Here is a 49,377-nt window from a genome sequence, read left to right as displayed (position 1 = left end):
CAGAATCGGCAGGCCGGAGCGTTCGCAGGCATTACAGGTGCCGTAGGTGTTGGGGATCTCTTCCTGCATGGCGATGTGGATGGCTTTGCTGATGCTCATCAGGAGTTCCTTTTCCAGTGATTTGACGCAACGGCCAAAACACTAGCGAGGAACGCCTTCGCGGGGGAGCAATGGGCTTCCTAAAACGTTGTAGGACTTTTCGCTTTAGTGCCCCTATAGGAGCGGCCTTGCGTCGCGACGGGCTGCGCAGCAGCCCCAGGATCTTGAATGCGATAAAGGCCTATTGCCCCAACATCTGCCGCACCAGCCACTGCCCCGCCGGCCCGAGCGCGCGCCGGCTCGACCACGCCACATCCATGTCAACCCGTCGCGGGTACCCGGCCACCTGCAGCTCCACCAGCCCACTGCCAAACCGAGCCACCAGGGCCCTGGGCAGTTCGGCCCAGCCGAACCCGCGCACGGCGAACTCCAGCAGGGTGAGGTAGTCCGGTGCCGACCAGGCTTGGCCACGACCGTGGTGCAAGCTGGGGGCATAGGTCTTGATATACAGCTGCCGGACGTTCTCCAGGTGCTGCGTCTTCACCTGGGGCAAAGCCGCCAGCGGATGCCCGCTGGCCACGTACACCCCAAACTCGGCCTGCTCGGGCAAGCGCGCAACGGCAACGTCCGCAGGGTAACTGGGCTGGGTGGCAAGAATGCCAACGTGTGCCAGGCCCTGCTGGATCAGTTCGATCACATCGGCATCTTCCGAGGGGCCGCAGCGCAGCTCGGTATGTGGGTAGTGCTGGGCGAAGCGGGCCATCACCGCGCCCTGGAAGGTCACGCTGTAGCTGTCCGACATCACCACCGAGACCAGAGCCTCGACGTTTTCCGCCAACCGCACCGCCAGGGCATCGAGCTGGGCGCTGGCATCGAGAATCGCCTCGACATGGCTCAGCACCTGCCGCCCAGCCTCGTTCAGCGTGGGGTGACGACCGCCACGCTCGAACAACGGGCAACCCACATCGGCCTCGAAATTGGCGATGGCGATGCTGATGGTGGACTGGCTTTTGCGCAACTTGCGCGCCGCAGCGGAAAACGAACCCAGCGATGCAGCTTCGACAAAGGCGACCAGGGCTTCGGGTGAGTAGCGCATGGTATTGATAAAACCGATGGTAGCTATGTCGCGAGTATCAGTTCTATCAAAGAAAATAGGAAGCACGACTCACGCAATTGATGGAATTTGCAATGAAAAACGTCTCTTTCACCGAACGCCTGGTTCACGCCGTCGGTTATGAAGTGTTCGCCGTGCTGCTGTGTGCGCCGCTGTTGTCCTGGGTCATGGGCAAGTCGCTGGCGACGGCGGGGGCGCTGGCGGTGACCCTGTCGGTGATCGCCATGCTGTGGAACATGGTCTACAACGCGCTGGTCGATCGCTACGTGCGGGTCGAGCGCATCCAGTGGAAGGCCAGCGCACGCTTTGTGCACGGCCTGGGCTTCGAAGCCGGGCTGGTGGTGTGGTGTCTGCCGGTGGCGGCGTGGATGCTGGAGATTTCGTTGCTGCAGGCGTTCATGGTGGAGTTGGGCTTCTTTGTGATCATCCTGCCCTACACCGTGCTGTACAACTGGGCCTTCGACAAAGCCCGGCACCTGCTGATGCAGCGTCGCTTTGCGTGAAAACTAACTGCCCTGCGCGGCCCCTCGATTTGTGCTTTGTGCGGATATCCTGGGGCCGCTTCGCAGCCCTTTCGCGACACAAGGCCGCTCCTACAGGGACGGCGCAGGTTTCAGGAGCGGCTTTAGCCGCGAACACCGGCGCAGCCGGTGCCATCAGCCAATAAAAAACGGGGCATGCCATCGCTGGCATGCCCCGTTTTTCAAACCGTTAAAGCGCCTCAGGCAACCTTGACGATCCAGCCAGCCGGTGCTTCCACGTCACCGCTCTGGATACCGGTCAGCTCGTTGTAGAGCTTCTGGGTAACCGGGCCGACCTTTTCCAGGTCGTGGAACACGTGCAGCTTGCCGTTGTACTCGATGCCGCCGATCGGGGTGATCACCGCAGCGGTACCGCAGGCGCCGGCTTCGATGAAGCGGTCCAGCTTGTTGATTTCCACATCGCCTTCGATCACTTTCAGGCCCAGGCGCGATTGCGCCAGTTCCATCAGCGACAGGCGGGTGATGCCTGGCAGCACCGAAGCCGATTTCGGGGTGACGAACTCGTTGTTGGCGGTGATGCCGAAGAAGTTGGCCGAACCGACTTCCTCGATCTTGGTGTGGGTCAGCGGGTCGAGGTAGATGGCGTCGGCGAAGTTGGCTTTCTTCGCTTCTGCACCCGGCTGCAGGCTGGCGGCGTAGTTGCCACCGACCTTGGCCGCGCCAGTGCCTTGCGGGGCTGCGCGGTCGAAGCTGGAGATCTGGAAGTTGTGCGGCTTCATGCCGCCCTTGAAGTACGAGCCAACCGGGATGGCGAAGATCGAGAAGATGAACTCGGGGGCGGTGCGCACGCCAATGTTGTCACCGGTGCCGATCACGAACGGACGCAGGTAGAGGGCGCCTTTACCATGCGGTGGCACGAACTTCTCGTTGGCCTTGACCACTTGCTTGCACGCCTCGATGAACACATCGGTCGGCACCTGCGGCATCAGCAGGCGGGCGCAGCTGCGCTGCATGCGGGCGGCGTTCTGGTCCGGGCGGAACAGGTTGATCGAACCGTCCTTGCAACGGTAGGCCTTGAGGCCTTCGAAGCACTGCTGGCCGTAGTGCAGGGCCGTGGAGCCTTCACTGATGTGCAGTACGTTGTCTTCGGTCAGGGTGCCCTTGTCCCACTCGCCATTGCGCCATACGGACAGGTAGCGTTTGTCGGTCTTGATGTAGTCGAAACCCAGCTTGTCCCAATTAATGCTTTCGTTGCTCATGACACCCTCATTGTCTTGCAAGTGCCCGATTGCTCGGGCTGCTGTTATATGCGCACCACGCCACCATAATACATCCGTGGCAGATCGGGAACGGCCAGTCACGAATTGATAGCCTGCAATGCATTCATTGCGGCTTCTACAAGTGCAGGTACTCGTCCAGCGCCAGCTGGTCGAGCAGTACCTGGTCGTGGGACGCCACCACCAGCGCCCCGCGAAACTGCCCGAGCATGTGTTCCAGTGCGGCCAGTGACGGCAGGTCCAGGTGGTTGCCGGGTTCGTCCAGCAGCAACAGGTCGAGCGGCCGTTCGCGGTACAGCACGGCGGCCAGTGCTGCCTTCATCCGCTCACCGCCGCTGAGCAGGCCGCTGGGCAGTTCGATGCGGGCGGCATCCAGGCCCAGTTGCGCCAGGCGGCTGCGCAAGTCGCCCTGGGCCAGTGTCGGGTTTGCCTGACGCAGGTGGTCGAGCACGCTGGTGTGGCCTGGTAGTGCGCTGCAGTGCTGGTCGAGCAGGGCGGTTTCACCACTGAGGCGCAGGCTGTCGGGCGGTGCTGGCAACTCACCGTTCATCAGCCTGAGCAGGGTGGACTTGCCACTGCCATTGGCGCCGACCAGACCCACCCGTTGGCCCAGGCACAAGCGCAGGTTCAGTGGTTTGCGTGTGCCGCGGGGCAGGTGCAGTGCCTGCAGGGCCAGCACTTCGCGGCCCGGATGACGCTGCGGCGTGGGTGCATGCAGGGTAATGGCGCTGTCCTGCTCGACTTCGCGAGCGGCGTCACGCACTTTGCCCTGCAGCGCCTGCCGGGCGTCGCGATGGTCGCGGCGCTGCTTGCCCGCAGTGGCCTGGCTGCGCTCCTGCTGGCGGTCGACCAGGATCTTGGCCTGGTTGGCGTGCCTGGCGTTGCGCCCGGCGCGGGCCTGATGACGTTCCAGGTCTTCGCGCTGGCGCTGCAGTTCGCGCGCCTGGCGTTGCTGCTCCTGTTTCAGCCGGGCAAGTTGCTGTTGGGCCTGCGCCGTCTGGCTGGCTTTCTGGGCCGAATAGAAGCTGTAGTTGCCGCCATAGGCCTGCAAGCCCAGGCTGGACAATTCGACGATGCGCGTCATGTGCGCGAGCAGGCTGCGATCATGGCTGATCACCAGCAAGCCCCGGTCCCAGGCTTCGATCATGCTCAGCAGTTGGGCGCGGGCGTTGCTGTCCAGGTGGTTGCTCGGTTCGTCGAGGATCAGGTAGTCCGCTTCGCTGAGCCAGGCGCCGACCAGCGCCACGCGCATGGCCTGGCCACCGCTCAGGCTGCGGGCGGGCTGGTGCCAGTCGAGCTGGCCCAGGCCGTGGCGTTGCAGGTGCCCCTGCAATTGCTCGCGGATATCCCAGCGTTCGCCGACGGTGTCGAAGTCACTGGGTGCGACGCTGCCTTGCTCGATGCGCTCCAGCGCAGCGAGCACCGCGCCCACCTGGGCCAGGTCGGCGACCGTGGCGCTGCGCTCGATCACCTGCTGGTCCAGAAGATGGATGCGCCCAAGGCGCCGACACTGGCCGCTGCTTGGTTCGCGCTGGCCGGCAAGTACTTGCCCGAGCAGGCTCTTGCCCACACCGTTGCGCCCGACCAGGCCGGTGCGGCGTTGGTCGAAGGTTTCGCTGAGGTCGGTAAATAACAGCCTGCCGTCAGGCAAGGCCAAGGAGACGCTGTCCAGCGTCAGGATCGACGTGTTCGTCATGCACAACTCCACAAATGCCGCGACATCTCCGGAGCGAACCGGAGGCTGAAGACTGGCCGTCGAAGGGACGGCGGCATCAATGGCGCATTGGACGAACACCTCGTGACAGGGGAATGCGTAGCCTAACGGATAGAGGCATCGTTGTCGCGGGAAAACAGATTCCGCGAGTGCGCCGCGGCCCCTGTAGGAGCGGCCTTGTGTCGCGATAGGGCTGCGAAGCAGCCCCAGCAATTTGTGCGTCTTTGCTGAAACCCTGGGGCTGCTTCGCAGCCCTATCGCGACACAAGGCCACTCCTACAAGAGCCAGGACCGCGCATGCCCCTGGATCAGCGCCCCCTCAAGCGCTTGCTCCAGTCGCCCCCGTGGCTCTGCTGGCAGGCCTCTTCACTGTCAAACCGCACATGCCAGGCCGGATGATCCAGCTGAATGCCGGCCTGTTCCAAAGCCAGGCCGGTCAGCGCCAGCATGCGTACCTTCGCGTCGCCCGCCACGGCGGCGGCCTTGTCGGCCTCTCGTTCGAACACCCAGGTAATACGCAGGCTGGCCGGAAAATCCTCGGGAGCCAGACGATGGGTAAGCCAGCTGAAACCGACGATCTCCGCCTTGGCGGTTTCGCAGGCTTCGGTCAGGCAAACCACCAGTTCACGCTCCAGGCGTGCCAAATCGCGCTTGTTCAAGGGTTCCACCGGGGGCCTCGCTGCTCAAAGCCACCACTGTAACGCAGTTGCGCCACTTGTTGTCGGCCAGCCCGACAGCAATGGTTGACCACCTGCCAGCCACTGCGTAGCCTTGCCACTTCGAGGTTCTTCGGCCAGGCCGAAGCTAAGACGGGAACGCGGTACAAGCCGCGGCTGCCCCCGCAACTGTAAGCACCGACAACGGATCGACACAGCCACTGCGCCCGCGCGCGGGAAGGCGTCATCCCGCCAGCCCGCTGCACCAGCGGGTACATGGAACGGTGCGAGCCAGGAGACCTGCCTCGTCACGTTTTCGACTTTCAACCGGGCGGGGTGATCCGGTGGCGAACAAGCCCGGCCGGTCTGGCCCGTGGCTGTCGTCCTGCATGCCCGCGCCAATCTGCCAAGGGCAATGCGACATGAAAACACTGGCCAAGCTCCCCGTCACCATCGTCACCGGCTTCCTCGGCTCGGGCAAGACTACCTTGCTGCGCCACATGCTCGACAACGCCCAGGGCCGCCGCATTGCGGTGATCGTCAACGAGTTCGGCGAACTGGGCATCGACGGCGAAATCCTCAAACAGTGCAGCATCGGTTGCACCGAAGAAGAAGCCACCGGCCGCGTCTACGAGCTGGCCAACGGCTGCCTGTGCTGCACCGTGCAGGAAGAGTTCTTCCCGGTGATGCGCGAGCTGGTGGCACGCCGTGGCGACCTGGACCATATCCTCATCGAAACCAGCGGCCTGGCCCTGCCCAAACCGCTGGTGCAAGCCTTCCAGTGGCCGGAAATCCGCAATGCCTGCACCGTCGACGCGGTGATCACGGTGGTCGATAGCCCTGCGGTGGCCGCCGGCACCTTCGCCGCCTACCCGGACCAGGTCGATGCCCAGCGCAAGCTCGACCCCAACCTGGACCACGAATCGCCACTGCACGAACTGTTCGCCGACCAGCTGGCCAGCGCCGACCTGGTGGTGCTGAACAAGGCCGACCTGATCGACGCCGAAGGCCTGGCCAAGGTACGCGCCGAGGTGGCCGAAGAACTGCCGCCGGCGGTCAAGGTGATCGAGGCCAGCAGCGGCAAGCTGCCGCTGGAGGTGCTGCTGGGCGTGGGCGCCGAATCCGAGGCGCACATCGATGGCCGCCGTACCCACCATGATTCGCATCATGACGGCGATGACCATGACGATCATGACCACGACGCCTTCGACTCCATCTCCATCGACCTGCCCGAAGCCGACGAAAGCCTGCTGCTCGACGCCCTGACCCAGCTGGTGGTGGAATTCGGCATCCTGCGCGCCAAAGGCTTCGCTGCCATCCCGGGCAAGCCGATGCGCCTGCTGGTACAAGGCGTGGGCACCCGTTTCGACAAGCACTTCGACCGCGCCTGGCGCGCCGACGAGCCGCGCATCACCCGCCTGGTGCTGATCGGCCAGGACCTCGACGCCGCCCAGCTGGAAGCGCGCCTGCGCCAGGCACTGGGCGCCTGACCCATGCACCTGCTGCGGACCCAGCCCGGCGGCTTCGTGCCGGATGACAGCATTGCCGACCTCGGCCAGACGCCCGCCGAACTGGTGATTCTCTGCAGCGGCGATTCGCACCTGGCATTGCTCGCCGATACCGCCGAGCAATTGCCCGAGGATTACCCCAGCCTGCGCCTGGCCAACCCGATGCAGGTACAGAACCATGCCTCGGTCGACCTGTACGTCGACCAGGTGCTGCGCCATGCCAAAGTCATCCTGGTGTCGCTGCACGGCGGCGTCGGCTACTGGCGCTATGGCGTCGAGCAACTGGTCGAGCTGGCTGGCCGTGGCGTGCAACTGATCCTGGTGCCGGGCGACGACCGCCCGGACCCGGAGCTGACCAGCCTGGGCAGTGTCAGCGGCGAGCAGGCCGAACGCCTCTGGCACTACCTGCGCCAGGGCGGCAAGGCCAATGCCATCAACCTGTTCAACTGCCTGGCCAGCCAGTGGCTGGGCCGCGACTATGCCTGGGACGAGCCGCAGCCTTTGCCGCGCACCGCCGTGTATCACCCGGCCAAGGGCAGCGCCACGCTGGAGGACTGGTACCCGCAGTGGCATCCCGAACAGCCGGTGGCGCCACTGCTGTTCTACCGCTCGCACCTGCAGGCGGCCAACACCGCGTTCATCGATGTGTTCTGTCAGCGCCTGCAGGCCGCCGGGCTCAACCCGTTGCCGATCGCCGTGGCCAGCCTCAAGGAAAGCGCCTGCCTGGAGCAGGTCGAAGCCTGGCTGGACGAGGTGGGTGCCGAAGTGCTGGTCAACACCACCGGCTTTGCCCTGTCCAGCCCCGAACGGCCCAACCTGCGCCCGTTCCGTCGCGACATCCCAGTGCTGCAGGCCATCTGCGCGCAAGACAACCAGCCCGGCTGGGAAGCCAGCGAGCAGGGCCTGGGGGCGCGTGACCTGGCCATGCACATTGCCTTGCCCGAACTGGACGGGCGCATCATCACCCGCCCGGTCAGTTTCAAGGACATGGCCTGGCGCAGCGAGCGCAGCCAGTCCGACGTGGTCTGCTACCGCGCCCACCCCGAGCGCATGGACTTTGTCGCCGAACTGGCCCGCCGCTGGGTCGAACTGGCGCGCCTGCCGAATGCGCAAAAGCGCGTGGCCCTGGTGCTGGCCAACTACCCGACCCGGGATGGCCGCATTGGCAACGGCGTTGGCCTGGACACGCCAGCGGCGGCGCTGAGCATCCTCAAGGCCCTGCAGGCCGAAGGCTATCCGCTGGCCGACTTGCCGGGCAGCGGCACGCAACTGATCCACCAGTTGCTCGGCGGCGTGACCAACGACCTCGACCATCTGGACTTGCGCCCCTGCGCGCAGAGCCTGAGCCTGGCCGACTACCAGGCCGCCTTCGAGCGCCTGCCCGAGGCCAACCGCCAGGCCGTGCTGGAACGCTGGGGGCCACCGCAGCAGGACCCGATGTACCGCAGTGGCCGGCTGATGGTGGCCGGCCTGCGCTTTGGCTTGACCTTCGTCGGCATTCAGCCGGCGCGGGGCTACCAGGTGGACCCCAGCGCGGTGTACCACGACCCGGACCTTGTGCCGCCGCACGGCTACCTGGCGTTTCACTTCTGGCTGCGCCATGCCTTTGCCGCCGACGCGGTGATCCACGTCGGCAAGCACGGCAACCTCGAATGGCTGCCCGGCAAGGGCGTCGGGTTGTCGGCGCAGTGCTGGCCGGACGCCTTGCTCGGCCCGCTGCCGAACATCTACCCGTTCATCGTCAACGACCCGGGCGAGGGTGCCCAGGCCAAGCGCCGCACCCAGGCGGTGATCATCGACCACCTGATGCCGCCGCTGACCCGTGCCGAAACCTATGGCCCGTTGCGCCACCTGGAGCAATTGGCCGACGAGTTCTACGAAGCACAGCTGCTCGACCCGCGGCGCGCCCGCGAGTTGCAACGCGACATTCTCGAACTGGTCAAGGCCAACCACATCGACCGCGAACTGCAACTGGAAGGCCAACTGGACGATGCCGCCGTGTGGCTACCGCGCCTGGACACCTACCTGTGCGACCTGAAGGAATCGCAGATTCGCGATGGCCTGCATGTGTTCGGCCAGTCCCCGGAAGGGCGGCTGCGCCTGGATACCCTGCTGGCGCTGTTGCGGGTCGAGCGTGGCGACGGTCGCGGCGGCAATGCCAGCCTGCTGCGGGCTTTGGCCAAGGCGCTGGTGCCGGGTTTCGACCCGCTCGATTGCGAGCTCGGGCAGCCGTGGCAGGGCGCACGCCCCGAGCAGTTGCAGGCCATGAGCAGCGAACCCTGGCGCACCTGTGGCGATACCCGCGAACGCCTCGAACTGTTGGCGCTGCAGGTAATCGACCAGGCGCTGGGCGGCACCGCACAGTTACCAGCCCATAGCGAATGGCAGCCGGTGCACGATGTGGTGCAGGCGCTGCGCGAAGCGGTGGCACCCAGCCTGGATGCCTGCGGCAGCGCCGAAATGAATGGCCTGCTGGCGGCGCTGGCCGGGCGTTTCGTGCCCGCTGGCCCCAGCGGTGCGCCCAGCCGTGGGCGCCTGGACGTGCTGCCCACCGGTCGCAACTTCTATACCGTGGATGTGCGCAACCTGCCCACCACCACCGCCTGGCGCCTGGGCTTCGCCTCGGCCAACCTGATCCTCGAGCGCCACCTGCAGGACCACGGCGATCACCTGCGCCAACTCGGCCTTTCGGTGTGGGGCACGGCTACCATGCGTACCGGTGGCGACGACATCGCCCAGGCCATGGCGCTGATGGGCGTGCGACCGGTGTGGGCCACCGGCAGCCAGCGGGTCGACGATTTCGAGATCCTGCCGCTCAGCCTGCTCGACCGCCCGCGGGTGGACGTGACCTTGCGCGTTTCCGGCTTTTTCCGAGATGCCTTCGGCAACCTCATCCGCCTGTTCGATGCCGCAGTGCAGGCGGTGGCCGCGCTGGACGAACCCGACGATCTCAACCCACTGGCCGCCCGCGTGCGTAGCGAGCGCGCCGCGCTGCAGGCGCAGGGCGTGGACGCCGAGCAGGCCGCGCGCCAGGCTGGCTGGCGGGTGTTCGGTGCCAAGCCCGGGGCCTACGGCGCCGGGGTGCAGAACGCCATCGACGGGCGCCTGTGGCACAGCCGCGACGACCTGGCCGAGGTCTACCTCAACCACGGCGGCTATGCCTACGGCGCCAGCGACGACGGTACCCCGGCGCGCGCCCAGTTCGCCCAGCGCCTGGCCAAGGTGCAGGCGGTGCTGCAGAACCAGGACAACCACGAACACGACCTGCTCGATTCCAACGACTACTACCAGTTCCAGGGTGGCATGCTGGCGGCGTCGGAAACCTTGTCCGGTGCGGCAGTGGCCAGTTACCACGGCGACCACAGCCAGGCCGACCGGCCGCGCATCCGCACCCTCAAGGAAGAGCTGAACCGGGTCATCCGCGCCCGGGCGCTGAACCCGAAGTGGATCGACGGGGTCAAGCGCCATGGCTACAAAGGCGCCTTCGAGATGGCGGCGACGGTCGACAACCTGTTTGCCTTCGACGCCACCACGCAGCTGATCGACGACCATCATTACCAGGCGCTGGCCGATGCCTACGTGCTCGACCCGGCGACCCGCGACTTCATGCGCGAGCACAACCCCGAGGCCCTGCGCGACCTTACCGAGCGTTTGCTGGAGGCCCAGCAGCGCGGCCTGTGGCAGGCGCCTGGCGACTACCGCGAAGCCCTCGAGGAACAACTGCTCGACGGCGAGGAACAGGCTTGAAATGAGTGAACCCGTGCAATTTCCACTGGCAGCCGTGGTCGGTGCCGACGACCTGAAACTGGCGCTGTGCCTGACCGCGATCGACCCGAAGATCGGCGGCGTGCTGATCGAGGGGCCGCGTGGCATGGCCAAGAGCACCCTGGCCCGTGGCTTGGCCGACCTGCTCGGCGAGGGCCCGTTCGTCACCCTGCCACTGGGCGCCAGCGAAGAACGGTTGGTCGGCACCCTCGACCTGGATGCCGCGCTGGGGCAGGGCAAGGCGCAGTTTTCCCCGGGGGTGCTGGCCCAGGCCGATGGCGGCGTGCTGTATGTCGATGAGGTCAACCTGCTGCCCGATACCCTGGTCGACCTGCTGCTCGATGTGGCGGCCAGTGGCACCAACCGCATCGAGCGCGACGGCATCTCGCACCGGCACAGTGCCCGCTTCGTACTGATCGGCACCATGAACCCGGAGGAGGGCGAACTGCGCCCGCAGTTGCTCGACCGCTTTGGTCTCAACGTGGCCCTGGAAGGCTTGCCCGAGCCTGAAGCGCGCCAGCAGATCATTCGCCGCCGCCTGGCCTTCGACAGCGACCCGCAGGCGTTCTGCACGCAATGGGCCGAGGCCCAGGCGCAATTGCGCGAGCGCTGCCAGGCGGCGCGCCAGGCCCTGGCCGGCATTGCCCTGGACGACCAGGCGCTGGCCTGGATCACCGAACGCTGCTACGCCGCCGGGGTCGACGGCCTGCGCGCCGACCTGGTCTGGCTGCGCGCCGCCCGCGCCCACTGTGCCTGGCGCGGTGGCGAGGCCATCGAAGAGGCCGATGTCGATGCAGTGGCCGAGTTCGCCTTGCGCCATCGCCGCCGCGTTGCGCCCCAGGCCAACCCCCCTGCGGCACCGCAGCAGCCTGAGCAACAACCCGATCGGCAAGGCGCAGGCAACCCTGGCGAACAGGGCGGGCAGGGCGACTGGGGCGCGATGGCGGCGCAGCCAGTGGCCAGCGGCGCCCGCCGCGAGGTGCCGAACTGGGCAAAAAAGCCCTGAGCATCCCCCAGCTACCTGCCAAAGGGGCGGATGCCAAAGCAGGCGCAGGCAAGCAGTACGGTGCCAGCCGAGGCCGGGCGCGCAGTGCCGCGGCCGGTCGGGTGGCCTGGCTGCCGACCCTGCTCAAGGGCCGGCCACGCCAGCGCCAGGACCTGTGCTGGCAGCAACGCCAGGCCAAGCCCGCAGAACTGTGGCTGGTAATCGTCGATGCGTCGGCCTCGACCCGCCGCCACCAGGCGTTGGCACAAACCAAAGGGCTGCTGGCGGCGCTGTTCGATCAGGCCTACCGCCAGCGTGCCCGGCTGGCCCTGCTTACCGCCAGCGGGCGCACGCCGCAGTGGCAGCGCCACGGCCTGAAGGCCTCGGCCGCTTTGCAACCCTGGCTGCAAGCCTTGGGTGCCGGTGGCGGCACGCCGTTGATCGCAGCACTGGAACAGGCTCGGCACTGGTTGCAGGCGCGGCAACGGGCCCACCCTGAAGAAGCATTGCGCTGCCTGGTGTTTACCGACGGTCGCCTGCAGCACTGGAATGCCGTGCAGCCAATGCCGTGTGCCACTTTGCTGGTGGATATGGAACTGGCGCCGGTGCGCCTGGGTCGTGCGCAGCGTCTGGCGCAACAACTTCAGGCTGATTACCAGCACCTGCAACAGTTCAGGTTGGTGGATTGAAAAAGTATCGATGCGACACTATGCCGCAATAAGAAAAGTTGCCAGAACAGCAACCCGGAAGTTGTACAAGTGCGTGGCGGTGCACGCACTTGGTTTGCCGGCCGATATTACTTCGGCATCGACCACGGTTGCAGGTCGTAACCTTTTTCGCACAGTTCGGCGCGCACTTCCTCGATCAGGCTGGCCCACTGGGCCGGGTCGGAGTAGATACGCGAGGACACTTGCTTGCTGCCGATGCGGGTGCTGGTCCGGTCGATCACTGCCAGGCTCAGTTCACCAGTACCGTTGGGTGCATCCCAGGCTACGCACTGGAAAGGTTCGAAGGCGTGGTCGGCAATCAGCAGTGCTTCGTTGACACGGAGCGGGGCATTCATGGTTCGGTCTCTCTATGGTCCCAAACATCCAGGTAAGTCCGCGTTGCTTCAAAGTCGCCTCGGTTATCGCGAAGTGCAGCGCGGGGTTATGTGTACTGATGCTCGTTGTCCGGGGGCGAGTCACACATTGGGTGTAAAAAATTTGCCAGGTTCGAATCCGTTCTTGCCCATGCCGCCATGTGATGTCGATAAAGTGCGAAAATTCCCGTCACTGATTGTAAAAAAATGATTCGGCAGACAGACGGTACTGGGAACCGTCAACTTCGTTGCTACTGTTAATCGGGCGCCACAACTTACTGTTTTATTTCACAAAACCGAAAACTGGCGCCAAGGATCGGTCATGCAGCAGCCTGCCGCTCTACGCCGTTTGCTCATCGTCGACCCCTGCGATGACTGCCACCGTTTGTTGCCTGGATTGCGCAGCGCAGGCTGGGATGTGGAAAGCTGCATGCTTGGTGCCGCGCTGGATCATCCTTGCGATGTGGGCCTGTTGCGCTTGCAGGCGTCGCACCTCAGGCGCCCGGACGGGGTCAAGGACTTGATCAAGCGCAGCAACACCGAATGGATTGCCGTGCTCAGCGCCGAACAGTTGCGCATGCCGGCCGTCGGCGATTTCGTTTGTGAATGGTTCTTCGACTTCCACACCTTGCCGTTCGACGTTTCCCGAGTGCAGGTCACCCTGGGCCGGGCCTTCGGCATGGCACGCCTGCGTGGCAAAGGGCTGGCGAGGGTGGATGAAACCAGCCACGAGCTGCTCGGTGACAGCCGCCCGATCCGCGAGTTGCGCAAGCTGCTGGGCAAGCTGGCGCCTACTGAATCGCCGGTGCTGATCCGCGGTGAAAGCGGTACCGGCAAGGAGCTGGTGGCCCGCACCCTGCACCGTCAGTCGCAACGCAGCGAGCAGCCGTTCATTGCCATCAACTGCGGGGCGATCCCCGAGCACCTGATCCAGTCGGAACTGTTCGGCCATGAGAAGGGCGCCTTCACCGGTGCTCATCAGCGCAAGGCCGGGCGCATCGAAGCGGCCCATGGTGGCACGTTGTTCCTCGACGAAATTGGCGACCTGCCGCTGGAGTTGCAGGCCAACTTGCTGCGTTTTCTGCAGGAAAAGCACATTGAACGCGTGGGGGGCAGCCAGCCGATCCCGGTGGATGTGCGGGTGCTGGCGGCTACCCACGTGGACCTGGAAAGGGCCATCGAGCAAGGGCGCTTTCGCGAAGACCTGTATTACCGCCTGAACGTGTTGCAGGTAGTGACTGCGCCTTTGCGCGACCGGCATGGCGACCTGTCGATGCTGGCCAGCCATTTTGCCCATTTCTACAGCCTGGAAACCGGGCGTCGACCGCGTTCGTTCAGCGACCATGCGCTGGCGGCCATGGGCCGGCATGACTGGCCGGGCAATGTTCGCGAGTTGGCCAACCGTGTGCGGCGCGGGTTGGTGCTGGCCGAAGGTCGGCAAATCGAGGCGCAGGACCTGGGATTGCAGACCCTTGACCAGATGCAGCAACCGCTGGGTACGCTGGAGGAGTACAAGCACCGGGCCGAGCGCCAGGCGCTGTGCGATGTACTCAGCCGGCACAGTAACAACCTGAGTGTGGCGGCCAAGGTGCTAGGTATATCGCGGCCGACTTTCTATCGGTTGCTGCACAAGCATCAGATTCGCTGAGTAGCAGCGTAAAAGGTCATGCGGTCCCTGTGGGAGCGGGCATGCCCGCGAAGCAGGCGCCGCGGTGGATGGCACCGGCTACGCCGGTGTTCGCGGGTAAACCCGCTCCTACACCGACCGTGCAGGCTTCGAGGTTTTGAGCAAGGCCATTGCCTCTACAGGCATGGCGCCAGCCCCGGGACTTTGCGCGATCCCTGTGGGAGCGGGTTCACCCGCGAAGCAGGCGCCGCGGTGGATGGCACCGGCTATGCCGGTGTTCGCGGGTAAACCCGCTCCCACACTGACCGTGCAGGCTTCAAGGTCCTCTACAGGCAGGGCGCCAAGCCCGGGCCCTGCGCGATCCCTGTAGGAGCGGCCTTGTGTCGCGATCGGGCGCGAAGCGGCCGCCAAACCTGCATCCCGTATCTCCAGGACACACGGCAGCGCCTGAATTGCGGCCGCTGCGCGCCCGATCGCGACACAAGGCCGCTCCTACACCGGACAGGTTTCACAATTATTAACAAAGCATCAAATGAGACAAAATTGACTCAATTTACCTTCGCCAATATCATTCGGGCCGTTTTTCCATCTAAAGCTCGGGTGAATCATGAGCAACTTGCGTGCAATAGGAATGGCCAGCTGCCTGGCGGCAGCAGTCGCGCTGGCCGGTTGCGGCGAAGCGGAAGCGCCGCCGTCTGCGGCCCAAAGCGCCTTTCCGGTGCAGACCGTGACGGTCGCCAGCGAACCCCTGACCCTGGCGGCAACCCTGCCGGGCCGGGTCGAACCCATGCGTGTCGCCGAGGTGCGCGCCCGGGTGGCCGGCATCGTCCTGCACAAGCGTTTTGAAGAGGGCGCCGACGTCAAGGCCGGCGATGTGCTGTTCCAGATCGACCCTGCGCCATTCAAGGCCGCGCTGGCACGCGCCGAAGCCGACCTGGCCAAAGCCCGGTCGGTAATGCTCGAAGCCCAGGCGCGGGTGCGCCGCTACGAACCATTGGTGAAAATCGAGGCGGTCAGCCAGCAGGATTTCGACACCGCCAGCGCCGAGCTGCGCAGCGGCCAGGCCGCGGTGCGTTCGGCCCAGGCCGATGTCGAGACCGCGCGCCTGAACCTGGGCTATGCCACGGTCAAGGCGCCGATCTCTGGCCGCATCGGCCGCGCACTGGTCACCGAAGGTGCACTGGTAGGGCAGGGTGACGCCACGCTGATGGCGCGTATCCAGCAGCTCGACCCGATCTACGTCGATTTCACCCAGTCCGCCGCCGATGCCTTGCGCCTGCGCCAGGCACTTAAGGACGGCGCGCTGGCGGCCGATGACCAGCAGGCCCTGACGGCCCAGGTGGAAGGCACCGACTATGAGCGCCCGGGCGCGCTGATGTTCACCGACGTCGCGGTCGACCGCGGTACCGGCCAGGTCACCCTGCGTGGCCGCTTCGACAACGCCGACGGCATCCTGCTGCCGGGCATGTACGTGCGCGTGCGCACCCCGCAAGGCACCGACAACCAAGCCATCCTCGTCCCGCAGCGCGCCATCCAGCGCGGCAGCGACGGTGAAGCGCGGGTGATGCTGGTGGGCATTGGCGGGGTTGCCGAGACGCGCAGCGTGCGCACCGGTGCCATGCACGGTGCCCGCTGGCAGGTGACCGAGGGCCTGCGCCCAGGTGACCAGGTGATCGTTGGCAGCCCTGCCGGCCTGGCCCCGGGCATGCCGGTGGCACCGGCCCCGGCGCAACAAGCCGCGGCGCGTTGAGGCGAGGGTTACGAGATGTCCAAGTTCTTCATCAAGCGGCCGAACTTCGCCTGGGTCGTGGCGTTGTTCATTTCCCTGGCCGGCCTGCTGGTAATTCCCGCGCTGCCGGTAGCCCAGTACCCCAACGTGGCTCCGCCACAGATCACCATCACCGCCACCTACCCGGGCGCTTCGGCCAAGGTGCTGGTGGAATCGGTGACCAGCATCATCGAAGAGTCGCTCAACGGCGCCAAGAACCTGCTGTACTTCGAGTCCACCAACAACTCCAACGGCATGGCCGAGGTGGTGGTCACCTTCGAACCAGGCACCGACCCGGAGCTGGCCCAGGTCGATGTGCAGAACCGCCTGAAAAAGGCCGAGGCGCGCATGCCGCAGGCGGTGATTACCCAGGGTATCCAGGTCGAGCAGACCAGTGCCGGCTTCCTGCTGATCTACGCCCTCAGCTACAAGGACGGCGCCGGCCAGGCCGATACCACGGCGCTGGGCGACTATGCCGCTCGCAATATCAACAACGAGCTGCGCCGGGTCCCGGGCGTGGGCAAGTTGCAGTTCTTCTCGTCGGAAGCTGCCATGCGGGTGTGGGTAGACCCACAGAAGCTGGTCGGCTACGGGCTGTCGATCGATGACGTGAGCAACGCCATCCGTGGCCAGAACGTGCAGGTGCCGGCTGGCAGCTTCGGCAGTGCGCCCGGCAGCAGCCAGCAAGAGCTGACCGCTACCCTGGCGGTGCAAGGCACCTTGGACGACCCACAGGCGTTCGGCCGCGTGGTGCTGCGCGCCAACCCGGACGGTTCGCTGGTGCGCCTGGCCGATGTCGCACGCCTGGAAGTGGGCATGGAAAGCTACAACTTCTCCTCGCGCCTGGACGGCAAGCCTGCGGTGGCCGGTGCGGTGCAGCTGGCGCCGGGCGCCAATGCGCTGAAAACCGCCGAGCTGGTCAAGCAGCGCCTGGCCGAGCTGAGCGAGTTCTTCCCCGAAGGCGTCGAGTACTCGGTGCCGTACGACACCTCGCGCTTCGTCGACGTGGCCATCGAAAAGGTCATCCACACCCTGCTCGAAGCCATGGTGCTGGTGTTCCTGGTGATGTTCCTGTTCCTGCAGAACATCCGCTACACGCTGATTCCGTCGATCGTGGTGCCGGTGTGCCTGCTGGGCACGCTGATGGTGATGAAGCTGATGGGCTTCTCGGTGAACATGATGACCATGTTCGGCATGGTGCTGGCCATCGGCATCCTGGTCGACGACGCCATCGTGGTGGTGGAGAACGTCGAGCGGATCATGGCCGAGGAGGGCCTGTCGCCGGCCGATGCCACGGTCAAGGCCATGGGCCAGGTGTCTGGCGCGATCATCGGCATCACCCTGGTGCTGTCGGCGGTGTTCATGCCACTGGCGTTCATGTCGGGTTCGGTAGGGGTGATCTACCAGCAGTTTTCCCTGTCGCTGGCGGTGTCGATCCTGTTCTCGGGCTTCCTCGCACTTACCTTCACCCCGGCCCTGTGCGCCACGCTGCTCAAGCCGGTGGCCCCTGGGCACCATGAAAAACGCGGCTTCTTCGGCGCCTTCAACCGCGGCTTCGCGCGGCTGACCGAGCGCTATTCGGTAATGAACAATACCCTGGTGCGCCGTGCCGGCCGCTACATGCTGGTGTATGCCGGCATCCTGGCGATGCTGGGCTACTTCTACCTGCGTTTGCCGGAATCATTCGTGCCGGTGGAAGACCAGGGCTACGCCATTGTCGACGTGCAGCTGCCGCCGGGCGCCAGCCGTGTGCGTACCGATGCTACCGGGCAGGCCCTGGAGCAGTACCTGATGTCGCGTGAAGCCCTGGCCTCGGCGTTCATGGTCAGTGGCTTCAGTTTCTCCGGCATGGGCGAAAACGCCGCGCTGGCGTTCCCTACCTACAAGGACTGGTCGGTGCGCGGCGCCGAGCAATCGGTGGATGCCGAAACCCAGGCGATCAACGCGCAGTTCGCCGGCTACGGCGATGGCGCGATCATGGCGGTAAACCCGCCACCGATCGATGGCCTGGGCAACGCCGGTGGTTTCGCCCTGCGCCTGCTCGACCGTGGCGGCCTGGGCCGTGAGGCCTTGCTGGCAGCGCGCGACCAGATCCTGGGCCAGGCCAACGGCAACCCGATCATCCTCTACGCGATGATGGAAGGGCTGGCCGAGGCGCCGCAGCTGCGGGTCGACATCGACCGGGAAAAGGCCCGCGCCCTGGGCGTGACCTTCGAGACCATCAACAACACCCTGGCCACCGCCTTTGGTTCGGCGGTGATCAACGACTTCACCAACGCCGGCCGGCAACAGCGGGTGGTGGTGCAGGCCGAGCAGGGCGAGCGCATGACCCCGGAAAGCGTGCTGCGCCTGTACGCGCCGAATGCCGATGGCCAGCAGGTGCCGTTCAGTGCCTTCGTCACCACCCGCTGGGAGGAAGGGCCGGTACAGATCGTGCGCTACAACGGCTACCCGTCGATGCGTATTTCCGGTGATGCCGCGCCTGGCTACAGCACTGGCCAGGCGATGGCCGAGATGGAGCGCCTGGTCAGCGAGCTGCCGCCGGGGATCGGCTACGCCTGGACCGGCCTTTCGTACCAGGAAAAGGTCTCCAGCGGCCAGGCCGGAAGCCTGTTCGCCCTGGCCATCCTGGTGGTGTTCCTGCTGCTGGTGGCGTTGTACGAAAGCTGGGCGATCCCGCTGACGGTGATGCTCATCGTACCGATCGGCGCACTGGGTGCGGTGTTGGCGGTGATGGTCACCGGCATGCCCAACGACGTGTACTTCAAGGTTGGCCTGATCACCATCATCGGCCTGGCGGCGAAGAATGCCATCCTGATCGTCGAGTTCGCCAAGGAACTGTGGGAGAAGGGTTACAGCCTGCGTGACGCCGCCATCGAGGCCGCACGCCTGCGCTTCCGGCCGATCGTGATGACCTCCATGGCGTTCATCCTCGGCGTGGTGCCCCTGGCCATCGCCAGCGGTGCCGGTGCGGCCAGCCAGCGGGCGATCGGCACCGGGGTGATCGGCGGCATGCTCAGCGCCACCTTGCTGGGTGTGGTGTTCGTACCGATCTGTTTTGTCTGGGTGCTGTCGCTGCTCAAGCGCAAGCCAGCGCCACAAGCCCAAGCCGTCGAGGTGCCGGAGTGATGGTCATGCGTAATCTGTTTGTGCCCTTCACCCTGGCGTTGCTGGCCAGCGGCTGCTCCCTGGCGCCGACCTACCAGCGCCCCGAGGCGCCAGTCGCCAGCCAGTGGAACGATGCCGCCAGCCACGGGCAACAGGTGGACCAGCTGGGCTGGCAGGCGTTCATCGTCGACCCGGTGTTGCGCCAGCTGGTGAGCACGGCGCTGGACAACAACCGCTCGCTGCGCCAGACCTTGCTGGATATCGACCAGGCACGAGCGCAGTACCGCATCCAGCGTGCCGACCGCGTGCCGGGGCTGAACGCCGCGGCTTCCGCCAACCGCCAGCACCAGCCCGCCGGGCTGTCCGTCGATGGCCGTGAAGGCGTTGCCAGCAGCTACCAGGTCGGCCTGTCGTTGCCTGAGTACGAGGTGGACCTGTTCGGCCGGGTGAAGAGCCTGAGCGATGCGGCCCTGGAGCAGTACCTGGCCACCGAAGAGGCTGGGCGCGCCGCGCGCATTGCCCTGATCGCCGAAGTGAGCCAGGCCTACCTGAGCCTGGACGGCAGCGAGCGGCGCCTGGCCCTGACCCGGCAGACCCTGGCCAGCCGCGAGGACTCGCTGGCCCTGATCGGCCAGCGTCGCGCCGCCGGTACGGCCACGGCGCTGGACCATCAGGAGGCGCTCGGCCTGGTCGAGCAGTCCCGTGCCGAGCTGGAGAACAATCTGCGCCAACAGCGCCAGGCCTGCAACGCGCTGGTGCTGCTGGTGGGCAACAGCGAGGCGACCAAGGCCCTGCCGGCCGAACGCCAGGCGGCGCCCAGCGTGCTGCAGGACATTGCCCCTGGCGCGCCGTCGGCGCTGCTTGAACGGCGCCCGGACATCCTCGCCGCCGAGCACCGTTTGCGAGCGCGCAATGCCGATATTGGCGCGGCGCGGGCGGCATTCTTCCCGCGCATCAGCCTGACCGGCAGTTTTGGCACGTCGAGTACCCAGGTATCCGGCCTGTTCGATGGCGGTTCGCGCAGCTGGAGCTTCATGCCGCAGTTGTCATTGCCAATCTTCGATGCCGGGCGCAACCGGGCCGGGCTGAGCCTGGCCGAGGCGCGCAAGGACTCGGCGGTGGCGGCTTATGAGGGGACGGTCCAGCAGGCGTTTCGTGAGGTGGCCGATGCCCTGGCGGCTACCGATACCTTGCGGCGTGAGGAAATCGCCCGTCGGGCCCTGGCCGATACCAGCCGGGCAACGGTGGCCCTGGCCAAGGCGCGTTATGAAGGCGGGATAGACAGCCACCTGCGCTACCTGGATGCGCAGCGTAGCGATTTTGTGAATGAAGCGGCGTACATCGAGGCAAGTACGCAGCGGCAGTTGGCGCTGGTGGATCTGTTCCGCGCCCTGGGCGGCGGATGGCCGGCGCGCGGCTGAGAAAGGCTCCTTTGGTTGGGTGATCCAACCGCTTTGGCCCCTGGGACTTGTGCCCAGGGGCCTTTTTTACAAGTGATCACAAGGGGGACGCCGTCGATGTAGGAGCGGCCTTGTGTCGCGAAAGGGCCGCAAAGCGGCCCCGGCAATATCTGCGGCGAAGCTGAAAACCTGGGGGTGCTTCGCACCCCGTCGCGACACAAAGCCGCTCCTACAGGGACCGCTTTCAGGGCCTGGCCAGTGCCCCCTGCAGGAACAGTTGCTCCAGCGCCTGCGCCGAATTGGCACTGGCCGCACGCCCACGCCGTTCGGCATCGGCCATGCCGTAGATCTGGGTGATGAACATCTCGGTGAACACCGCCGCGCTGATGTCGATGCGCAACACGCCCATCTGCTGCGCACGCAGGAAAAACGCATCCATCGCCTGGGTGTAGGCCAGCCAGCGGCGGTCTTCGTTGTCGTTCAGCAGGGTGTCGGGACGGTACTGGAACATCAGGAACACCAGCATCTCGCGGTGCTTGAGGTGCTCGGAAATCAGGTGACGCACGGCGGCCAGGGGTTCGGCCGTGTGCAAGGCGGCATTGTCGATCACCTGGTTGAGCACCTGTTCACCATGGTTCTCGAGCATCGCCACCAGGTTGTCGCGGGTGCCGCAGAAACGGTGCAGGGTGGCTTTGCTGACGCCAGCGGTTTCGGCCAGCTCCTTGAGGGTGGCGCGGGGGTGGACCACGATAGCGTGGGCCAGGGCCTTGAGCAGGCGTTCATCGTGCGGGGTGGGTTGCATCGGCATGCCTCGCGTGGTTCGCATGCTTGGCATTGTGCAGGAAATGGTAGGGGGATCAAGCCTAAGGGTCTCATTTGAGACTTTTTTGTGTCTTTGCGGACCTCTTCGCGGGCACGCCCGCTCCCACAGGTACTGCACAGGCATGGAGGACTGTGGAGATCCCTGTGGGAGCGGGCGTGCCCGCGAATGGGCCCTTGCAGGCTAAATCAATGCGGCCCGCGCGGAATGGTCTTCAGCAGGTCTTCCGGGCTGATATGCCCAACCACCTGGGCAACCGCGCTGCCCGGGGTCGGCAGGTCGATGATGTGGCTTTTCATCTTGCCGATCACATGCATTTCGCACGGCTTGCAGTCGAACTTCAGGGTCAGCACTTCATCACCCTGGATCAGCTGCATCGGCGCCACCTTGGTGCGCACGCCGGTCACGCCCTTGGCCTGCTTGGGGCACAGGTTGAAGGAGAAGCGCAGGCAGTGCTTGGTGATCATCACCGGCACTTCGCCGTGCTCTTCATGGGCCTCGTAGGCCGCGTCGATCAGTTGCACGCCGTGGCGGTGGTAGAAGTCGCGGGCCTTCTGGTTGTACACGTTGGCCAGGAACGACAGGTGCGACTCGGGGTAAACCGGCGGTGGCGTGGTCTCGGCCTTGCGCCCGCCACGCGGGTGCGCCTGCACCCGTGCTGCAGTCAGCGCCTCGATGGCTTCGCGGCGCAGGGCCTTGAGCTGCGAGTTGGGGACGAAGTACGCCTGGGGGGCGTCCAGCTCGATGCTGTCGGCGTGGTACATGGTGGTACCCAGCTGGCCGAGCAGGTCGTGCAGCTGGTCCAGCGCCTGCTGCGGTTTGTTGGCCGGGCCGAACGGGCCGTCCAGTGCCACTTGCGCGCTCACGCCTTCCTCGCTGGTGACGGTCAGCGCCAGGCGTTGCTCGCGCAGTACCGCGTGCCATTGCACACCGACGCGGCGCTCGGCCGAGGTGCGTTGCAGGGCTTGCTGCCAGTTGTGGTCGAGGTTGCGCGACAGCGGGTGGTTGGGCCGCAGCTTGTGCAGGCCTTCGGGCATTTCGTTGGGCTCGACGCGGTAGCGGTAGCGCTTCTCGCCGTCTTCCTCGAACTCGCCACGCGGTTCGGCGATGTTGGCGCGGAAGCCCACCACTTCGCGCTTGACCAGCACATTGAGGCCGTCGCCGTTGGTCAACGGCACCTCGGTGACCACCTGCAGGTCACGCTTGCCGACCTTTTCCACCACACCCACCGGCAGGCCGGTGAAGGTTGGCGAGTCGAAGGCGCCGATGTCGACCTTGCGGTCGGTGACGAAGTAGTCGGTGCTGCCGCGATGGAAGGTCTTGTCCGGGTCGGGCACGAAGAAGTGCTCGGTGCGGCCGCTGGAGGCGCGGGCCAGCTCCGGGCGGCCTTCGAGGATGGCGTCGAGCTCCTTGCGGTAGTGGGCGGTGATGTTCTTCACATAGGCCACGTCCTTGTAGCGGCCTTCGATCTTGAACGAGCGCACACCGGCATCGACCAGGTCGGCCAGGTTGGCGGTCTGGTTGTTGTCCTTCATCGACAGCAAGTGCTTCTCGAACGCGACCACGCGGCCCTGGTCATCCTTCAGGGTGTAGGGCAGGCGGCAGGCTTGCGAGCAGTCGCCACGGTTGGCGCTGCGGCCGGTCTGCGCATGGGAGATGTTGCACTGGCCGGAGAAGGCCACGCACAGCGCACCGTGGATGAAGAACTCGATGGCGGCGTCGGTTTCGGCGGCGATGGCGCGGATCTGCTGCAGGTTCAGCTCACGCGCCAGCACCAGCTGGGAGAAGCCGGCCTGGTCGAGGAACCTGGCCCGTTCCAGGGTGCGGATGTCGGTCTGGGTGCTGGCGTGCAGCTCGATCGGCGGGATATCCAGCTCCATCACCCCCAGGTCCTGCACGATCAGCGCGTCGACACCGGCGTCGTACAGCTGGTGGATCAGCTTGCGCGCGGGCTCCAGCTCGTTGTCGTGGAGGATGGTGTTGATGGTGGTGAACACGCGTGCATGGTAGCGATGGGCGAACTCGACCAGTTCGGCGATATCGCTGACTTCGTTGCAGGCGTTATGGCGCGCGCCGAAGCTCGGGCCACCGATGTAGATGGCGTCGGCACCGTGCAGGATCGCTTCGCGGGCGATCGCCACGTCACGGGCAGGGCTGAGCAGTTCCAGGTGATTCTTTGGAAGGGACATGTCGTTATAGGTTCGGGCTGTCACGGTTTAGGCGGGCATTGTAGCGGCGAAACGGGCTGGCGGCATCATCGGGGTGCTTGTAGGAGCGGCCTTGTGTCGCGAAGGGCCGCAACGCGGCCCCGGCAATATCTGCTGCGCAGCTGAGAACCTGGGGGCGCTGCGCACCCCAATCGCGACACAAGGCCGCTCCTACAAGAATCGTGCCTCAGGCAAAAGTCAGCGCTTGGCGGCCATTGCGGTCACTTCCACGCGCATGCCTTCGAACGCCAGTGCAGCCACGCCCACGGCGGCGCGTACCGGCCAGGGCTTGCTGAAGAAGCGCTGGTACACCTCGTTGAATGCCGCGCGGTCGGCCATGTCGGTGAGGTAGATGGTCAGGTGCAGCACGCGGTCCATGCCGCTGCCGGCCTTCTCCAGCGCCACTTTCAGCGCCTGCAGGGTGCACTCGCTCTGCTCGACGATGCCGCCCAGTTCCAGGCTGCCATCGGCGTGGGTCGGGATCTGCGTGGTGACCAGCACGCCGTTGTATTCGGCAACGTCGGAGGAAATCGACTCGGCGTCCGGGTCCGGGGTGTAGATGATGTCTGCTTGTGCCATGGTGTGTCTTGCCTTGCTACGGAAGGAAAGCGGCAAGCCTACGCGAGCGCGCCGGCACGGTCGAGGGCACCCCGGTGTTTGAAATGCGCGGCGTTCGCCGTCAGAATCGCGGCCGATTGCAAAGCAGGGGTTTACGTTGAACGAACAGACATTGTCCAGGCGCCTGGAGCGCGTGGCTGCACAAGTACCGCAAGGCGCGCGCCTGGCCGACATCGGCTCGGACCATGGCTACCTGCCGGTGGCCTTGATGCTGCGCGGCGTGCTGGACGCGGCGGTAGCGGGCGAAGTGGCGCAGACGCCGTTTGCCTCGGCCCAGCGCAACGTGCGCAGGAACGGCCTGGAAGGGCGGGTCAGCGTGCGCCTGGCCAATGGCCTGGCAGCGGTCGAGGCGGAAGACCGCATCACGGTGATCAGTATCTGCGGCATGGGTGGCGACACCATGTGCGAAATCCTCGAGGCCGACAAACAGCGCCTGGCTGGCGTCACCCGCCTGGTGCTGCAGCCCAATGGCGCCGAGCGCGAACTGCGCCAATGGCTGGTGGGCAATGGTTACCGGATCGTCAGCGAAGAGCTGCTGCGGGAAAACCGCTTCGACTACGAGATCATCGTCGCCGAGCCGGGCGGGGCGGCGTACACCGCTGAACAGCTGTACTTCGGCCCGGTGCTGGTGCAGGAGAAAAGCGAGGCGTTCCTGGTCAAGTGGCGGCGCATGCTGCGGCAGAAGCAGCAGACCCTGGCCAACTTCGAGCGGGCCCGCGGTGCGGTGCCTCAGGCGAAAATCGACGACTTCAGGCAACAGGTCGGCTGGATCACCGAGGTGCTGGCCTGACTCACTGCTGCGAGCAGTTGCCCATTTCCCGGTAGTCGATTTCGCGCTTCTGGCCCTGGTGGTCGACATACACCATGTGCGCGGTGCCAACCTGGCAGTCGGCGGCGTTGCTGGCCGGGGTGATGGAGATGACCTTGGCCACGTCCAGCGGCATGCCGTATTCGTAGTTGCTGCTGCTGACCGGCTGGTTGCTGCCGGTGTCGGCAAGGGCACCGAACGAGGCGAGAGTAGCGGCAACGGCAAGGACAGCGATCGAACGTTTCATGGCAGGCTCCTTTTTTTCAATGTATGGCTAATGATCCATTCATTGGTCATCCACAATAAATGGGCTAACCCGTGATAGATTCCTGCCTGTAACGCAAGAATAAGACCGAACAAGGAGCACACCTTCATGGACATGCTGCATGCCATGCGTACCTTCGCCCGTGTGGTGGAATGTGGCAGCTTCGCTGCGGCCGCCAATGCCCTGGACATTTCTGCGGCGCAGGTTTCGCGCATCGTTGCCGAGCTGGAAAACCAGCTGCAGACCCGCCTGCTGCACCGCACCACGCGGCGTTTGCGCATGAGCGAGGCGGGCGAGCGGTTTCTCGAGCGCTCGCGGCAGATCATGTTGCTGACCGAAGAGGCGGTGGGCGAAGCCCGTGGCGCGCACCTCACGCCCCGCGGCCACCTGCGTTTGCATTGCCCGCACGGCCTGGGCCTGTTGCTGATGCCGCTGGTGGCCGGCTACAACGCATTGTGCCCGGAGGTGGTGATCGAGCTGACCCTGTCCCAGCGCAACCCCGACCCGCTGGCCGAAGGGCATGACGTGGTGATTACCGTGGACGGGGCGCTGCCGGATTCGCAGCTGATCGCCGTGCCGCTGGGCAACATTTTCAGCATCCCCTGCGCGGCGCCGAGTTACCTGGTGGCCCACGGCGTGCCAGAGCGCCCGGAAGACCTGCACCAGCACCGTTGCCTGCGCATGGCTTATCCGATGTACGAAGGTGACTGGGTGTTCCCGCAAGGGGTTGACCAGTGCGTGATCGCACCGAGCGACAGTTTTTCCACCAACGTCGCCGACGCCATGCTGGTGGCCAGCGAGCTGGGCATGGGCATTGGCCTGCTGCCGTTCTACACCGCCAGCCAGGCGATCGAGCAGGGGCGGTTGTGCCGGTTGCTGGCGCCGTATCGCCTGCGCGAGAGCGCGCTGTATGCGATCTACCCGTCACGGCATTATCTGGATGCCAAGGTGCGCACCTGGATCGACTACCTAAAGGAGCAGTTGCCGGCGCTGTTCGAGGGGCATGCCAGGGTGGTGGATGATTCGCGCTATTGGCGATAGACGAGTGCGGGGCGGTTAACGCTGGCCCTTGCAGGAGCGGCCTTGTGTCGCGAAAGGGCCGCAAAGCGGCCCCAGGATGTCAGCTTCGATGCACAAATTGCTGGGGCCGCCATGCGGCCCTATCGCGACACAAGGCCGCTCCTACAGGGATCGCGCAAGGTTTTAAAGCGGGTAGTGCTTCAACTCCCGCGCAATCAGCATCCGCTGGATCTCGCTAGACCCTTCATAGATCTGCGTGATCCGTGCATCGCGGTAGTAACGCTCCACCGGGTAATCCTCCAGGTAGCCATACCCGCCATGCACCTGGATCGCCATCGAGCACACCCGCTCGGCCATCTCCGAGGCGAACAGCTTGGCCTGCGAGGCCTCCGACAGGCACGGCTTGCCGGCGCTGCGCAGGCGCGCGGCATGCAGGATCAGCAAGCGCGCGGCATTCACCTGCACCTGCATGTCGGCCAGCAGGTTGGCGATGCTCTGGTGTTCGTTGATAGGCTTGCCGAACTGCACCCGATCACGCGAATAGACCAGTGCCGCCTCGAACGCGGCGCGGGCAATGCCCAGTGCCTGGGCAGCAATGCCGATACGGCCGCCCTCGAGGTTGGACAGGGCGATGGCCAGGCCCTTGCCACGCTCACCGAGGATGTTGGCGGCAGGGATGCGGCAGTTGTCGAAGGTGACCGCGCAGGTGTCGGAGGCGCGGATGCCCATCTTGTGCTCGCTGCGATCGACCTTGAAGCCCGGGTTGTCGGTGGGCACCAGGAACGCCGACAGGCCCTTTTTGCCCAGCTCCGGGTCGGTCACTGCGAAGACGATGGCCAACCCGGCGCGGCGGGCGTTGCTGACAAACTGCTTGGCGCCGTTGATCACCCACTGGCCATCCACCAGCTCGGCGCGGGTGCGCAGGTTGTGCGCCTCGGAACCGGCCTGTGGCTCGGTCAGGCAGAAGCAGCCGATCACCTCGCCGCTGGCCAGGCGTGGCAGCCACTGCTGTTGCTGTTCGGCCGTGCCGTAGGCCAGCAGCGGGCCGCAGCCCACCGAGTTGTGGATGCTCATCATCGCTCCGGTGGCACCGCAGCCGGCGGCGATCTCTTCCACCGCCAGGGCGTAGGCGACGTAGTCGGTGTAGCTGCCGCCAAAGTCTTCCGGCACCACCATGCCCAGCAGGCCCAGTTCGCCCATCTTGCGCACCACACCATCGTCGATCCAGCCGGCCTTTTCCCAGGCCTGGGCATGCGGGGCGATCTCGCCACGGGCAAAGTCCCGGGCCATGTCGCGGATCATGATCTGTTCTTCGCTCAGTTCCAGGTCTTGCATCTGTGTACTCCCGGGCTCACAGGCCTTCGAAGAATTGGTCGACCCGCTGGCGTTGCAGTGCGGCCAGGGTCGGCGGGTTCCAGCGTGGCTGCTTGTCCTTGTCGATGATCAGCGCGCGCACGCCTTCGATGATGTCGCCGTGCTGGAACCACTGGCGGTCCAGGTGCAGCTCCATGGCAAAGCAGTCGTCAAGGCTCAGGTGGCGACCCCGGCGCAGCATCTCCAGAGTAACCGCCATGGCCAGCGGCGAGCGGCTTTCCAGCTGGTCGGCGGTGGCCACGGCCCAGGCGTGGCTGTCGCCAATGCTCACCGCACGCAGTTGCTCGACGATGGCAGGCACGTCGGGAAGGGCGAAGAAGTGGTCGATGACCGGGCGCAGTTTTTCCAGCGGCGCATCGTCGAGCACCTGGGTGCCGAGCCTGGCCAGCAGGTTCTGCAGGTCCTTGAGTGGCTGGTCGCCGAAATGCAGCTGGTCCAGGCCCTTGTCGAGGGCTGCCAGCTGGTCGCTGGCCAGGTACCAGTCGGCCAGGCCGCAGTACAGTGCATCGGCTGCCTGGATCTGGCTGCCACTGACGCCCAGATAGGTGCCCAGCTCGCCAGGGATGCGCGACAGGAAATAGCTGCCACCCACATCCGGGAAATAGCCGATGCCCACTTCAGGCATGCCCAGGCGGCTGCGCTCGGTGACCACGCGCAGGTCGCAGCCTTGGGCCAGGCCCATGCCGCCACCGAGGGTGAAGCCGTCCATCAGCACCAGCACCGGCTTGCGGTAGCGGTGGATGGCCAGGTCAAGGGCGTATTCCTCGACGAAGAAGGTTTCATGCAGCGTTTCGCCAGCCTTGAAGCTGTCGTGCAGCGAGCGGATATCGCCACCGGCGCAGAAACCCTTGGGGCCCTCGCCACGCAGTACCACGGCGTGCACGTGCGGGTCTTCGGCCCACAGGTCGAGGTGCTGGCGCAGGCTGCGGACCATGTCCAGGGTCAGGGCATTGAGGCCGGCGGGGCGGTTCAGGGTCAGATGGCCGATCTGGTTGCGGACCTCGGCCAGCACATGGTCGGTTGCCGAGGTATGAGCGTGCGCAGTCATTGCGTTCTCCCTGCTTTGTTATTGATTTTCCAAGTGAAGTCTGGAGTTCGCTGGAGGATCGCAGGATCCTGTCATGCGAATTTGCCTTGCACAATCGACAAATCTGCAGGGGGATTCTGCATTTTTGTCTTGTGTGGCGATAACGCCACTCTACCAAGGTTTCAGGTTGGCCGGCTGGCCCTATCGCCGGCAAGCCAGCTCCCACAGATACCGCACAACTTTCAAGGCCTGCGCTGTACCTGTGGGAGCAGGCTTGCCTGCGATAGGGCCATGAGCGACAGCGCATATGCTAAATCGTTACCCTGACCGTAACGATCAGTGCCTGAGCTTGATTGATGCGCAACCACCCCAGCCCTAAGGTGACCCCCACGACAGCGAACCCGTGGAGTCACCATGACAACAACCAAGAATCCACCGCCGCAATGGTCGCGGCGGCGCGCCGAAAAGCAGCGCCGCCTTGACCGGGTCCGCCACCTCGCCGACGGCGTGGTGCTGCCCACCGAGCGTATCGTCGAAGCCCTGGAACTGCTGCTGGCTCCCGGCGACCGGGTAGTGCTCGAAGGCAACAACCAGAAGCAGGCCGACTTCCTCTCGCGTGCGCTGGCCAAGGTCGACCCTGGGCGCCTGCACGACCTGCACATGATCATGCCCAGCGTCAGCCGCGCCGAGCACCTGGACCTGTTCGAACGTGGCATCGCCCGCAAGCTCGACTTCTCCTTCGCCGGCCCGCAGAGCCTGCGCATTGGCCAGCTGCTGGAAGACGGCCTGCTCGAAGTCGGTGCAATCCACACCTATATCGAGCTGTACTCGCGGCTGCTGGTCGACCTGATCCCCAACGTTACCCTGGTGGCTGGTTTCATGGCCGATCGCGATGGCAACCTGTTCACCGGCCCCAGCACCGAAGACACCCCGGCACTGGTGGAGCCGGCCGCGTTCAGCGACGGCATCGTCATTGCCCAGGTCAACCAGCTGGTGGACCGCGTGGATGACCTGCCACGGGTCGATATCCCGGCATCCTGGGTCGATTTCGTGGTGGTTGCCGACCAGCCTTTCTATATAGAGCCGCTGTTCACCCGCGACCCGCGCCATATCAAGCCGGTGCACGTGCTGATGGCGATGATGGCCATTCGCGGCATCTACGAAAGACACCAGGTGCAGTCGCTGAACCATGGCATTGGCTTCAACACCGCCGCCATCGAACTGATCCTGCCCACCTATGGCGAGTCCCTGGGCCTGAAGGGCAAGATCTGCCGCAACTGGACACTCAACCCGCACCCGACGCTGATCCCGGCCATCGAGACCGGCTGGGTGGAAAGCGTGCACTGCTTCGGTACCGAGCTGGGCATGGAGGACTACATCGCCCAGCGCCCGGACGTGTTCTTCACCGGGCGTGATGGTTCGCTGCGTTCCAATCGCATGATGTGCCAGCTGGCCGGGCAGTACGCTGTCGACCTGTTCATTGGCGCCACCCTGCAGGTGGATGGCGATGGCCATTCCTCGACCGTGACCCGCGGCCGCCTGGCCGGCTTCGGCGGTGCCCCGAACATGGGCCACGACCCCCGTGGCCGGCGCCATGCGACCCCGGCCTGGCTCGACATGACCGTGCCGGAAACCATGCTCGAACGCGGTCGCAAACTGGTGGTGCAGATGGTCGAGACCTACCAGGAAGGCGGCAAGCCCACCTTCGTGGAAACCCTCGATGCCGTGGAAGTGGCCAGGAAAGCCGGCATGCCGCTGGCACCGGTGATGATCTATGGCGACGACGTCACCCACCTGCTGACCGAGGAGGGCATTGCCTACCTGTACAAGGCCCGCAGCCTGGAAGAGCGCCAGCAGATGATCGCCGCCGTGGCCGGGGTTACCGCCATCGGCCTGCGGCACGACCCCAAGGACACTCAGCGCCTGCGCCAACAAGGCCTGGTCGCCTTGCCCGAAGACCTCGGCATCCGCCGCACCGACGCCAGCCGCGAGCTGCTGGCCGCGCGCAGCATCGCCGACCTGGTCGAATGGTCCGGCGGCCTCTACAACCCGCCTGCACGGTTCAGGAGCTGGTGATGAAAGCACTCGACTTGCAACCGCGTGGGCTTCTTCGCGAGCACAGGAATAGTGATGCATTTGAAGATTGCGCGATCCTTGTGGGAGCGGGTTTACCCGCGAAGAGGCCAGCACAGGCAACCGAATTACCCCTGGCCGACCACCTGGCCGACCTGGCCGTGGAAGCCCTGATCGACGAAGCAGACCTGTCCCCCAAACCCGGCCTGGTCGACCGCCGTGGCAACGGCGCCCACCACGACATGACCCTGGCGCTGATGCATGCCTCGGCCCTGGCCCTGTGGCCATGCCTGCGCAACATGGCCGAAGCCGCCCAGGCCATCGGCACCCTCGGCCAGCCCCTGCGCGCCACCCTGGGCCAGCTCGGCCGCGAAGGCGAGGCGGCGATGCTGGCCGCCACCGGTGGGGTCAACACCCACCGCGGCGCAATCTGGGCCCTCGGCCTGCTGGTAGCATCCAAGGCCCTCGACACCCAGGCCGATACCGACACCCTGGCTGCCCGTGCCGGTCGCATCGCACTGTTCGACGACCCCGCCATGACCACCCAAGACAGCCATGGCCTGCAGGTACGCCGCCGCTATGGCACTGGCGGCGCCCGCGAACAAGCGCAACAAGGTTTCCCGGCGGTTATCGGTCACGGCCTGCCACAACTGCAGCGCAGCCGCGCCGCCGGTGCCAGCGAGCCGCACGCCCGGCTGGACGCGCTGCTGGCGATCATGGCCGTGCTCAACGATACCTGCGTGCTCTGGCGCAGTGGCCCGACCGGGTTGGCTGCAGTCCAGCACGGCGCCCGTACCGTGCTGAGCGAAGGCGGCAGCGCCACGCTGGCCGGGCGCCGTCAGCTGCGCCGGCTGGACCAGCACCTGCTGCACCTGAATGCCTCACCGGGCGGCGCCGCCGATCTGCTGGCCGCCTGCCTGTTCCTCGACAAAGCCGGGAGCCTGTGACATGGAAACCCTGACCTTTCAATTCCCCGCCGCCGCCCCTGGGCGTGGCCGCACGCTGGTGGGCTGCGTCAGCTCCGGCGACCTTGAAGTGCTGATCGAACCCGGCACCGCCGGCAGCCTGCAAATCCAGGTGGTGACTTCGGTCAACGGCAGCGCTGCCCGCTGGGCGCAGCTGTTCCAGCGCCTGTTCGAGGGCCGCACCTGGCCGGCCGTGAACATCGACATCCATGATTTCGGCGCCACCCCAGGCGTGGTGCGCCTGCGCCTGGAGCAAGGCTTCGAGGAGATCGCCCATGACTGATATCGCACGCCTGCTGCACAGCCGCAGCTTTGTCGAACTGGGCGCCCGCCAGCGCGCCCGCGCCGTGCTCGACCCGGGCAGCTTCCGTGAACTGCTGGGCCCGTTCGACCGGCTGATGTCACCCTGGCTGCCGCGCCAGGGCATCGTGCCCCAGGCCGATGATGGCGTGGTCATTGCCAAGGGCCTGCTGAACGGGCGCAACGCTGTGGTTGCCGCCATCGAAGGCGGCTTCCAGGGCGGCAGCATGGGCGAGGTGGGGGGGGCCAAGATCGCCGGTGCGCTGGAGCTGGCCATCGAAGACAACCGCAACGGCATCCCCACCTGCGCCGTGCTGCTGCTGGAAACCGGCGGTGTACGCCTGCAGGAAGCCAACCTGGGCCTGGCGGCGATTGCCGAAATACAGGCGGCGATTGTCGAGCTGCGCGCCTGGCAGCCGGTGGTCGGTCTGGTCGCAGGTTCGGTCGGCTGTTTCGGCGGCATGTCCATCGCCGCCGGCCTGTGCAGCCACTTGCTGGTCACCCGCGAAGCCCGCCTGGGCCTCAACGGCCCGCAGGTGATCGAGCAGGAAGCGGGCATCGGTGAATACGACGCCAAGGACCGCCCCTTCATCTGGAGCTTGACCGGCGGCGAGCAGCGCCACGCCAGCGGCCTGGTCGATGCCTATGTGGCCGATGACATCGAGGTTTTGCGCGAACGCTTGCTGCAATTGCTCGACGAGCCTTCAAGGGATCGCGCCGGTCAACACGCCTGGTTCCTCGAACGCCTGGCCCGGCTGGGCGATGGCTGCCCGCAACTGGATGCCGCTGCCGTGCGTGACCTTTACCAAGGAGAAGCCAAATGAAGCGTGCCTTGAACTGGCTGCCGGGCCTGGCCGGCGGGCAAGCCTTGCCCGGCTACCCCGCGTCGTTGCGGGTAATCGATGGCGAACTGGACAACCGCCTGGCGCGTTTCATCGCCGTGGTGCCGGACGCCGACAACCCGTTCCCCCGGGCGCGCTCTGGCGAAGTCGGCCTGCTGGAAGGCTGGGGGCTGGCCAAGGCCGTGAGCGAAGCGGTCGAGGCTGACCGCCATGGCCAGAAGCGCGCCATCGTCGCGGTGATCGACGTGCCTAGCCAGGCCTATGGCCGCCGTGAGGAGGCGTTGGGTATTCACCAGGCTTTGGCCGCTGCGGTGCAGGCCTATGCCCAGGCGCGGCTGGCCGGGCACCCGGTGATCGGCCTGCTGGTCGGCAAGGCCATGTCTGGTGCCTTCCTGGCCCACGGTTACCAGGCCCAGCGCCTGATCGCCCTGGACGATGCCGGGGTCATGGTGCACGCCATGGGCAAGGCGGCGGCGGCGCGCATCACCCTGCGCAGCGTCGAGCAACTGGAAGCCCTGGCCGCCGAGGTGCCGCCAATGGCCTACGACCTGGCCAGCTACGCCTCGCTGGGCCTGCTGTGGCGCCGCCTGACGGTGGGCAGCGCCGAGACGCCAAGCAGTGCCGACATCGCCCAGGTACGTGCCTGCCTGGCTGATGCGGTGCGCGACATCGGCAGTTCGAGCGACCTGTCGTCGCGGCTGGCGGGCGAAAACCGCAGCGCCTCGCGCCAGGTGCGCGAACAGCTGCGCCGCCAGTGGCAGGGCGCTTGAGATGAACGCGCCAAGGCCGCACGACCTGCTCTGGGGCATGCCCGTATCGGGCCTGCCTGCTGATGCGCCGCGTTGGGCGCAGGATGTGCTGCTGAGCGGCCAGCCGGTGGTGGTGCGCCGTGCCACTTGTGCGGACGGCTGGGTGGCGGTGGGGCTGCGTGGCCGGGGCAGGGCGCAGCGGTCGGGTGTACTGATGCGGCTGGCCGATATCCAGTGTCAGCAAGGCCCCGAAGCGCTGCGCTGGCAAGCTGAAAGCCCTTGGCCTGCATTGCAGGCTCTGGCCACGGTCGCCCCGGTACTGGATGCCAGCGGCCTGGCCTGGGGGCCGACAGGTGGGGTGGGGTACCAGATCGCCACCGGTATGGAGGTGGTACACGCCGACAGCGACCTGGACTTGCTGCTGCGCACGCCACAACCGCTGGCCCGGGCGCAGGCGCGTGAGCTGCTGGATATCCTCGATTGCGCGCCTTGTCGTATCGACCTGCAGCTGGAAACCCCGGCGGGTGCTGTCGCCCTGCGTGAGTGGGCCGGCTTCGCCTGCCGCGTGCTGCTCAAGTCGGCCCATGGCCCACGCCTGGTAAGCGACCCATGGGCAGCGATGGAGCGTGCAGCATGAGCAGCCTGTTCGCCTTCCCCGGCCAGGGCGCCCAGCAGGTGGGCATGCTGCAGCGCCTGCCTGAGGGTGCCGGGCAATTGCTGGAAGAGGCCAGTGACACCCTCGGCGAGCAGGCCCTGGCGCTGGACAGCCAGCAGGCCCTGCAGACGACCCGTGCCGTGCAGCTGTGCCTGCTGCTGGCTGGCGTGGCCTGGGCGCGCTGGCTGATGCAGCGCAGCCCCGCGCCGGATTACGTGGCGGGCTTGTCGATTGGCGCCTACCCGGCGGCGGTCACGGCGGGCGCCCTGGGCTTTGCCGATGCCGTGCGCCTGGTTGCCCTGCGTGGCGAACTGATGCAGCGCGCCTATCCCCAAGGCTACGGCATGACCGCACTCAGCGGCCTGGACCTGGCCTGTGTCGAACGCTTGCTCAGCGATACGGGCGGCGAGGTGTATGTCGCCAACCTCAACAGCGACAACCAGATCGTCATCGCCGGTAGCGATGGCGCGATGGCTGCGGTTGCCGCCAAGGCACGCCGGCTGGGCCAGGGCGTGGCCCGGCGCCTGGCGGTCAGCGTGCCGTCGCATTGCCCGTTGCTGGATGGCCCGGCGGCCGAACTGGCCAGTGCCTTCGCCACGGTCGAGCTGCAAAGACCGCGTATCACCTACCTCAGCGGCAGCAGCGCACGGCCGATATTCGACCCACAGCGTCTGCGCGACGACCTGGCCGGCAACATGGCGCGGGTGGTCGACTGGCGTGCTACGTTGCGCAACGCCTATGAGCGTGGCGTGCGCCTGCACCTGGAACTACCGCCCGGCAACGTGCTCGGCGGGCTGGCCCGGCCGGTGTTCGAACAGGGCAGGGTGGTTGCTGTTGAAGGCACCCGTTGGGACACCCTGGATGCGCTGCTGCGACAGGAGGTGGCTAACGATCGATGACAGCGGCACCGCGGCGGATGGCGCCCCCTGTGGGAGCGGCTTTAGCCGCGAAGAATCCAGCGCGGTGCATGGCACCGGCTGCGCCGTGTTCGCGGCTAAAGCCGCTCCCACAGTGTTCAGTTCCATGGGGGCGAAACCCGCACAAAAGTGTGTTTCCGAAGAACAACAACAAGCAACTTCGACACTACCTGAGGACAACAACAATGATTATCTATGGTGTGGCACTGCTGGCGGTCTGCACGCTTGCCGGCGTCATCGTCGGCGACTTCCTGGGCGTGCTGCTGGGCGTCAAATCCAATGTGGGCGGGGTCGGCATCGCCATGATCCTGCTGATCTGCGCACGCCTGTACATGCACCGCAACGGCGGCATGAGCAAGGAATGCGAGTTCGGCGTGGGCTTCTGGGGCGCCATGTACATCCCGGTGGTGGTGGCCATGGCTGCCCAGCAGAACGTGGTCACCGCCCTGCACGGCGGGCCGGTGGCGCTGCTGGCGGCAGTGGGTGCGGTACTGGTGTGCGGTGCGACCATTGCCCTGATCAGCCGCAGCCACCGCGGCGAACCCCTGCCGGCAGTGGAGGCCGGCTCCGAAAGCAATGTGCAGGCTGCCCCTGCAGGAGGGCGTTGATCATGTGGCCGATCATTGACAATGCCCTGGAACATAACGGTTTGATCACTGCCTTTGCGGTGGTGGGCGCGATCATGTGGTTGTCGGTGGTGCTGTCGAAGTACCTGACCTTCGGCCGCGTGCACGGCTCGGCCATCGCCATCGTCATCGGCCTGGTGCTGGCCTGGGTCGGCGGCACCATTACCGGTGGCCAGAAAGGCCTGGCCGACATGGCGCTGTTCTCCGGCATCGGCCTGATGGGCGGCGCCATGCTGCGCGACTTCGCCATTGTCGCCACGGCCTTCGAGGTGCAGGCCACCGAGGCGCGCAGGGCCGGGATGATCGGCGCGGTGGCGCTGCTGCTTGGCACGGTGCTGCCGTTCATTGTCGGCGCTGCGGTGGCCTACGCCTTCGGTTACCGTGATGCGGTGAGCATGACCACCATCGGTGCAGGTGCGGTGACCTATATCGTCGGGCCGGTGACCGGGGCGGCGCTGGGGGCCAGCTCGGACGTGATGGCGCTGTCGATTGCCACCGGGCTGATCAAGGCGATCCTGGTGATGGTGTTCACCCCGGTATCGGCGCGCCTGCTGGCGCTGGACAACCCACGTTCGGCGATGGTGTTCGGCGGGTTGGCGGGGACGGTGTCGGGGGTGACGGCCGGGCTGGCGGCGACCGACCGGCGCCTGGTGCCGTACGGGGCGCTGACAGCCACCTTCCATACCGGGTTGGGTTGCCTGATGGGCCCGTCGATCCTGTACTTCTGCGTACGCGCCCTGGTCGGTTGACAACAATCTGCTGGACTGCGCAGACCCCTTGCAGGAGCGGCCTTGTGTCGCGATCGGGCCGCAACGCGGCCCCAGCGATATCCGCACCGCAGCCAAGATCCTGGGGCCGCTGCGCGCCCCATCGCGACACAAGGCCGCTCCTACAGGTACAGCGACAACCTCGAGAGCAATGCTGTACCTGTGGGAGATTGCCCAGCCCTTTGGGCTGCGCTGTCGCGTAGAAAACTGAATTCGCAAGCGGCCCGAGTATCCTGTGGGAGCGGCTTTAGCCGCGAAGAATCCAACGCGGTGCATGGCACCGGCGGCGCCGGTGTTCGCGGCTGAAGCCGCTCCCACAGAGTCCCTGCTAATTCGATGAGTTATGTGCAGTTCTATGAGAGCTGGCTTGCCGGCGATGAGGCCAGTCGACTCTACTTCAATGCCAGGTGATATCCCCGGCCTGTCGGTGGAACAGCAACTCTGTCAGGGCCTTGGTCATCTGAACATGATGTACCGCATTGACCAACATATTGATGCCGGGCTCGCCGGCGTTGGCGCAGATGAATTCGTCCAGCGTGTCTTCGATGCCAGACATCAGCTGAAGGGTGTGGATCAGAGCGTCAACCGAGGGCATGTCCTGGTTGATGGTGTAGATGGGGCGGGACGTCAGTTTGACGGGTGGGTCGGGGACGAGCTTTTTCATTATGTAATTCCAGCTTCTAGAGGAATGGAACTACCACCTGAATCTTTCTCATGGATTGAAGGTGGCAGCCGTACGCGGGTGTGAGAAAGCCGAGAAGAAGCTAGCAAAGACCCGGCCAGGCGAAAGCCCGCCCACGTACGGCCACCATAGAGGTGCTGCTAGCTTATCTGTCGGGTTCTCATGCCCGGTCACCGAAGCGACCCGAAAACGTTATCCGTGAGGTGTTTCCCCGACAACAGCGATAGTTCGGCAGCGCGCGTAGGATAATTCCTAAGCGGGTTCATTCTGAAGCATTTGGTTTCATGTTCAGAAATGTCCTACGGAGGCTGCGCGGTCCTCTTGAAGCGGGCTTGTGTCGCGATCGGGCCGCTACGCGGGCCCAGCAAGTTGCCGCGCTCGTCGTCGCGGCCCTGAATGCCGCAATAACTGCGGAGAACGTTGTCGTTCAACCGGCGCGGTGAAGTTGATGTTACACATGGCGGAGCAATTCGCCGGAATAAGCATGTGCTCCGCCGTTAGGGTTTTAGCTGGATTCGTTATTTTTCATATACCCGTTTAATATTTCTAGGATTTCCTCTTTGGAGTATTCAAATTCCTCTCCTGCGTCCATGCTTCGCAATTTTTCCATTATCTCCACTAGCTGGGTGTCGTCTGATTGATAAAGTTTGTAGTCTAGCCAGATGGAGTACGCATACATTGCAAATTTTACTGCGTCGTATTTGCGAGTTGATAGGTGCTCCACTAGGTCTTTAGCAATAGTCAATCCTGCTGTTTCTAAGGGCATCTGCTTAATCTCCGCATTTGCAATTTTTAGATGGCTCAGCCAAGCCTTGCTCAATGTCAGCCAATGTTGGAGGGTAATGAGGGAGCCTCATTTCTCTTCCGTTTTTTGACTTTGGATGAATGCGATTGACATTCCCGGAGTGATCATAGCTTTCCTCCCAGCTTCTGACTTCACCTGTTTTTGGATTCCACTCGGTGGCGTGTGATCGCCCTCTAGTGGGTCCTTGGGTTCTAGCAGGAGATTCTCGCTCATAGTATCTGATTCTACCGTCCAATAAATGCCTCTCTCTGACCGCTCTGGATTGAGCACCTTCCAATGCGGATAGTTTTTTGTCGAGAGTTGCAGTCGGCCTAAAGTCTCTGTTGGATATAAGCCCTAAGGGATCAAGCCATTCAATGGGGTTCGCTGCATAGGTGTAAACATTTAGTCCGCCTGAGAAGCCAATTGGATCCTTACCTATAAATCGTCCAATACTCGGGTCATAGTATCGATGCCGGTTATAATGCAGCCCTGTCTCGATATCAAAATACTGTCCTTGAAAGCGCAGCGGATTGCGAATATCCGCCCACTTCGCATGCTCACTGCGCTTCTCCTCCGCTACCCCCCAAGCCTTGTATACACCACTCCAAGCCACCTGCCCGATTTCATCGGTCAGCTCCATCGGGGTCCCAAGGTGATCACACTGGTACCAGGCAAAGGCGTCAAGCGGGTTCGGCGTGGGTTTGTGCTGCCAAACTGGATCCCGATTGATGTTGTAGGGCGCTTGGTAAACGGGTTGAGGTATCAACTCCAAGCTAGCCTTCGACACCGCTTGTGCAATCGGCACGAAGGTTCCGGGTTCGAAGATGTAATGGGTCATCGGCCCAGTACCATCGGGATCGCGGCATTCGAAGGCCAGGGTGTTGCCGTCCCAGCCATAGTAGGTAAAGCCGCATCCCAGCCTCCCATCCAACTCCCGTCGCGCGTTTTCGTTCCAGACAGGCCCCGCCTGCGGCCGGTCGCGGTACTTGGAACGGGAGTTCTTGTACAGGCGCCGACCCAACGCGTCGTAGGCAAAAGTGATACGTTGGTTAAGAGCGTCGTACTCGTGCTTGAAGACGGCGACCTTCTGTTCCTTCATGTATCGGAAGTGCTGGTGCTCGCGGATGTTGTTGCCTGCCTCATCGTAGAACCACTGCAGTTTGCAGGCGTCATTAACAGCGAGCAGCAGGTTGCCATTGCCGTCATAGCTGAACTTCTCGGTTTCCCATGCTTTGCCACCGCGCCGCCCGGCATTGCTCTCCAGCAACCTTCCCATGGGGTCATATTCGAAATGGGTGATGCGATCACCGTCAATGCGGCGGGTGGGCAACTGGCTGCCGTTGTCGTAGAGCCAATCGGTGGTTTCCCGGTCAAAACCGGTTTCACGCGTCAGTCGGCCGACCGCGTCATACTTGAATGTGGCCTCGGCGTTGTTTTCGTTGCGCAGGCGCACCAGTTGGCCGAGCTTGTTCCAGTGGTAAGTGAGCGTGGAATCGTCGTCGTTGCGACGCTGTTTGAGCCGACCGGCTTCGTTATAGGTCCAGATTGTCCGCCGGTGCAGGGCATCGGTGTGCTTGAGCAGACGACCTTCGGCATCATGCTCGAAGCGCTCGGAGGTTTTGTCGGGCAGGACCACGCGGGTCAGCTGGCCGGCTTGGTATTGATATTCGGTGGCTTCACCGGCTGCATTGATGAGCTTGGCCAGTTGGCCTTGCGCGCTGTATTTCCATTGCGTGGTCTTTCCTGAGCAGTCGGTGTAGCTGGTCAGCCGGCCATCACGGTCATAGCCCAGCTTCCTGTCACTCCCATTGGCATCTTTGATGCCTACGAGCATGTTTTCGCTGTTGTATGTGTACTCGGTCTTGTTCTCCAGCGGGTCGACCGTTTCGATGATGTTGCCGCGCTAATCATGGTCGTACTTCCACAGGCCGCCCTCGGCATCGCGGGTCTTGAAGCGCTGGTCCAGGTCGTCGTAGGTGTGGTGGACGGTCGTGTAGTCCGGGCGGGTGTGCTGGAGTAGATTGCCGCGATTGTCATAGACGTAGTGATCAGCGTTGCCATCAGTATGCACATGCTGGGTAACGTTCTTGTCCCTGTCACGGTACAGCCATTCTTCGTCACCATTCGGGTGGATGATGCGGTAGGTGTAACCCAAGCTGTCGTAGAAGTGCTGGGTCTGGTTGCCGTTGGCATCGGTCACGCGGGTCAGGCGAATATCTGGGTCCCAGTTCAATCGGGTATCCAGGCTGCCGTCGTCGGCCCACTCGCGGATGGCCTTGGCGTCGGAGCCTTCGCCGACCCATTCAAGGTTCATGCCCCGGCCCGTACGGTCGGTGTAGCGGGTGATCAGGTGATGGGCGTACTGGTAGGTCCATTGCGCGCCATGTTCGTCACGCGCACTGCGCAGGTCGCCCTGGGCATCGAATTCATAGCCAGCGACTTGACGCTCTGGCTGGCCATCACGCATCAACCACAGGGCGACGATCCGGCCGTGATCGTCCAGTTGCGTGTGGATGTGCTGATGGGCGGTTTCGTACTGGTAGGTCACCAGGTCGGACAGCACAGAACGGTCGGCATGGCGGTGCTCATAGAACAGTGCGATGCGTGCACCGCCCTGATGCGAGATCAGCTCCAGCCGGAACTGGTCACCGTCGCGCACGTACACCTCATGCATCACATGCCCGCGCGCCAGCACCAGCTTGTCAGCCTCTGGTCGTCCGACCCACAGGTTTTCGATCGGGTCGTGGTGATGCTTGCTGACATCAGGCAAGGGGTAGTGCTGGCTACGGCCATCGATGCCGTGGTAGACGAGCGTGTCCCCGGCCAGGTCGAAGCGGCTGGAGAACGGCGTGATCCAGCGGGCGCCGAACGGGCTATGGTCGTAGGCGCCTAGAGTCGAGCGATAGGTTCTGTTCCAGTTGATGGGAAACACGCCGGGTAGCGCGAAGTCCGTGTGGCTGATCGTTTCGCTGCCCAGGGCAAAACTGATGCTGCATCCTGTGCCGCCGGCGCCCCCGGCTTTGCGGCAGTTGGGGTCGGCACGGGCAGGGCGTTGCCGCGGGGCTGCTTCGGTGCCGTTTTGTGGGTGAACGCGCCGCACTTGGGTAACCCTGCCGTCGGCATTCACGTTGGCCCGCATCACCACAGGCTTGCGCTTGCTCAGGGCCAGCTTCAGCGCATCCAGGATCGCCGCCAGGCTGCCTGGGGTGGCCTTGTTGCCGATCTGGGCGATCTTGTTACCTGCCATTCGGCCGAGGCTTTCCAGGCTGAGCGCAATGGGTTCGAGCAGTGCCAGCAGTTTTGGGTCCGGCCCCAGGCCAAGCTGGTCTCTGCTCAAGCCGTAGCCGGTTTTGCGTTTGGCGTAATCGGAGGCTTCGGCAACCAGGCGTAATCCCGGGAAGATAACGGTCAGGGCAGTGCTTTTGACGGTGCCGTCTGCGGCCGAGCGGATAAGGTCTGCGAAGAACTGGCAGATATCCACGACCTTCTGCGCAAAGCTGGCCAGGATGGTTTGTAATTGCCGGTCGATTTCCTTGACGAAGTTTTCCAGGTCGCCCCGGCAGACGTCGGCGAGGGCGTTTTCCATCGCGATCAGCAGGGCTTGGGCCATGCCGTCCTTGGAGGAAGCCCTCGCGGACTTCAACACCGGCCGCATCACTTTGCGAGCGGGACTCATGCCGGGTATCGGTGCAATGGCGAACAGGTTGATGCCAAGGCCAACCCAGTTGAACAGGTCGGCCCGGTATTCCGGAGAACCCTGGACAAGGCTGATGATGTCCCCGATGGCGTCGGTGGCGGCGAATACCGAACCGGCGACGGGCATTACCTCCGCGACGGTGATGACGGTGCGCCAGTTGACCAGATGGCCGGTGAGGTCAGTCAGCCATTGCGCCAGCAGTTCGGTGCTGGCGCCGACATCGTCCTGGTCGAAGGTCTCGGTGGGGGCGACGACGCCGGAGCATTTATCCATGGTGGGTACCCCAGGTGACGGGATGAATCATCCAGGCTGGAGTGAGGGTATTTGGGGTAACGCGTAGAGTGTGTTGTGCGCTCATTAGTGTTCCTGCTGTTCATTCCATCGGGCAGGTGTGGTGAATTGCACGGGGTGCAAGCACCGGACACTAACGAGGCAAGGGTTCCGGGTCGCTAGTCCGGCTTCCGAAAAATGTGTAGGAAAGTTCGACTCGTGGCGTTACAGGGTGTTGGGGATGTAATAAGTGGTCACAGGCAGGCCTTTGAACCGAGCGACGTGATGGATGGCACCGGCTGCGCCGGTGTTCGCGGGTGAACCCGCTCCCACATCGACCGCATCGGCTTCAAGCCATGTGCAGTAACTGTGTGTGGCTTGCCTGCGATGAGGCCAGTACGGGTAGCGACTTGTTGATTGTGAGGTGCAGGGCGGGGGATTGGGTTAGGGCCGCCACGGGCTCGCCACCACATTGTCGGTGCCTGTGAGATCGAGCGCCGCGCGGGCGGCGCTCGATCTCACAGGCAATGAAAATCTCATGACGAACACCTGCAACCCACCCCCCGTTTCGGGGAAAACCGCTGGGGAATCCTCCCCAATCTGTTTCGTTTGCCGCTGCAACCAACTGAAAATAAAAGCAATCCGCTCCTGGCATACACCTTGCTCCAGCTCCACGCAGAGATCCTGTGTCCCGGAGGTGCAGCATGTCTATGCCACTCAAAGGCCCCATCCTGTCATCACTCGTTCTGGCCTTGCTCGGCTGGGAGTCGACCAGCGAAGCCGCCGTGCAGTGCCAGCGCACCCTGGTCGCCAACGTGGTGGCGCTGGACCAGCCACTGATGTTCAACCGCCTTGGCGCGCAAAACGCCAACGGCATGATGTTCGCCCTGCGCGAGGATGTGGTGGACGACAAGATGGTCCCCCTCAGCAGCGGCGGGGCGGCAGTACCGGGCAAGGTCACCCTGCGCCCGGACAAGCGCCCGCGGCCCATCGTGCTGCGGGTGGCCGCCGGTGAATGCCTTACCGTCAACCTGACCAACCTGCTCGACTACAAGGCCAACCCCAACAAGCACGGCATCGAGGCTGAAGAGCCTGAGGGCGAAGAGGAGGGGCCGGAGCTCGAAAACGAAGCCGCCGAAGGCTTCGTCGCCGACGAGCAGGTGGCCGAGCGCATGGTCGGCTTCCAGGTCAACGGCATGCAGGCGGTCAACAGCATCGCCGACATTTCTGCCTACACCGGGCGTAACGGCAACTTCTTCGTCAGCCCCGGCAGCACCCGCAGCTATACCTTGTACGCCGAACGCGAAGGCGCTTTCGCCGCTACCAGCAAAGCCGCCACCTTCGGCGGCGAGGGCACTGCGGGCAACGTTGCCAACGGCCTGTTCGGCCAGGTAGTGGTGGTGCCCAAACTCGGCCGCACCTACCGCAATACCCTCACCGAAGAAGAAATGCGCCTGGCCACCACCGGCCGTACCGCCACCGGCCAGCCGGTGATCGACTACGAAGCCCGCTACCCGCAAATGCAACCCTGGATCGCCGAAGGCAAGGCTGGCAAGCCGATCATTGCCATGGTCGACGGCAACCAGATCATCAACAGCGAAACCGATGCCATCGTCATGGGCCCCAACCCCGATGGCAGCTTCCCCAAATCCACCTACCCGCTGGAAAGCCTGGGCAAGCGCAACCCGGCGTTGCCCAACCGCCTGGAGGCGTTCCGTGACTTCGCCTCGCAGTTCGCCGACGAGGTCGCCGGCACCCAGGCGTTCCCTGGCTACTGGGCGGACCCGGTGATGGGCCACGTACTGGAACCCACCCGCGACTCGTTCATGATCAACTACGGTTCCGGTGGCATGGGCGCCGAAGTGGTGGCCAACCGCCTGGGCGTGGGGCCGATGCACGACTGCCTGTCGTGCGCCTATGAGGAGTTCTTCCTCAGTGCGCACACTGTCGGTGACGTCGGTACGCTGGTGGACGTGCCGGCCAACGTCGGCCTGGAGCACATCCGCCCTGGCGAGGTACCACCGGCCAGCGCAATCGGGGTCAAGGCCAGCATGGCCCTGTTCCCGGCGGAACCGGCCAACGTGCACCACAGCTACATCGGTGACTTCACCAAGTTCCGCAACACCCACAACGGCCATGAGCAGCACATCTTCCACCTGCACGGCCACCAGTGGCTGTTCAACCCCAATGACGACAATTCCGACTACATCGATGCCCAGGGCATCGGCGCGGGGGTCGGCTACACCTACGAAATCGCCAACGGCGGTTCGGGCAACCGCAACCGGGTGGCGGGCGATGCCATCTACCATTGCCACTTCTACCCGCACTTCGCCCAGGGCATGTGGGCCATGTGGCGGGTGCACGACGTGTTCGAGGAAGGCACCCGCCTTGAGGTGAGCGGGCAGGGCGAGAACGGCTTCCACAGCACCCCGTTCGCCCTGCGCAGCGGCAAGCCGGCGGTTGGCGCCCGGGCCCTGCCCGATGGCGAGATCGTTGCCGGCACGCCGATCCCGGCCATCGTGCCGCTGCCCGGCAAGGCCATGGCGCCGATGCCAGGCAAGGTGGTGGTGGTACCGAAGCTGTCCGAAGCGCTGGTTGCCGCCAATGATGATGACGACGAGCCCGAGGAAGAAGAGGATGAAGAGCCAGCCAACCAGGCGCCGGTCCGCAAGGCCATCGGCTCGCTGGCACTGGTCGACCGCAGCGACGCCAACCGCAACGCCGACGGCACCTTGAAGAACCCTGGCTATCCGTTCTGGATCGGCGGCATGGAAAGCAGCGTGGGCAACCGCCCACCAACCCCGCCACTGGACATGCTCGACCCGGCCATGGCACGCCAGCTCAAGGAAAGCGGCAAGGCACTGTGGGCCAACCTCGACCCGAACCAGGTCGATGGCTGGGACGGCGGCCTGGGGCGCCACGCGCTGGACGGCGTATCCGCCGGCGGCGAGGCCGAAACCACCACCACCAAGCTCGATTTCACCAAGGTGGTACACAAGGCCAAGCCGATCTACCTGCCCGAAGAGGGCACCGATGTCGAGCAGGCGGCCATGCAGTTCCACGCCCTGGCCGAACACCCAAGCTTCGCCCTGATCCCCGGCAGCCAGCCGGTGGCCAAGGCGTTCCGCACCAACGGCGCCTTGCCGACTGCCGGCGCGCCGTTCTACGAGCCGTGCATGGATGACCGGGGCAAACGCCTGACCCAGTCTTCCGGGGTAGGCGAGTACTTCAGCGGCGAGAGCCTGGCGGGCCTGAACTTCCGTGGCGCCTCGGCCTTCACCGCCGACCGCCCACGCATCTACAAGGGCGCCAACATCCAGTTCGACGCGGTGTACAACAAGGTCGGCTACCACTTCCCGCAGGCCCGCATCATCGCCCTGTGGGAAGACGCCTGGCCGGTGATCACCAAGCAGCGCCCGCCAGAGCCGCTGGTGATGCGCATGAACACCTTCGACTGCACCATGTACCAGCACACCAACCTGATCCCGAACATCTACGAGATGGACGACTACCAGGTGCGCACCCCGACCGACGTGATCGGCCAGCACATTCACCTGCCCAAGTGGGACCTGACCGCCGCCGATGGCTCGGCCAACGGCTGGAACTACGAAGACGGCATCCTCTCGCCCGGCAGTGTGGTCGAGCGGGTGCAGGCCATTCGTGCCTACAACGGCTGCACCCAGGGCGATAGCCGCGACGGCACCGCCGCCTGCCCGCAAGCCCGGCAGCACCCGTACTTCGGCCGCTTCGGCCGGGCCGACTGGCTGGGCGCACGCACGGCCATGCAGCGCTGGTTCGCCGACCCGCTGGTGAACGTGTACAACGTCGACCGTGGCCTGGGCACCATCTTCACCCACGACCACCTCGGCCCATCGACCCACCAGCAGCTTGGGCTGTATGCCACCGTATTGGCCGAGCCGGCCAACTCCACCTGGTACCACGCCGAAACCGGCGAGAAGCTGTACAACCCGGCCACGCGCCAGGACGGTGGCCCGACCTCGTGGCAGGCGGTGATCCAGACCGGTGACCACGATGGCGACGGCAAGAACGACAGCTACCGCGAGTTCTTCCTGGAATACAGCGACTTCCAGCACGCCTACGAGGCCGGTGTGTACGTCGGCGCCGGGCCGGACGGCATCCCCAATGCCCAGTCGTACCCGGCCACCGCCGACAGCTTCCGCTACGCCATCAACCCGCCGGTGCGCGGCAAGGCGTCGAACCTGCTGGAGGCCATTGTCGAGGAGCGCGGCGGCATCAACCCCGGTTGCCCAAGCCGGCCCTGCCCGCAGGCGATTTCGGTGGATGACCCGGGCATGTTCGTCGTCAACTACCGCAACGAGCCCCTGGCCCTGCGTGTGTACGACCCGAACAAGGTCGGCCCGGACGGCAAGCGTGGCATGCAGGCCGACGGCCTGGCCGGCGACCTGAGCTATGCCTTGCAAACCCGTACCGACCGGGCGATTCCGGCCATGAACCTGGCTCCGTCGGCGATTACTTCGGCCGTGGGCCCCACCGGCGGCACCACGCTGTTCCCGCCGCACATCAACGCGGCCGGCAGCGAACCGGGCGACCCGTTTACCCCGATGCTGCGCACCTACTCCGGTGACAACGTACGCCTGCGCATGCACGCCGGCGGCCATGAAGAGGAGCACAACGTCACCTTGCATGGCGTGAAGTGGCTGCAGAACGGCACCGGCTACGGCAACAGCTCCAACTCGGGCTGGAAGTCATCGCAGATGATCGGTATTTCCGAGCAACTGGGCTTCATGGCGCCGGTGTCGATGATCTCCAGTTCGGCGGCCACCAACGGTGACTACCTGTATTCCCTGGACGCGGCCCTGGAGGGCTACTGGAACGGCATCTGGGGCATCATGCGCAACTACACCGCGCAGCGTGCCGACCTGTTCCCGCTGCCCAACAACCCGCAGCCGGTGGCCATGCGCAACACCGTGAACTTCGATGGCATCTGCCCGAAAACCACGGCCAATCCCAACGGCATCGGCAGCCGCCCCACGGTCAAGCGCAGCTACGAAATCGTCGCGGCACTGGCCAACGACATCCTCGAGAACCGCAACGGCGTCAGCATCAACGACCCGGCCGGTGTCGGCCAGCATGTCGGCGGCCCGCTCAAGGCCAACGGCGGCACCCTGGTGTTCAACAGCCGCAAGACCGCCATCCCGCTGGTCAGTGGGGTAGACCCCGAAGATGGGGAACCCTTCACCATCGGTGGCCACAGCGCGCCGCTGCACGACCCGACCGCAATCCTGTACGTGCGCAAGGCCGACCTGGACGCCACCACCGGCAAGCTGAAGGCGGGTGTGCCCGTGGAGCCGCTGGTGCTGCGCGCCAACGCCGGCGAGTGCATCAGCATCACCCTGGAAAACCGCCTGCCACTGGTGATGCCGGACCTGCCCAGCACTGCGGTGATGCACAACGTGGTCAAGCGTGACCGCTTCGACAGCGAGGGTGCCACCGCCTTTGCCAACAACCTGATGCGGCCGTCCAGCCACGTGGGCCTGCATGCCCAGCTGCTGGCCTACGACATCACCAAGTCCGACGGTGCCAACGTCGGCCTCAACCCGGTGCAGACCGTGGCCCCGCGTGCCGGCACCAGTGGCGCCTGGCCGACCCGTACCTACCAGTACTATGCCGGCCACCTGGAGCGTGAAGGCAAGCCGGTGTCGCAACTGGGCCGCACGGTGGACAACATCAACACCACGGCCATCGAGTTCGGCGGCCTCAACCTGACCCCGTCGGACTTCATCAAGCAGCCGCAGAAAGGCCTGGTGGGTGCCATGAGCATCCTGCCGCAGACCGCCACCTGGACCGAGGACGGCGCAACACGGGCCCAGGCCACGGTCAAGGTCACCGGCCAGCCGGACTACCGCGACTTCGTCACGGTCTGGCAGCGTGCGCTGAACATGCGCTGGGCCGACGGCCGCCCGGTGGAGGGCATCAATACCGAAGGCAACGGCGCCGCCGGCGACCCGCAGGACAACGGCAACATGGCGGTCAACTACAAGACCGAGCCCCTGTGGCTGCGCTTCGGCATGGCCCCCGACTCACCCTTCGGCCGCGCCGCCGGCCTGGGCTTTGGCGATGTGCCCAACGCCCACATGGCCTACGCCAACGCCCTGGTCGGTGGCGACCCGCAAACCCCGGTGCTGTACGCCAAGCCCGGCCAGCCAGTGCGCAACCATATCGTGATGCCCAGTGGCGGCAGCCGCGGCATGGTCTACCAGCTGGATGGCCACTTGTGGCCGCTGCACAACTACCAGGCCGAGAAGAGCGACGAGTACGGCTACCCGATGTGGCAGCCCGGCATCGGCTCGGTGCGCTTCGGCTACAACCCGATGGCCATGTACATCGGTGCCCAGGAAAGCGTGCTGCCGGCCGCGCACTTCAGCTTCATGCTGCCCAGTGCCGGCGGCGCCAACGCGGTGGCGGGCGACTACCTGTTCCGCGACTACGCCGCCTACGGCAACCTCTCGGGGCTGTGGGGGATCTTGCGGGTGACCAATGAAGCGCCGCCGGCAACGGCACCGGCGCAGTGACGGTAAATGGGGGCGCGAACATGAACAAGAAAACCCGCCTTGCATACATGGGGGTAGCACTGGGGGCTGTGCTGATCGGCCTGGGCGTGGCCTATGAAAGCCTCTGGTGCGATCCGCGCGAGTATTTGCAGGGCTCTGACGACCCGCAGGCCCCGCACCGGCTCAGCCGCGACGGCGTGACCGTGGAGTTCGAGGCCCGGCCGCTGGCGGGGGGCGAGCTGCAGGAGGGCAGCTTCGCCAACATCCGTTTCAAGGTCAGCGACCAGGCCAGTGGCCAGCCGCTGTCGGGCATGGCCCCGGGGGCGTGGATCGACCCGACGCAGTCGGCCCCGGAGGGCGACCGCGACCAGAGCTGCAAGGCCCGTGTCGCGCTGTTCCTCAAAAGCAGTATCGGCGCCCGGCCGTTGCTCGACTTGAACAGCTACTTCCTGTTGATGATGAACAAGGACGCCAGCCTGACGGTGATCGACCCGACCGTTTCGGTTGGCGGCGTGACCAGTACCATGGCCCGCATCGACCTGCCTGGGCGGCCCATGGACTGGGTGGCCACCGGTGACGACAAGCTGGTGTTCGTGTCCATCCCGGAGCGCGGCAAAGTCTCGGTGATCGACACCGAAACCTTCACCCGCGTGGCCGACCTGAACGCTGGCGACCAGCCCCTGCGCGTGGCCCTGCAGCCGGACCAGCACCGGTTGTGGGTAGGCAACAACAGCAGCGATCCGGCCAAGGGCGGGGTAACGGTGATCGATGTACCGGGGCGCAACACCCTGAAAACTTTCAACACCGGCGGCGGGCACCACGAAATCGCCTTCAGTGCCGACTCGCGCTAC

At 65.0% G+C, this 49,377-nt stretch carries 37 protein-coding genes and 1 riboswitch (1 of these 38 cut by a window edge); of the genes, 22 read left to right on the top strand and 15 right to left on the bottom strand.

The features are described from left to right. Positions 1-280: 280 nt before the first annotated feature. Positions 281-1,135: a LysR family transcriptional regulator gene (locus CAG00_RS24880; protein ID WP_085665583.1), complete on the bottom strand. Its 855-nt coding sequence runs from the start codon at positions 1,133-1,135 to the stop codon at positions 281-283. A gap of 92 nt (positions 1,136-1,227) precedes the next feature. Between CAG00_RS24880 and CAG00_RS24875 the strand changes: the two genes are divergently transcribed. After that, a complete protein-coding gene (locus CAG00_RS24875) occupies positions 1,228-1,656 on the top strand; it encodes a multidrug/biocide efflux PACE transporter (RefSeq protein WP_085665582.1) in 429 nt (142 codons plus the stop codon). A gap of 218 nt (positions 1,657-1,874) precedes the next feature. Here the strand turns inward: CAG00_RS24875 and CAG00_RS24870 are convergent, their stop codons facing one another. From CAG00_RS24870 to CAG00_RS24855, 3 genes are all read right to left on the bottom strand, one after another. Next, positions 1,875-2,894 carry a branched-chain amino acid aminotransferase gene (locus CAG00_RS24870; RefSeq protein WP_085665581.1) on the bottom strand — a complete coding sequence of 340 codons (1,020 nt, stop codon included), beginning with the start codon at positions 2,892-2,894 and terminating at the stop codon, positions 1,875-1,877. Between the two features lie 136 nt (positions 2,895-3,030). Beyond that, positions 3,031-4,608 (bottom strand): ATP-binding cassette domain-containing protein, encoded by a 1,578-nt coding sequence (locus CAG00_RS24865; protein ID WP_085665580.1) that lies wholly within the window; start codon positions 4,606-4,608, stop codon positions 3,031-3,033. A gap of 326 nt (positions 4,609-4,934) precedes the next feature. After that, a complete protein-coding gene (locus CAG00_RS24855; protein ID WP_085665578.1) occupies positions 4,935-5,294 on the bottom strand; it encodes a hypothetical protein in 360 nt (119 codons plus the stop codon). A gap of 97 nt (positions 5,295-5,391) precedes the next feature. Further along, positions 5,392-5,605, top strand: a riboswitch (cobalamin riboswitch). Between the two features lie 99 nt (positions 5,606-5,704). On the opposite strand from CAG00_RS24855, the gene cobW reads away from it, so the two are divergent. From cobW to CAG00_RS24835, 4 genes are all read left to right on the top strand, one after another. Further along, complete coding sequence (gene cobW / locus CAG00_RS24850) at positions 5,705-6,772, top strand: cobalamin biosynthesis protein CobW (protein ID WP_085602303.1); 1,068 nt, start codon at positions 5,705-5,707, stop codon at positions 6,770-6,772. Positions 6,773-6,775: 3 nt separating this feature from the next. Further along, positions 6,776-10,537: a cobaltochelatase subunit CobN gene (gene cobN / locus CAG00_RS24845; RefSeq protein WP_085665577.1), complete on the top strand. Its 3,762-nt coding sequence runs from the start codon at positions 6,776-6,778 to the stop codon at positions 10,535-10,537. 1 nt (position 10,538) lies between these two features. Then, entirely contained in the window at positions 10,539-11,561 is a 1,023-nt protein-coding gene (locus CAG00_RS24840; protein WP_085665576.1) for an ATP-binding protein, read from the top strand. Between the two features lie 101 nt (positions 11,562-11,662). After that, the gene (locus tag CAG00_RS24835; protein WP_085665575.1) at positions 11,663-12,229 is read left to right on the top strand and encodes a VWA domain-containing protein; all 567 of its coding nucleotides are present in this window, start codon (positions 11,663-11,665) and stop codon (positions 12,227-12,229) included. 107 nt (positions 12,230-12,336) lie between these two features. On the opposite strand, the gene CAG00_RS24830 is transcribed toward CAG00_RS24835, so the two are convergent. Further along, the gene (locus CAG00_RS24830; RefSeq protein ID WP_013972506.1) at positions 12,337-12,603 is read right to left on the bottom strand and encodes a hypothetical protein; all 267 of its coding nucleotides are present in this window, start codon (positions 12,601-12,603) and stop codon (positions 12,337-12,339) included. Positions 12,604-12,943: 340 nt separating this feature from the next. Here CAG00_RS24830 and CAG00_RS24825 point away from each other — a divergent pair, with 340 nt between their 5' ends. The 4 genes from CAG00_RS24825 to CAG00_RS24805 all read left to right on the top strand — a co-directional run bounded on the left by CAG00_RS24825 (position 12,944) and on the right by CAG00_RS24805 (position 20,545). After that, the gene (locus CAG00_RS24825) at positions 12,944-14,269 is read left to right on the top strand and encodes a sigma-54 dependent transcriptional regulator (protein ID WP_085665574.1); all 1,326 of its coding nucleotides are present in this window, start codon (positions 12,944-12,946) and stop codon (positions 14,267-14,269) included. 586 nt (positions 14,270-14,855) lie between these two features. Then, positions 14,856-15,998, top strand: a complete 1,143-nt coding sequence (locus CAG00_RS24815) for a MexC family multidrug efflux RND transporter periplasmic adaptor subunit (protein WP_085665573.1) — start codon at positions 14,856-14,858, stop codon at positions 15,996-15,998. A gap of 15 nt (positions 15,999-16,013) precedes the next feature. Continuing rightward, entirely contained in the window at positions 16,014-19,145 is a 3,132-nt protein-coding gene (locus CAG00_RS24810; RefSeq protein WP_085665572.1) for an efflux RND transporter permease subunit, read from the top strand. Next, positions 19,145-20,545, top strand: a complete 1,401-nt coding sequence (locus CAG00_RS24805; protein WP_176240915.1) for an efflux transporter outer membrane subunit — start codon at positions 19,145-19,147, stop codon at positions 20,543-20,545. The genes CAG00_RS24810 and CAG00_RS24805 overlap by 1 nt, the downstream gene beginning before the upstream one ends. A 223-nt stretch (positions 20,546-20,768) precedes the next feature. Here the strand turns inward: CAG00_RS24805 and CAG00_RS24800 are convergent, their stop codons facing one another. The 3 genes from CAG00_RS24800 to CAG00_RS24790 all read right to left on the bottom strand — a co-directional run bounded on the left by CAG00_RS24800 (position 20,769) and on the right by CAG00_RS24790 (position 24,130). Then, positions 20,769-21,326, bottom strand: a complete 558-nt coding sequence (locus tag CAG00_RS24800; RefSeq protein ID WP_085617101.1) for a TetR/AcrR family transcriptional regulator — start codon at positions 21,324-21,326, stop codon at positions 20,769-20,771. 206 nt (positions 21,327-21,532) lie between these two features. Next, positions 21,533-23,533, bottom strand: a complete 2,001-nt coding sequence (locus CAG00_RS24795) for a U32 family peptidase (protein WP_085665571.1) — start codon at positions 23,531-23,533, stop codon at positions 21,533-21,535. Between the two features lie 216 nt (positions 23,534-23,749). Further along, positions 23,750-24,130, bottom strand: coding sequence for a RidA family protein (locus CAG00_RS24790; RefSeq protein ID WP_015270613.1), 381 nt, complete (start codon positions 24,128-24,130; stop codon positions 23,750-23,752). A gap of 136 nt (positions 24,131-24,266) precedes the next feature. On the opposite strand from CAG00_RS24790, the gene CAG00_RS24785 reads away from it, so the two are divergent. Next, the gene (locus CAG00_RS24785) at positions 24,267-24,959 is read left to right on the top strand and encodes a tRNA (adenine(22)-N(1))-methyltransferase TrmK (RefSeq protein ID WP_085665570.1); all 693 of its coding nucleotides are present in this window, start codon (positions 24,267-24,269) and stop codon (positions 24,957-24,959) included. Position 24,960: 1 nt separating this feature from the next. Here CAG00_RS24785 and CAG00_RS24780 read toward each other — a convergent pair whose 3' ends face one another. Then, entirely contained in the window at positions 24,961-25,224 is a 264-nt protein-coding gene (locus CAG00_RS24780; protein WP_075045088.1) for a DUF2790 domain-containing protein, read from the bottom strand. A gap of 126 nt (positions 25,225-25,350) precedes the next feature. Here CAG00_RS24780 and CAG00_RS24775 point away from each other — a divergent pair, with 126 nt between their 5' ends. Then, on the top strand, positions 25,351-26,283 hold the full coding sequence (locus CAG00_RS24775; protein WP_085588409.1) for a LysR family transcriptional regulator: 933 nt from the start codon (positions 25,351-25,353) through the stop codon (positions 26,281-26,283). A gap of 162 nt (positions 26,284-26,445) precedes the next feature. On the opposite strand, the gene CAG00_RS24770 is transcribed toward CAG00_RS24775, so the two are convergent. Both CAG00_RS24770 and CAG00_RS24765 read right to left on the bottom strand, forming a co-directional pair. Continuing rightward, the gene (locus tag CAG00_RS24770; protein WP_056801144.1) at positions 26,446-27,597 is read right to left on the bottom strand and encodes an acyl-CoA dehydrogenase family protein; all 1,152 of its coding nucleotides are present in this window, start codon (positions 27,595-27,597) and stop codon (positions 26,446-26,448) included. A gap of 16 nt (positions 27,598-27,613) precedes the next feature. Further along, on the bottom strand, positions 27,614-28,684 hold the full coding sequence (locus CAG00_RS24765; protein WP_085665569.1) for an enoyl-CoA hydratase/isomerase family protein: 1,071 nt from the start codon (positions 28,682-28,684) through the stop codon (positions 27,614-27,616). 393 nt (positions 28,685-29,077) lie between these two features. On the opposite strand from CAG00_RS24765, the gene mdcA reads away from it, so the two are divergent. The 9 genes from mdcA (at position 29,078) to madM (ending at position 36,539) form a co-directional block, all read left to right on the top strand. Next, a complete protein-coding gene (mdcA, locus tag CAG00_RS24760) occupies positions 29,078-30,739 on the top strand; it encodes a malonate decarboxylase subunit alpha (protein WP_025339387.1) in 1,662 nt (553 codons plus the stop codon). Further along, positions 30,739-31,683 (top strand): triphosphoribosyl-dephospho-CoA synthase, encoded by a 945-nt coding sequence (locus tag CAG00_RS24755; protein ID WP_085665568.1) that lies wholly within the window; start codon positions 30,739-30,741, stop codon positions 31,681-31,683. Before mdcA ends, CAG00_RS24755 begins: the two co-directional genes overlap by 1 nt. Before the next feature lies 1 nt (position 31,684). After that, the gene (locus CAG00_RS24750; protein ID WP_024087234.1) at positions 31,685-31,984 is read left to right on the top strand and encodes a malonate decarboxylase subunit delta; all 300 of its coding nucleotides are present in this window, start codon (positions 31,685-31,687) and stop codon (positions 31,982-31,984) included. Next, on the top strand, positions 31,977-32,825 hold the full coding sequence (locus tag CAG00_RS24745) for a biotin-independent malonate decarboxylase subunit beta (RefSeq protein ID WP_085665567.1): 849 nt from the start codon (positions 31,977-31,979) through the stop codon (positions 32,823-32,825). Before CAG00_RS24750 ends, CAG00_RS24745 begins: the two co-directional genes overlap by 8 nt. Next, complete coding sequence (mdcE, locus tag CAG00_RS24740) at positions 32,822-33,613, top strand: biotin-independent malonate decarboxylase subunit gamma (RefSeq protein ID WP_085665566.1); 792 nt, start codon at positions 32,822-32,824, stop codon at positions 33,611-33,613. The genes CAG00_RS24745 and mdcE overlap by 4 nt, the downstream gene beginning before the upstream one ends. A 1-nt stretch (position 33,614) precedes the next feature. Beyond that, complete coding sequence (locus CAG00_RS24735) at positions 33,615-34,229, top strand: malonate decarboxylase holo-ACP synthase (RefSeq protein ID WP_085665565.1); 615 nt, start codon at positions 33,615-33,617, stop codon at positions 34,227-34,229. After that, positions 34,226-35,146 carry a malonate decarboxylase subunit epsilon gene (gene mdcH, locus CAG00_RS24730; protein ID WP_085665564.1) on the top strand — a complete coding sequence of 307 codons (921 nt, stop codon included), beginning with the start codon at positions 34,226-34,228 and terminating at the stop codon, positions 35,144-35,146. The genes CAG00_RS24735 and mdcH overlap by 4 nt, the downstream gene beginning before the upstream one ends. A gap of 203 nt (positions 35,147-35,349) precedes the next feature. Continuing rightward, on the top strand, positions 35,350-35,772 hold the full coding sequence (gene madL / locus CAG00_RS24725; protein ID WP_085665563.1) for a malonate transporter subunit MadL: 423 nt from the start codon (positions 35,350-35,352) through the stop codon (positions 35,770-35,772). Between the two features lie 2 nt (positions 35,773-35,774). Further along, the gene (gene madM, locus CAG00_RS24720) at positions 35,775-36,539 is read left to right on the top strand and encodes a malonate transporter subunit MadM (protein ID WP_024087229.1); all 765 of its coding nucleotides are present in this window, start codon (positions 35,775-35,777) and stop codon (positions 36,537-36,539) included. Positions 36,540-36,954: 415 nt separating this feature from the next. On the opposite strand, the gene CAG00_RS24710 is transcribed toward madM, so the two are convergent. From CAG00_RS24710 to CAG00_RS24690, 4 genes are all read right to left on the bottom strand, one after another. Further along, positions 36,955-37,221, bottom strand: a complete 267-nt coding sequence (locus CAG00_RS24710) for a hypothetical protein (protein WP_085665561.1) — start codon at positions 37,219-37,221, stop codon at positions 36,955-36,957. A 788-nt stretch (positions 37,222-38,009) separates the two neighbouring features. Then, positions 38,010-39,899 (bottom strand): RHS repeat-associated core domain-containing protein, encoded by a 1,890-nt coding sequence (locus tag CAG00_RS24700; protein ID WP_256579158.1) that lies wholly within the window; start codon positions 39,897-39,899, stop codon positions 38,010-38,012. A gap of 30 nt (positions 39,900-39,929) precedes the next feature. After that, positions 39,930-41,996, bottom strand: coding sequence for a DUF6531 domain-containing protein (locus CAG00_RS24695; RefSeq protein WP_085665558.1), 2,067 nt, complete (start codon positions 41,994-41,996; stop codon positions 39,930-39,932). Between the two features lie 441 nt (positions 41,997-42,437). Then, positions 42,438-42,668 (bottom strand): hypothetical protein, encoded by a 231-nt coding sequence (locus CAG00_RS24690; RefSeq protein WP_085665557.1) that lies wholly within the window; start codon positions 42,666-42,668, stop codon positions 42,438-42,440. A gap of 29 nt (positions 42,669-42,697) precedes the next feature. On the opposite strand from CAG00_RS24690, the gene mnxG reads away from it, so the two are divergent. Together mnxG and CAG00_RS24680 are read left to right on the top strand one after the other, a co-directional pair. Next, the gene (gene mnxG / locus CAG00_RS24685; RefSeq protein WP_085665556.1) at positions 42,698-48,547 is read left to right on the top strand and encodes a manganese-oxidizing multicopper oxidase MnxG; all 5,850 of its coding nucleotides are present in this window, start codon (positions 42,698-42,700) and stop codon (positions 48,545-48,547) included. A gap of 20 nt (positions 48,548-48,567) precedes the next feature. After that, positions 48,568-49,377: the start of a cytochrome D1 domain-containing protein gene (locus CAG00_RS24680; protein ID WP_085665555.1), read on the top strand. 1,167 nt of this gene lie beyond the right edge of the window; only the first 810 of its 1,977 coding nucleotides appear in the window; the start codon lies at positions 48,568-48,570; its stop codon lies off the right edge, out of view.

Origin of the sequence: Pseudomonas sp. B5(2017) (assembly GCF_002112825.1) — a bacterium.
Classification (GTDB): domain Bacteria; phylum Pseudomonadota; class Gammaproteobacteria; order Pseudomonadales; family Pseudomonadaceae; genus Aquipseudomonas; species Aquipseudomonas putida_Z.
Note: the sequence above shows the minus strand (reverse complement) of the source record. Positions and strands in the feature narration are given on the sequence as shown.

Excerpts from the sequence above, each read along its gene's own strand:
- CAG00_RS24735 (WP_085665565.1), top strand. The coding sequence starts at position 33,615 with ATGAACGCGCCAAGGCCGCACGACCTGCTCTGGGGCATGCCCGTATCG.
- mdcH (WP_085665564.1), top strand. The coding sequence starts at position 34,226 with ATGAGCAGCCTGTTCGCCTTCCCCGGCCAGGGCGCCCAGCAGGTGGGC.
- cobW (WP_085602303.1), top strand. The coding sequence starts at position 5,705 with ATGAAAACACTGGCCAAGCTCCCCGTCACCATCGTCACCGGCTTCCTC.
- cobN (WP_085665577.1), top strand. The coding sequence starts at position 6,776 with ATGCACCTGCTGCGGACCCAGCCCGGCGGCTTCGTGCCGGATGACAGC.
- mdcE (WP_085665566.1), top strand. The coding sequence starts at position 32,822 with ATGAAGCGTGCCTTGAACTGGCTGCCGGGCCTGGCCGGCGGGCAAGCC.
- mnxG (WP_085665556.1), top strand. The coding sequence starts at position 42,698 with ATGTCTATGCCACTCAAAGGCCCCATCCTGTCATCACTCGTTCTGGCC.
- CAG00_RS24775 (WP_085588409.1), top strand. The coding sequence starts at position 25,351 with ATGGACATGCTGCATGCCATGCGTACCTTCGCCCGTGTGGTGGAATGT.
- CAG00_RS24875 (WP_085665582.1), top strand. The coding sequence starts at position 1,228 with ATGAAAAACGTCTCTTTCACCGAACGCCTGGTTCACGCCGTCGGTTAT.
- CAG00_RS24755 (WP_085665568.1), top strand. The coding sequence starts at position 30,739 with ATGAAAGCACTCGACTTGCAACCGCGTGGGCTTCTTCGCGAGCACAGG.
- CAG00_RS24745 (WP_085665567.1), top strand. The coding sequence starts at position 31,977 with ATGACTGATATCGCACGCCTGCTGCACAGCCGCAGCTTTGTCGAACTG.
- CAG00_RS24815 (WP_085665573.1), top strand. The coding sequence starts at position 14,856 with ATGAGCAACTTGCGTGCAATAGGAATGGCCAGCTGCCTGGCGGCAGCA.
- CAG00_RS24750 (WP_024087234.1), top strand. The coding sequence starts at position 31,685 with ATGGAAACCCTGACCTTTCAATTCCCCGCCGCCGCCCCTGGGCGTGGC.
- CAG00_RS24865 (WP_085665580.1), bottom strand. The coding sequence starts at position 4,608 with ATGACGAACACGTCGATCCTGACGCTGGACAGCGTCTCCTTGGCCTTG.
- CAG00_RS24695 (WP_085665558.1), bottom strand. The coding sequence starts at position 41,996 with ATGGATAAATGCTCCGGCGTCGTCGCCCCCACCGAGACCTTCGACCAG.
- CAG00_RS24805 (WP_176240915.1), top strand. The coding sequence starts at position 19,145 with ATGGTCATGCGTAATCTGTTTGTGCCCTTCACCCTGGCGTTGCTGGCC.
- CAG00_RS24830 (WP_013972506.1), bottom strand. The coding sequence starts at position 12,603 with ATGAATGCCCCGCTCCGTGTCAACGAAGCACTGCTGATTGCCGACCAC.
- madL (WP_085665563.1), top strand. The coding sequence starts at position 35,350 with ATGATTATCTATGGTGTGGCACTGCTGGCGGTCTGCACGCTTGCCGGC.
- CAG00_RS24765 (WP_085665569.1), bottom strand. The coding sequence starts at position 28,684 with ATGACTGCGCACGCTCATACCTCGGCAACCGACCATGTGCTGGCCGAG.
- CAG00_RS24880 (WP_085665583.1), bottom strand. The coding sequence starts at position 1,135 with ATGCGCTACTCACCCGAAGCCCTGGTCGCCTTTGTCGAAGCTGCATCG.
- CAG00_RS24770 (WP_056801144.1), bottom strand. The coding sequence starts at position 27,597 with ATGCAAGACCTGGAACTGAGCGAAGAACAGATCATGATCCGCGACATG.
- CAG00_RS24710 (WP_085665561.1), bottom strand. The coding sequence starts at position 37,221 with ATGAAAAAGCTCGTCCCCGACCCACCCGTCAAACTGACGTCCCGCCCC.
- CAG00_RS24840 (WP_085665576.1), top strand. The coding sequence starts at position 10,539 with ATGAGTGAACCCGTGCAATTTCCACTGGCAGCCGTGGTCGGTGCCGAC.
- CAG00_RS24800 (WP_085617101.1), bottom strand. The coding sequence starts at position 21,326 with ATGCAACCCACCCCGCACGATGAACGCCTGCTCAAGGCCCTGGCCCAC.
- CAG00_RS24825 (WP_085665574.1), top strand. The coding sequence starts at position 12,944 with ATGCAGCAGCCTGCCGCTCTACGCCGTTTGCTCATCGTCGACCCCTGC.
- mdcA (WP_025339387.1), top strand. The coding sequence starts at position 29,078 with ATGACAACAACCAAGAATCCACCGCCGCAATGGTCGCGGCGGCGCGCC.
- CAG00_RS24795 (WP_085665571.1), bottom strand. The coding sequence starts at position 23,533 with ATGTCCCTTCCAAAGAATCACCTGGAACTGCTCAGCCCTGCCCGTGAC.
- madM (WP_024087229.1), top strand. The coding sequence starts at position 35,775 with ATGTGGCCGATCATTGACAATGCCCTGGAACATAACGGTTTGATCACT.
- CAG00_RS24780 (WP_075045088.1), bottom strand. The coding sequence starts at position 25,224 with ATGAAACGTTCGATCGCTGTCCTTGCCGTTGCCGCTACTCTCGCCTCG.
- CAG00_RS24810 (WP_085665572.1), top strand. The coding sequence starts at position 16,014 with ATGTCCAAGTTCTTCATCAAGCGGCCGAACTTCGCCTGGGTCGTGGCG.
- CAG00_RS24870 (WP_085665581.1), bottom strand. The coding sequence starts at position 2,894 with ATGAGCAACGAAAGCATTAATTGGGACAAGCTGGGTTTCGACTACATC.
- CAG00_RS24790 (WP_015270613.1), bottom strand. The coding sequence starts at position 24,130 with ATGGCACAAGCAGACATCATCTACACCCCGGACCCGGACGCCGAGTCG.